A 57,671-nucleotide genomic window follows, 5' to 3' on the forward strand; every position below is an offset into this window, starting at 1 on the left:
CGCCGGGCCGGATCGCCGGAAGAGAAGGGCTGCAACGAACGGTTGTCGCTCATCAGTCCTCTGGTGTCGTTCTGGGGTTCTGCCGGTCGGACGGGGGCCGCCGGGGAATGCTCCACCGTGGACGTACGGGCCGGCCTGCTCGGTGCATCACCGTACCCCCTTCCGCCGCACCGCACGGCCCGGCACCGGACCTGCCGGCGCTCAGACACCGACATGCGTGAATCCGGACCAGGCCACCGGGTCGGCCAGCTCCGGTTGGTCGGCCAGGCCGACGAGGTCCGGCGGCATCTCCGCCACCGCCCGTCGGGCCGGGTCGAGCATCCACAGCTGGGCCCGGCGCAGCGCCTCCGCCGGCCGCAGGCCGTACCGGCGCAGGTACCGGTGGGTCATGAACATCAGCAACGAGGTGGCCCGGTCGGGTACCCGCCACAGCGACCCGAACGCGCTCCGGGCCCCGGCCACCAGGAACGCGGTGGCCAGCGAGAACGCCTCGTCGTAGCCCCGGGTGGAGGACTGGGTCGTGCACGCGGCGAGCGAGACCAGCCCGAGGCGGGCACCCCGCCCCGTCTGCTCGATCAGCTCCTCGGCGGTCAGTCGCTGCCCGCCGGCCAGCACCAGGTACGACGTGTCCGAACCGCCCTCCCGGGCCACCCCGTGACAGGCCAGGTGCAGGGTGCCCCGCTCCCCGCCGACCAGCCAGTCCAGCACCTCGGCCGGTACGCCCGGACCGTCCGCCCAACTCGCCGGCTGGCCCAGGTAACGGGCCTGCGGGTAGAAGACCTCCCGGATGGCGCACGCCTCCCGCCCGGCGAACGGCAGCACCCCTTCGGGGTCACCGACGATCAGCGACTCCGCGTCGGCGGGTACCGGTGGCCGACCGGCCAACTCCACCAGCAGCCGCGCCGAGACGGCGTACGACCAGGTGGCCCGGGTCACCGCGGGCTGCCCGGCGATCCGTGCGGCGTGCCACGGGACCAGCCCGAGCCGCCCCGTCGGGGCGAGCACCAGCCACGGCTCCGCACCGAAGCGCCCCCGGTCGAGCAGCGGCCGGAGTACCGCCTCCCCGGCCCAGTCCAGCAGCTCGTCCAAGGCCCGCCGCCACCGGTCGTACCCGACCCGGCCGGACCCGACCCGCAGGGCGTCGTGGGCGGCCACGTACCGGTCCAGCGCCCCGCCCGGCGGGTCGCCCAACCGGTGCAGCCGGATGATCTCCGGTGCACCCCGGGCCGGGACGACCACCACCGCGCCACCGGCCCGGGGCACGCGGCTCGCGGTCAGGTAGACCAGCGCGTCCGCACCCACCCGGCGCAGGGCGGCCTGGATCTCGTCGACGCCCGGCGGGTCGAGCATCCGGTCCGCGCCGGCCAGCGCCCGCAGCACCGCGTGCCGCAGTTCCGGCGGGGCGGTGTCGGCGCCGCGCCACCGGGCCGCCAGGTCGACCTCGCCCACGGCGGCGAGCTGGGCCGGGATGTCGGCGGTCACGGTCGCGGCATGCAGGACGGCGCCCCGGGCCGAGTCCAGCGCGGCGACCGCCCCGACCGGGTCGTCGTCGGTCAGACACCAGCCGGCCACCCGGACGGCGTCCTCGACCGCTTGGTTCGCCACCAGGGTGGCGTACTCCGTACCGGACTGGAGCAGTACCCGCCATCGGTTGCCCCGCAGGGCCAGCAGGCCCATCTCCCGGGCGACGGTCCGGTCGGCGGGGGTACGGCCGTGTCGAGCCACCAGTCCCCGGGCGAGGTGCACGGCACTCCAGTCCGGGTGGCTGACGTCCCGCGCCGCGCGGGCGCCCCGGTCCAGGGCGCCGGCCGCCTCGACCAGGTGGGCCGGATCGGGGTCGACCTCGTACAGCCCGTGCAGGGCGGTCCCGAGCGCGACGGCGAGGCGGGGGAAGGTCACGCTGCGCTCGTCGCCGAGCTGCACCGCCTGCCGGCCGATCGCGGCGGCGGCCCGCAGGACGTCGGGGTCGTCGGACGGTCCGACCGCGAGCGCCAGCGCCGCGTTGGCGAGCTGCTGCGCCCGCTCGTCGTCGGTCAGTCCGGGCAGCGCCGCCTCGGCGAGTAGCCGGTCCACCCCGGCACTGGTCGGCACGGCCGGCGGGTCGGTCCGGACCGGTGCCGCGCTCAGCTCCAGTTTCGAGCGGAACAGCGCCAGGTTCGCCTCGCTCTCCAGCCGGCCCGGATGGTCGGCCGGCACCAGCGGGAGCAGCCGTTCCAGTTCCCGGACCGCGGTCCGGGTCGCCTCCGGATCGTCGGTGCGTACCCCCCAGGCCTCCTCCACCTCGATCAGGCTGGCCCGCATCAGCAGGGCCTCGATCTCGGAGTCGTCCGCAGGGTCGGCCACCAGCTCCCGGAGCAGATCCCGGGCCCGGGCCAGGTCGTGCAGGTCACCCCGGGTCTTGAACCGGTTGAACAGGGCCCCGGCGAGGCTCTTGCGGATCGCCCGGTACATCGGATCGGTCGGGGCCAGCGCGTCGAGCAGCGCGGCGAGATCATCGGTCGCCTGCTCGGTGGCGGTCGCATCCCCTTCGCGGGCCCCACGTTCCATGGAGGTCATCGCGAGGACCGCGCCGACGAGCCGGGCGATCTCCGGATCGGCGGTCGACGCGTGGGCCTCCCGGAGCGCGTCGATGGTCGCGTCGGTCGTGTCGGTGGGTACCCCGGTGCGCAGGGTCCGTTGGAGGGCGTCGATGAGGGCGGTGGCGGTGACGGCGGCGGGCCGGTTCGGGTCGTCCGGGGCCATCTCCCGCAGGCGGTCCCCGGCCGTCCGGCGCTGCTCGGCCATCAGCTCCGGATCCCAGAGTGAGCGGTACCGGGCCGGTGGGTCGGACCACGACGGACCGTTGCCGAACGCCGTCCCGTCCTGCATGGCGCGCAGCGCCGCCAAGCCGCGTTGCTGCATCTCGTGGTACCGGCTGCGCTCCCGCTCCGTACGGGCCTGCTCCGGGGTGTCGGAGAGACTCCAGGCCAGCCCCTGGAACAACCGCAGGATCTGGGCGACCTCCGGGTCCAGGTCGGGGCGGGCGAGTACGGCGTCCAGGTCGTCAACCAGCGTCGACAGGTACCCGGTGTCACCGGTGAGTCGGAACGTGTTCCACCGGGCGACGGCCACCTCCAGCGCCGCCAACGGTCGGTCCGCCTCGGGCAGCAGGTCCGCCACCGTGTCGAGCCGGTGCTCGGCGACCGCCAGGCCGGCCACGTCCCGGTCCAGTACCGCCCGCTCGTGCAGCACCCGGCCGTGCAGCAGCGCGGCTGCGGGACGGTACTCCTCGACGTCGACCAGCAGTTCCGCCGCCGCGTCCAGGTCGCCCCGCTGCTGCCGCGCCTCCCACCGGTAGGCCCGCGCCATGCCGAGCGCCCATCGGACGAAGCGGTCGTCCGCCTCCGGACCGCCGGCCCGGACCCGCTGGAGCTCCCCGATCGACCGCTCCAGGTCCGCCGGGTCGTGGCCCACCTCGTACCGGTCGAAGAGCAACAGCCCCAGCATCGATTCGGGGGCGGCCCCGGGCTCTCCGGTGAACAGGTCCACAGCCCGGTCCAGGGCGGTCCGGTCCCCGTCGACCGCCCACCGCCGCGCGTACGCCAGACCCAGCCAGCCCTGCGCGTCGGCGTGCCACTCCTCGCCGGTACCGCTGGACACCGCGCGGTCCAGGTGGGTGACGGCGGGGAGCAGGTGGGCCGGGGTGCCGGTCTCGTCGAACCGGTACAGCTCCGTCACTCCGAGCAGGAGATGCAGCCGGGGCGGTACGTCGTCGGGGCGGTCCCGGCACAGCCCGGTCACGATCCCCACCACCTCGTCCAGGTCGGCGAGCTGGCCCTCCCCGGACTCGTACCGCTCGACCAGCAGCCAGGCCCGCTCCTCCGGCGGCTCGTCCGGCCCGGTCGGCTCCCGCCCGTGGTCGACGTCCCCGTTCCCGGTCTGCTCCCGCTGCCGGTCGACGTCCCCGCTCCCGGTCAACTCGGCGGCCAGGTCAGATCCACGGTGGCGGCAGCCCCGTCGGCGAGGTAGTCCGACAGCAGCGCGCCGGACGCCGGCTCGTCCCCGGTCGACGCCGGGGCGGGCAACCCCACCGCCCGGTACAGCGCCAACCGGTGCACCGCCAGGAGCCCTTCGATCAGGTCGGCGTACGCCTCGGCGGAGTGACAGAGCGCCAGGTAGCTCAGGGCCACCACGATGAGTACCGCGACCAGCCAGAGCGCGACCGGGACCGGGCCGGGCAGCAGAGCCGCCCAGCCGGCCGCCAGCAGTGCCCAGCCGTACGCCTGGGCCCGGCCGAGGACGGCGGTCGACTGCTCGGTGAGCCGGAGCCGGTCCGGCTCCGGTAGCACCGTGACGAACGACGCCCAACAGGCGGTGATCCGCAGACCGTGCCGGTCGGCGACGCGTTGCCCCATCGCGGCGAAGACGTTGCCGAGCCGGGTCGGGGCGGGCGGCGTACCGCCCGGGTAGCGGCGCAGGCGGGCCCGGATCCGGGCCTCGGCCCACGGCGCCGCTGTGGTGTCGTCCGGTGGGACGGTGGCGAGCCGTTGCCGGATCCGGGTCTGCCGGCGGACCCGCGCCCGGGTCAACCCGGCCCACCAGCTGCCCGCCGGCCAGTACGCACCGGCCAGCAGGTGGGTCAGCGCGGGTGCCAGGGCGGCGACGAACTGGGCCGAGCCGAACAGCACGGCCAGCCCGGCCACGGCGGTGAGGACCGTGCCGGCCGGCCCGAGGGCGACCAGTCGGCACCAGACCGCGCCGTCGCCGGGCGACGGGGTCCGGCAGGTGGCCGCCGCAGGGTGGGTCAGCACGTAGACCAGTGCCCCGACGGTCCAGAAGAGCAGGGCTGCGCCGATGGTCCGGGGCGTCCACCGTTGCGCGATCGGGTCGACGACCGCGCCGACCAGCGAGTCGATCAAGCGTCCACCCGGCGCAGTGCGACGCGGTGCCGGGCGCAGATCCCGGTGCCGGCGGGGCGGCGGGCCGAACCCCGCTCGGCGGTGGTGCATCCGTCAGTCGGGCAGCGCCACACCGTCTCCGTCCCGGCGAGCAGCTCCGGGGGCACCAGCTCACCCCGGTCCAGCCCGTCGTCGGGGTACCGGTCCCGTTCGTCGGTCAACTGTCGTCCCTCCACGGTGGACGCGGGTGTCCGCGTGGCACAGCGTAGCCGCTCCCACCGACGAGGAATGCGTCGCACAAGTGCCGGACGGACGACGGGTCGCCGCACCCGGTCGGAGCGGGTGACGAGAGCGGCTCAGCCGGGTGACAAAGGAAAAGGCAAGAAGGTGGATCACCCCTTGCCACTCTCAACATATATCGCATAGAGGGCCTTGCGGCAAGACCCGGGTGGTGCCGCAGAATTGCCGCACGGAATCCGTAACCGGCCTAAATCAGAAATTGCGAACTGCGAGCAGCTGGCCGGCCCGCCATCCCGACGAAGAGGAGTTCGATGCGTGACGTGATCGTGGTCGGTGCCGGACCGACCGGCATGATGCTCGCCAGCGAGTTGCGGTTGCACGGTGTCCGGGTGTGCGTGCTGGAGAAGGAGACCGAGCCGGTCGGGTACGTCCGCGCGCTCGGACTGCACGTGCGCAGCATCGAGCTGCTGGACCAGCGCGGCCTGCTGGACCGGTTCCTCGCGCTGGGCCGGCAGGTCCCGGTCGGCGGATTCTTCGCCGGCATCGAGAAGCCCGCGCCGGTCCGGCTGGACACCGCGCATCCGTACGTCCTCGGTATTCCGCAGCCCGTCACCGACCGCCTGCTGACCGAGCGCGCCAGCGAACTCGGCGCCGAGATCCGGCGCGGCTGCGAACTGGTCGGGCTGAGCCAGGACGGCCAGGGGGTGACCGCCGAGCTGGCCGACGGTACCCGGCTGCGCTCGCGCTGGCTCGTCGGCTGCGACGGCGGGCGCAGCACCGTGCGCAAGCTGCTCGGCATCGGCTTCCCCGGCGAACCCAGCCGGGTCGAGACGCTGCTGGGCGAGATGGCGGTGGCGGCGCCACCGGAGACCGTGGCCGCTGTGGTGGCCGAGGTCCGCAGGACCCAGAAGCGGTTCGGCCTCGGACCCCTCGGCGACGGGGTGTACCGGGTCGTCGTGCCGGCCGACGGGGTGACCGGCGACCGCTCGGTCGCGCCGACGATCGACGAGTTCGCACGACAGTTGCGGGCGGTCGCCGGCACCGACTTCGGCGTGCACTCACCGCGCTGGCTCTCCCGTTTCGGCGACGCCACCCGGCAGGCCGAGCACTACCGGACCGGACGGGTGCTGCTGGCCGGGGACGCGGCCCACATCCATCCGCCAGTCGGTGGGCAGGGCCTCAACCTCGGCATCCAGGACGCGGTCAACCTGGGGTGGAAGCTGGCGGCCGAGGTCGACGGCTGGGCGCCGGAGGGTCTGCTGGACAGCTACCACACCGAACGGCACCCGGTCGCCGCCGACGTGCTGGAGAACACCCGCGCGCAGATGGTGCTGCTGTCCACGGAGCCGGGCCCCCGGGCGGTGCGCCGGCTGCTGTCGGAGCTGATGGACTTCGAGGACGTGCACCGGCACCTGATCGAGAAGGTCACCGCGATCGGGGTCCGTTACGACCTCGGCGCGGGCCACGAACTGCTCGGCCGACGGCTGCGGGACGTGCGGCTGGGGCGGGGGCGCCTCTACGAGCTGATGCACGGCGGGCGTGGGCTGCTGCTCGACCGGACCGGCCGGCTCTCGGTGGCGGGCTGGGCGGACCGGGTCGACCACGTCGTCGACCGCAGCGCGGAACTGGACCTGCCCGCCGTCCTGCTGCGGCCGGACGGTCACGTGGCCTGGGTGGGGGAGGACCAGGTGGAACTCCTCGGTCACCTGCCGAGGTGGTTCGGCGCGGCCGTCGGCTGAGCACGCGTGACACCCGACGGGCGGCGGCAGGGGCCGTGGCGGCGGTCGACCAGGTGGGACACCCGGTTCGTCGTCCGGCCCGGGACCACCGGTCCCACCCGCGCCGGGCACCGTCCGGCGGGATCTGCCTGTTAGCGCACACATGGCACCAGCGGGAAGGTGTCTTCCGGCTGTTGGTCACCGCCGTCGGCCGCCTCGCGGGGTCTGGATCATCGACCGGTGGGGTTTCCGGTGCGGGTGGAGGCGGTTTCCGCAATGTTGCCGGGAAGCGTCTTGACGAATTCTATGTGAGCGCTAACACTAGGCCGAGCAAGCGAGCGGAGGATGCGATGAGTCTTTCGGCAGGGCCGGGCGACCGGTACGTTGTCGGCGTCGACTACGGCACGTTGTCGGGTCGGGCGCTGGTGGTGCGGGTCGGTGACGGCGCCGAGCTGGGGACGGCGGTGCACCCGTACCGCCACGGCGTCATGGACGCGGTGCTCGCCGCCGACGGTCGGCAGCTGCCCGCCGACTGGGCACTCCAGGATCCCGACGACTACCGCGACGTGCTGCGGCACGCGGTGCCGGCGGCGCTGGCCGAAAGCGGCGTCGACCCGACCCGGGTCATCGGGGTCGGCATCGACTTCACCGCGTGCACCGTGCTGCCCACCCTCGCCGACGGCACGCCGCTGTGCGAGCTGCCCGACCTGCGTACCCGTCCGCACGCCTGGGTGAAGCTCTGGAAGCACCACGCCGCGCAACGCCAGGCCGACCGGATCAACGCGCTGGCCCACGAGCGGGGCGAGCCGTGGATCGGCCGGTACGGCGGCAAGATCTCCGCCGAGTGGCAGTACGCCAAGGGGCTGCAACTGCTGGAGGAGGACCCGGAGGTCTACGCGCGGGCCGAGCGGTGGATCGAGGCCGCCGACTGGATCGTCTGGCAGTTGTGCGGCACCGAGACCCGCAACGTCTGCACCGCCGGTTACAAGGGCATCCACCAGGACGGCCGGTACCCGTCGCGGGACTACCTGGCCGCGCTGCACCCGGGATTCGCGGACTTCGTCACCAAGCTCGACGGACCCCTGCTGCCGCTGGGTGCCCGGGCCGGTGGGCTGACCGCGCGGGCCGCCGCGTGGACCGGGCTGCCCGAGGGCGTCGCGGTCGCGGTCGGCAACGTCGACGCCCACGTGACCGCCGCCGCCGCGCAGGCCCTCGAACCGGGCCGGCTGGTGGCCATCATGGGTACCTCCACCTGCCACATCGTCAACGGCACCGAACCGGCCGAGGTGGCCGGCATGTGCGGTGTCGTGGACGGCGGGATCAGCGCCGGGGCCTGGGGCTACGAGGCCGGTCAGAGCGGGGTCGGGGACATCTTCGGCTGGTTCGTCGCGCAGGCGGCGCCCGCCGGGTACGCCTCGCACGAGGTGCTCTCCGCGCAGGCCGCCGCGCAGCCCGTCGGGGCACACGGCCTGGTCGCCCTGGACTGGTGGAACGGCAACCGTTCCCTGCTGGTCAACCACGACCTCAGCGGGGTCGTCGTCGGGCTCACCCTGGCCACCCGCCCGCCGGACGTCTACCGCGCGTTGCTGGAGTCGACCGCGTACGGCACCCGCATGATCATCGAGGCGTTCGCCGGGGCGGGTGTACCGGTCGACGAACTGGTCGTGGCCGGCGGGCTCACCACGAACACCCTGCTGATGCAGATCTACGCCGACGTCACGAAGCGCCCCCTGGGCATCATCGGCTCGGCGCAGGGACCGGCCCTGGGGTCGGCGATCCACGCGGCGGTCGCGGCCGGCGCCTATCCCGACGTACCCACCGCGTCCGCCGTGATGGGCCGGGTCGAGCGGGACGTGTACCGGCCCGATCCCGGGCGGGCCCGTGCCTACGACGCGCTGTACGCCGAGTACCGGCGGCTGCACGACCACTTCGGGCGGGGTGGCGACGACGTGCTGCTGCGCCTGCGGGCCATCCGCAACGCCGCCCGGCAGGCGGCCCACGACCCGGCCGACGAGGCCACCGTCCCCCTGGAGGTGATGGCATGAGCGGCGAGCCGAGTGCCGAGGTGGCGCGACTGCGCGACGAGGTGGCGGCGCTGCACGCCGAACTGGTCCGGTACGGCCTGGTCGCCTGGACGGCCGGCAACGTGTCGGCGCGGGTACCGGGCCACGACCTGATGGTGATCAAACCGAGCGGGGTCTCCTACGACGACCTCCGGCCGGACAACATGATCGTCTGTGACCTCGGCGGGACGGTGGTCGAGGGCGACCTGTCCCCGTCGAGTGACACGGCCGCGCACGCCCACGTCTACCGGGAGATGCCCGAGGTCGGCGGGGTGGTGCACACGCACAGCGGGTACGCCACCGCGTGGGCGGCCCGGGGCGAGGCGATCCCGTGCCATCTCACCGCCCAGGCCGACGAGTTCGGCGGGGAGATCCCGGTCGGTCCGTTCGCCCTGATCGGCGGCGACGACATCGGCAAGGGGATCGTCGCCACCCTGGCCGGGCACCGTTCCCCGGCGGTGCTCATGCGCAACCACGGTGTGTTCACCATCGGCCGGACCGCCCGGGCGGCGGTCAAGGCGGCGGTGATGTGCGAGGACGTCGCCCGCACCGCGCACCTGACCCGGGCCCTCGGTACCCCGGTCCCGATGGCGGCCGGGGACATCGACGCCCTCTACGACCGTTACCAGAACGTCTACGGGCAGACCGGACCCTCCGTCCGGTAGCCCACCGCGCCCCGGCCGTCCCGGCCCCGGGACCGGCCACCGCGCGACTCCCACCCTCCGCAGGACCCACCACCGGTGGACCGCACCCCCGGCCGGTCCGTTCGGCGTGCCCGGACGACCGGATCAGATATCCCCCACCACCCTTCAAGGAGAGATCGCATGTCACGGATGGGCAACGCCATCACCCGGCGTGGATTCGTCACCGTGGTCGCCGCCGGCCTGCTGGCCACCGGGCTGGCCGCCTGCGGCAACAGCGACACCGGCGACGACGCGGGCGACGGCAACGGCAAGATCGTCCTCGGCTTCTCGCAGGTCGGCGCGGAGAGCGGCTGGCGTACCGCCAACACCAACTCGATCAAGGAGTCGGCCGCCGCAGCCGGCATCGAGCTGAAGTTCGACGACGCCCAGCAGAAGCAGGAGAACCAGATCAAGGCGATCCGTAACTTCATCCAGCAGAAGGTCGACGTGATCGCCTTCTCGCCGGTGGTGGAGTCGGGTTGGGACACCGTCCTGAAGGAGGCCAAGGACGCCGGTATCCCGGTGATCCTGACCGACCGGTCCGTGGACTCGGCGGACAAGTCGCTCTACCAGACCTTCATCGGGTCGGACTTCGTCAAGGAGGGCCGGCTCTCCGGCGAGTGGCTGGTCGAGCAGACCAAGAACGCGACCGGCCCGGTGAACATCGTCGAACTCCAGGGCACCACCGGTTCCGCACCGGCCAACGACCGCAAGAAGGGTTTCGCCGAGGCGATCGCGGCCAATCCGAACCTGAAGATCATCGCCTCGCAGACCGGTGACTTCACCCGGGCCGGCGGCAAGGCCGTCATGGAGCAGTTCCTCAAGGCCAACCCGAAGATCGACGTGCTGTTCGCGCACAACGACGACATGGGCCTCGGCGCCCTGGAGGCCATCACCGCGGCCGGCAAGGTGCCGGGCAAGGACATCACGATCATCACCATCGACGCGGTCAAGGACGGCATGCAGGCCCTCGCCGACGGCAGGTTCAACTTCATCGCCGAGTGCAGCCCGCTGCTGGGCGACCAGTTGATGGAGCTGGTGAAGAAGGTCCACGCCGGCGAGTCGGTGCCCGCCCGGGTGGAGACCGAGGAGACCACCTTCACCCAGGAGCAGGCCAAGGCCGCCCTGCCGAACCGCAAGTACTGACCGGCCCGGGCCGCCGCGACCGCTCGCGGCGGCCCCACCGGCACCGACTCAGGAAAGGTCTGGTGGGATGTCGCCGAGGCATCCGGTCCTGACGATGACCGCGATCAGCAAGCACTTCCCGGGGGTACGGGCCCTCGACGGGGTCGACTTCCGACTCTTCCCCGGGGAGGTCCACGCCCTCATGGGCGAGAACGGTGCCGGCAAGTCCACCCTCATCAAGGTACTGACCGGCGTGTACGGCACCGACACCGGCACCATCACCCTCGACGGTGCCGAGGTGTCGTTCAGCGGACCGATGCAGGCCACCGCCGCCGGGGTGAGCACCGTCTACCAGGAGGTGAACCTCTGCACGAACCTGTCGGTGGCGGAGAACATCTTCATCGGGCGGGAACCGCGCCGATTCGGTGCGGTGAACTGGCGGCAGATGCGCCGGCAGGCCCGGGAGCTGCTGGCCCGCATCGACCTGGACATCGACGTCACCGCCCTGCTGGGCAGCTACTCGCTGGCCGTGCAGCAGATGGTGGCCATCGCCCGCGCCATCGACGTACGGGCCCGGGTCCTGATCCTGGACGAGCCGACCTCCAGCCTGGACGCCGACGAGGTGGCCCAGCTGATGCGCATCATGCGGCAGTTGCGCGACGAGGGCATCGCGATCCTCTTCGTGACGCACTTCCTGGACCAGGTCTACGGCATCGCCGACCGGATCACCGTACTGCGCAACGGCCGGCTCGTCGGGGAGTACCCGACCGCCGACCTGCCGCAGATCGCCCTGGTCGAGAAGATGATCGGCAAGGAACTCGACGCGCTGGAGCAGATCGACGAGCAGTCCCGGCGGGACCTGGCCACGGTCGAGGCGGGTACGCCGTTCGTGGCGGCGACCGACCTGGGCCGGACCGGTTCGGTGGCGCCGTTCAGTCTCACCATCCACGCCGGTGAGGTCGTCGGCCTGGCCGGACTGCTCGGTTCGGGCCGGACGGAGGTGGCCCGGCTGTTCTTCGGCGCCGACCGGGCCGACCTGGGCCGGCTCACCGTCGACGGACAACCGGCCACGATCCGGCGTCCGGTCGCCGCGATCGCGCGGGACATCGCCTTCTGCTCGGAGAACCGCCGCACCGAGGGGCTGGTGGGCGAGTTGTCGGTCCGGGAGAACATCGTCCTGGCCCTCCAGGCGGCCCGGGGCTGGCTGCGTCCGGTACCCCGACGGCGGCAGGACGAGCTGGTCCAGCGGTACATCAGGGCGCTGCACATCCGACCGGCCGACCCGGACATGCCGGTCCGCAACCTGTCCGGCGGCAACCAGCAGAAGGTGCTCCTCGCCCGCTGGCTGATCACCGAACCGAAGCTGCTGATCCTCGACGAGCCGACCCGGGGCATCGACATCGGCGCCAAGGCCGAGATCCAGCGCCTGGTGGCCCAGCTCTCCGACGGCGGGATGGCGGTGCTGTTCATCTCCGCCGAGCTGGAGGAGGTGCTGCGGCTGAGCCACAAGGTGGCCGTGATGCGGGACCGGCGGATGGTCGCGCAGCTCGCCAACGACGACACCCTCGACGCCGACCGCATCATGCGCGCCATCGCGAGCGGCGCCCCGCAGGAAGGGCCGGATCCGGCATGAGCACAGGGAAGAGCCGTCTCGCGGCGGTCACCGGGCACCGGCTGTTCTGGCCGGTGGTCGTCCTGGTGGTACTGCTGGCGGCGAACGCCGCCTACCGGCCGAGTTTCCTGGCCGTCGAGGTCAAGAACGGGCACCTCTACGGCAGCCTGATCGACATCCTCCGGCTCAGCGCGCCGCTCGTCCTGGTCGCGTTGGGCATGTCCCTGGTCATCGCCACCGGCGGCATCGATCTGTCGGTCGGTTCGGTGGTCGCGGTCAGCGGCGCGGTGGCCTGCCTCCACATCAGCGAACGACCCGACCAGAACAACGTCGCCGGGGTGCTCACCGCACTGGCCGTCGCGTTCGGGATCGCCCTGCTGCTCGGCGCCTGGAACGGGGTACTGGTGTCGGTCATCGGCATCCAGCCGATCATCGCCACGCTGATCCTGATGGTCGCCGGCCGGGGGCTGGCCCAGCTCGTCACCTCCGGGCAGATCATCACCATCAACAGCGGGCCGTACCGGACGATCGGGGTCGGGCACCTGCTCACCCTGCCGTTCGCCATCATCGTCGCGCTCGCGGTGACGGTGGCCCTGGCGGTGCTGACCCGACGCACCGCGCTCGGCATGATCATCGAAGCCGTCGGTGGCAACGCCGAGGCCAGCCGGCTGGCCGGCATCCGGTCCCGGCGGATCATCTTCCTGGTCTACGTGGTCAGCGCGGCCTGCGCGGCGGTGGCCGGCTTCATGATGACCGCGAACGTGTCCAGCGCGGACGGCAACGCCGCCGGCCTCTGGGTCGAACTCGACGCGATCCTCGCCGTGGTCATCGGCGGGACCTCGCTGGCCGGCGGACGGTTCTTCCTCAGCGGCACGATCGTCGGCGCGCTGATCATCCAGACCCTGACCACCTCGGTGTACGCGATGAACATCAGCCCGCAGACGGCCCTGCTGTTCAAGGCGGTCGTGGTCATCGTGGTCTGCCTCATCCAGGCGCCGGCGTTCCGGGCCAGGATCCGGACGCGGTTCCGGCGCCGGCCGGCCACGCCGGTCGCCCCGACCGTGGTCGAGAAGCAGAAGGAGCAGGTGGCGGCATGACCACGAGCCAACTCACCGGGGGAGTCGACCGGGCGCCGTGGTGGCGGGTACCGCAGCGGCAGGTCCCGGTGCTGGCGACCGGGGCCCTGCTGCTGGTCATGTACGGCGTGGGGGTCTCCCAGTACCGGGCGTTCTCCAGCATCCAGGTCGTCTTCAACGTCTTCATCGACAACGGGTTCCTGCTGGTCGTGGCGGTCGGCATGACCTTCGTCATCCTCACCGGCGGCATCGACCTGTCGGTCGGTTCGGTGGTGGCGATGACCGCGATGGTCACCGCCGCGTTGCTGCGCGACGGCCTGCCGCCCGCGCTGGTGCTGCTGATCGCGCTGCTGATCGGCCCCACCCTGGGCTTCGCGATGGGCTGCGTGATCCACTTCTTCGACATCCAGCCGTTCATCGTGACCCTGGCCGGCATGTTCTTCGCCCGGGGCATGTGCACCTGGATCAGCTCGTCGTCGATCCCGATCACCGACGGGTTCTGGACCGGGGTGGCCCAGGAACGGATCCGGTTCGGGGACAGCTTCGTCACCGTCAGCGTACTGATCGCGCTGGCCGTGGTCGCGGTGGCCGCGTACACGCTGGCGTACACCCGGCTGGGCCGCAACGTCCACGCCATCGGGGGCAGCCCGCAGTCGGCGCTGCTGATGGGCCTGCCGGTGGGGCGTACGAAGATCGCCGTCTACACCGTCAGCGGGCTCTGCTCGGCGGTCGGCGGGATCCTGCTGTCGTTCTACACCCTGTCCGGTGCGCCGCTGATCGCCGTCGGCATGGAACTCGACGCGATCGCGGCGGTGGTGATCGGCGGCACCCTGCTCACCGGCGGCTCCGGGTACGTGCTCGGCACCGTCCTGGGTGTCCTGGTCCTCGGCGTCATCCAGACGCTGATCACCTTCGACGGCACGCTCAGCTCCTGGTGGACCAAGATCGTGATCGGCGGCCTGCTGTTCGCGTTCATCCTGCTCCAGCGCCTCATCGGCATCCGCAAGAAGTGACCCGAGACCCGTTCAGCGGAAGGCAAGCCCCATGACTACCCCATCCCCGGTCGCCGAGGTCTGGTTCCTCACCGGCAGCCAGGGCCTGTACGGCCCGGAGACCCTGCGTCAGGTGGCCGAGCAGTCCCGGCAGATCGCCGACCAGCTCGACGCCGACCCGGCCATTCCCGCCCGGGTGGTCTGGAAGCCGGTCCTCACCTCCAGCGCCGAGATCCTGGCGGTCTGCCGGGACGCCGCGGTCTCCGGGGCGGTCGGCGTGATCGCCTGGATGCACACGTTCTCCCCGGCGAAGATGTGGATCAGTGGTCTGGACGCGCTGCGGACCCCGCTGCTGCACCTGCACACCCAGGCCAACGTGGCGCTGCCGTGGTCCGAGATCGACATGGACTTCATGAACCTCAACCAGGCCGCGCACGGCGACCGGGAGTTCGGGTACGTGCAGACCCGGCTCGGGGTCGCCCGCAAGACGGTCGCCGGGCACGTGAGCGACCCCCGGGTGACCGACCGGATCGCCGCCTGGACCCGGGCCTGCACCGGGTACGCCGCGATGCGGTCGCTGCGGTTGGCCCGGTTCGGCGACAACATGCGCGACGTGGCGGTCACCGAGGGGGACAAGGTCGAGGCGGAGCTGCGGTTCGGTGTCTCGGTCAACACCTACGGGGTGAACGACCTGGTGCAGGCCGTGGACGCGGTCCCCGACGCGCGGATCGACGAGCTGGTCGCCGAGTACGACGACAGCTACCGGCTGGTTCCCGAGCTGCGGCCGGACGGGGCGCGGCACGGATCGCTGCGGTACGCCGCCCGGATCGAGGCGGGTCTGCGTACCTTCCTGGAGAGGGGCGGGTTCCGGGCGTTCACCACCAACTTCGAGGACCTCGGCGGTCTGCGCCAGCTCCCCGGGCTGGCGGTGCAGCGGCTGATGGCCGACGGTTACGGGTTCGGCGGGGAGGGGGACTGGAAGACGTCGGTCCTGGTGCACACCCTCAAGGCGATGTCCGTCGGCACCACCGGCGGCACGTCCTTCATGGAGGACTACACCTACGACCTGACGCCCGGTCGGGAGCTGGTCCTCGGCGCGCACATGCTGGAGGTCTGCCCCAGCATCGCGGCCGGTACCCCGACCGTGGAGATCCACCCGCTGGGCATCGGCGGGCGGGAGGACCCGGTACGGATGGTGTTCGACGCGCGCCCCGGTCCGGCCGTGGTGCTGGGGCTGGCCGACATGGGGGAGCGGTTCCGGCTGGTGGCCAACGAGATCGACGTGGTGGCCCCGCCGCAGCCGTTGCCGAAGCTGCCGGTGGCCCGGGCGGTGTGGCGGCCCCGGCCCGACCTGGCCGGCTCGGCGGAGGCGTGGCTCACCGCCGGGGCGCCGCACCACACGGTGCTGTCGCAGGCGGTCGGGACGGAGGAACTGTACGACCTGGCGGAGATGTGCCGGACCGAACTGGTGGTGATCGACGCGGAGACGACCACCCGGCGGTTGGCCGCCGAGATCCGCTGGAACCAGGCCTATTATCGGCTGGCCCGGGGCTTCTGAGCTGCGGAGATCCGTCGCGCCCGGCGGGTGGTCGGGGTGTCGCCGCCCCGTTCGGCACCGGAGACGCCGACCACGCCGTCCGGGCAGCGCGTCACCGGTCCGCCGGGGGTCACGGCGGACCGGGGACGACCACGAGGGGAGTGTCATGGGTCAGCAGCCGGCTGCACGGGCCGCCGTGATGAGTGACGTCGCGCGGCTCGCCGGGGTCTCCCACCAGACCGTGTCCCGGGTGCTGAACAACCACCCGAGCGTGCGGCAGGAGACCCGGGAGCGGGTGCTGCGCGCCGTGCACCAGCTCAACTACCGGCCCAACGCGTTGGCCCGGGGGCTGGCCGGGCGGCGGTCCCGGGTGATCGGCGTGGTCAGCTTCGACACCATCCTCTACGGGCCGGCCGCCACCCTGCTCGGGGTCGAGCGGGCCGCCCGCGCCGCCGGCTACGGCATCAACATCGTGGCCCTGGAGCAGCTCGACCGGGCCGGGGTGATGGCCGCGATCGACGCGCTGACCGAACAGTCCGTGGCCGGGGTGGTGCTCATCGCCCCGATGATGACCGCCGCGGTCGCCGTGCACGGCCTGCCCACCGGGGTACCCGCGGTGGTGGTCGAGTCGGGCAGTGCCGGTGAGCTGCCGACCATTTCGGTCGACCAGGTGACCGGGGCCCGGCTGGCGGTGGAGCACCTGCTCGACCTGGGGCACGAGACGGTGTGGCACGTCGCCGGCCCGCGCGACTGGTTGGAGGCCCGGGACCGGGTCGACGGGTGGCGGCTGGCCCTGGAGAGCGCCGGCCGTCGGGTCCCGCCGGTGATCGTCGGGGACTGGAGTCCCCGGGCGGGCTACGAGGTCGGCCGGTCGCTGGTGGACCGGGACGACGTGTCGGCGGTCTTCTGCGCCAACGACCACCAGGCGCTCGGCCTGCTGCGGGCGTTGCACCAGCACGGTGTGCGGGTGCCCGAGGACATCAGTGTGGTGGGCTTCGACGACATCCCCGAGGCGGAGTACTTCTCACCGCCGTTGACCACGGTGCGGCAGGACTTCGACGAGGTCGGTCGCCGCTGCGTGGGCGTACTGCTGGAGTTGCTGGACGCCGACGGCTCCGACGGTCGTCGGATGCGACCGCAGGTCGAGCCGACCCTGGTGGTCCGGGACAGCAGCGGCCCCCGGAAGGGCTGACCGGCGCACGGTCCGCCGCCCGTCCCGGTCGGACGACCGGGACGGGCGGCGACGGGCGTACCGCCTATCGCCGGGTTTCCTGCTTGGCACGCTGCGGCGACATGCCCTGGTCGATCTTCTGCAACGCCGCCCGCAACTGCTGCTCGCTCATCTTCGAGTTGCCCTCGATACCGGCGTCGTGGGCGCGCTGGCGCAGTTCGTGAAGCTCCTGACGGTCAGTCATCTCCACCTCCCTGGTCGGCGTGACCCTCCGGTCACCGGTGTTGGCTTCCCGGCCCCGTCCGGCGGAAACCACCCGTCCGCGTCGGCCGGTGGCTGCTCAGGCCGCCGGGGCGTGGCTGGCCTGCCAGGCGGCGTACCCGCCGAGCAGGTCGGAGACGTCCGACCGGCCGTGGTGCCGGAGCAGGCTGGCCGCGACCGAGGAGCGGTAGCCACCGGCGCAGTGCACCACGACCGGACGGTCGGCGGGGACCTGGTCGAGTCGCCGGGTCAGCTCGGCGAGCGGGACGTGCAGCGAACCGTCGACCGCCCCGCCCTCCCGTTCACCGCTGTTGCGGACGTCGAGGACGACCGGCGGCGCGTCGCTGTCCAGAGCCTCGCGCAGCGCGGCGGCGGTGAGCCGACTGGCCTGGGTCAGCTCGGCGGGCAGCCCCCGGAAGGCGTCCTCCGGGTCGCGGAGGTACCCGGTCACCCGGTCGAAGCCGATCCGGGCGAGGCGTACCACGATCTCCTCCTCCCGGCCGGCGGGCGCGACGACGAGCACCTGGCGGTCCGGTGCGACCACGCTGCCGGCGGTCTCGGCGAACCGGCCGTCGGCCGGGATGTTGATCGCACCGCGCAGGTGCCCGGCGGCGAACTCCTGCGGGTCACGGGTGTCGACCACGACGGCACCGTCGGCCCGCGCGGCGAGGAACGCGGTGGGGTCGAGGGGGCGGGCCGTCCGGTCGTGGTCGAACAGTTCGCGGGCCTTACGGTTGAGCACCGCGTCGAAGGCGAAGTACCCGGGCGCGGCCGGCTGGCCGCCGGTGACCAGGGCGACGAACTCGGCCTCGCTCATCGGGGCGCAGGCGTAGTTGGTGCGACGCTGCTCGCCGATGGTGGACTGCCGTTCCGTGGAGAGGTTCTTGCCGCAGGCCGAGCCGGCCCCGTGGGCGGGGAAGACGCGCACCTCGTCGGGCAGCGCCATCAGCTTGTGCTGCACGCTGTGGTAGAGCATGGACCCCAGTTCGTCGGCGGTGACGCCGAGGGAGGCGAGCAGGTCGGGCCGCCCCACGTCGCCGATGAACAGGGCGTCGCCGGTCAGTACGCCGTAGGGGACCGGGTCGGCGGCGTGCTCGTGGACCAGGATGCTGATCGACTCCGGGGTGTGGCCCGGCGTCTCCATGATCTTCAGCGTGACGTCGCCGAGACTGATCCGCTCACCGTCGGTGAGCTTGCGGATCGGGTACTCGGTCTCGGCGCGTCGGCCGTAGCCGATCCAGGCCCCGGTCGCGGCGGCGACCTCGAGGTGGCCGGCGAGGAAGTCGGCGTGGAAGTGGGTGTTGATGACGCCCTCGATGGTCAGCCCCCGGGTCCGCGCGTCGGCGAGGTACTCGCCGATGTCGCGCCGTGGGTCGACCAGTACCGCCCGGCGGGTGGTCTCGTCGGCGATCAGGTACGACGCCTGGGACAGGCAGTCCAGGTAGTACTGGGTGAACAGCATGGCGGGTGCCTCCTTGGGTGGTCATGTCGGGCGGTGCAATGACTGTAGCGCATACCCCCGGGGGTATATTCCGCCCGGCGGTCGGCCGGAACGGTCCATCGGGTTCGGGGTCGACTATACCCCTAGGGGTATCTGGTGGCGAGGTGTCGCCCCACCGCCCCGCGTACCGGCGGTGCGGGCGGGTAATCGGCCCTGCCCGCAGGTGGCGGCCGGCTGTCCGTCGGGGACCTGTCCGACCGCCTCTACCGGCCAGGCCGGCTGACGAGAGGAGTGCCCGTGACCGTCGAGGTGTTCGTCATCACCACCTCCTCGCTCGGTGACCGCAGCTACCTGGCCACCGACGGCCGGGTGGGGATCGTGGTGGACCCCCAGCGCGACACCGACCGGATCCTGTACCTGGCGGGCGCCGAGGGGGTACCCGTCACCCATGTGCTGGAGACCCACCTGCACAACGACTACGTCTCCGGTGGCCGGGAACTGGCCCGGCTGACCGGTGCGTACCATCTGGTGGCCGGTGCCGACGATGTCGCGTTCGACCGGGTGCCGGTCTCCGACGGCGACCTGGTACCCGTCTCGGAGACGATGCGGCTCCGCGCGGTCGCCACCCCGGGGCACACCTTCCACCACCTGTCCTACGTCCTCGACGAGCGCGGTGCGGGCGGTTGGGACCCGGTCGGGGTGTTCACCGGTGGGTCCCTGCTGTACGGCACGACCGGCCGTACCGACCTGCTCGGCCAGCAGTACGCCCACGAACTGGCCCACCACCAGCACGCCTCGGCCGCCCGGCTGGCCGACCTGCTGCCGGACGGCGCGCAGGTCTGGCCCACGCACGGCTTCGGCAGCTTCTGCTCGGCCACCCAGGCCGACGCGCCCGAGTCGACGATCGGCCGGGAACGGCAGGCCAACCCGGTGCTCCGGCTCGCCGCGGACGACTTCGTCACCGAGACCCTGGCCGGACTGGACGCCTACCCGGCGTACTACGCGCACATGGGCGTGATCAACGCGGCAGGCCCGGCACCGGTCGACCTCACCCCGGTGGCCCGGGCCGACGCGGCCGAACTCCGGCGACGGATCGCCGCCGGGGAGTGGGTGGTCGACCTGCGCAACCGCAAGGCGTACGCGACCGCGCACCTCGCCGGTACGGTCAGCCTCGGCCTGGACGGCCCGATGTCCACCTGGCTCGGCTGGCTGATCGACTGGGGTGCACCGCTCACCCTGCTGGCCGCGACCCCGGAGCAGGTCGCCGACGCCCAACGGGAGCTGGTGCGGATCGGCATCGACCGGCCGGCCGCCCGGGCCACGGGTGAGGTGGAGCAGTGGGCGGCCGACCGCAACCAGCTACGTGAGCTGGCCACGGCGGACTTCCCGGCGCTGGCCGCCGCCCGCGCGGGCCGCGTCCCCGCCGGTCTGGCCGCACCCGACGTGGTGCTCGACGTCCGGATGACCAACGAGTGGCGGACCGGGCACGTCGACGGCGCGGTGCACATCCCGCTGCCCGACCTGCCCGGCCGGCTGGCCGACGTACCCGCCGGCACCGTCTGGGTGCACTGCGGCTCCGGTTACCGGGCCACCGCTGCCGCGTCGCTGCTGGCCAACGCCGGCCGCGAGGTGACCGTCATCGACGACCGGTTCGAGCGGGCCCGGGCAGCCGGTGTCCCGATGGCGGACTGACCTGTCGTTGCAGCTCGTCGACGTCCTCGCTCGGCGGGACGGTGGAAGGCCGACCGGGCTGCCGCGCCGTCGGTGGCACGGCAGCCCGGGCCCTCGTCAGCGGGCGTGCTTCTGCTGGCAGGGTACGCAGAAGCGGGCATGGGGCAGCACCTCCAGGCGTTCCCGGGGGATGTCCCTGCCGCACTTCTCGCAGACGCCGTAGCGGCCGTCGGCGAGGCGGGTGAGCGCCCCGGTGATCTGCTCCAGGCTCTGCCGGGTCGCCGCGATCATCGGGGCCCGGGTGTGGTCCTCGGCCGGGTCGCCGGTGTCCGCGGTGAGTTCCGTCAACCGGGCGGTCTGTGCCGCGAACTCGCTGGTCAACGTCGTCCGCAGCTCGTCGAGCCAGTCCTGCCGGGCGCTGTCGTGGATTTCGGTGCTCATCGGGGTCTCCTGGAAAAAGAAAAAGGCCGGAGCTGTCGAGCTCCGCCCTGGTGGCCGTTCCGCTGGTCTCATGGGATGAGCGGAGGGCCACGACCGGCAGGGGCCGGGCTCGGCAGCCCGTACGCCGAGGTGGGCTGCGGGTGCGCGGACCCTGCGACGCGGACGGCCGGTGTGGCCGGGAGCAGTGCGCTCCGCCGGGCAGCAGCAGGCGCCGCCGTCACCCGGACGGCGTCGTGGACCTGCTGGCGTAGCGTGCGCATCCGGCCACCATATGCTGCTCCGGCCGGGAATCCCAGTGGAAAAGTGGGACGACCGTCATTCGTACGCTTCGCGGGCGTCCCGGATGTCGGTCAGGTGCTGCTCCGTCCACGTGCAGCAGACCGCCATCGGTGCGAGCAGGCTACGACCGAGCGGGGTCAGTTCGTACTCCACCCGGGGCGGCATGCCCCCGTGGTCGGTGCGCTGGACCAGCCCGTCGCGCTGCATCGCCCGCAGCGACTCGGTGAGCACCTTCGGAGTGACGCCGACCAGCGGCGGGACGAGTTCCGAGAACCGGCGTGGCCCGTCCCGGAGGCAGCGCAGGATCCGGCCGGTCCAGCGTCCACCGATCCGGATCAGTGGGCGGTCGCCCCGGCAGTTGGCGAACAGGTCCGCGTCCAACGGTTGCTCCACGTCCGCCACGGTATCCGCCACTATCGTTGCGGTAACCGGGGCACCGCCGTCTACCGTCCCCCCGCAGCGGCCAGCGGTACGGACTGGCCGGAGGTGGACGGAGCAGGAATGGACAGCATCATCGTGTTCGGTGCCGGCGGTCGGGCCGGTCGACAGGTCGTCGCGGAGGCGGTTTCCCGGGGCCACCGGGTGACGGCCGTGGTGCGGGACGCGGTCCGGCATCGGGACCTGGCCGCTCCGGCGGTCACCGTGGCCGAAGGGGACATCACCTCGGTCGGGGACGTGGCCCGGCTCTCCGCCGGGCACCGGGCGGTGGTCCACGCGGCGGCCCGGACGGACGTACCGGCGGACTCCTTCTTCCCGGTCGCCGGCCGTGCCCTGGTCGAGGGTCTCCCGGTCGCGGGGGTGAACCGACTGGTGGTGATCGGCATCGGCACGGTGTTGGAGACCGCGCCCGGGGTGGCGGTGCACGACGCGCCGGGCTTCCCGGCCGAGGGTCGGGCCTTCTCGCGGGGGCACGCGGCGCAGCTCGACGTCCTGCGCGGCGCGGTCGGCGTCGACTGGGTGGTGCTCGCCCCACCGCCGGTGCTGCTCGACGACGCGGCACCGCGCACGGGCCGGTACCGCACCGGCGGTCACCAGCTGCTCTCCGGTGGCCCGGACCCGGCGGCCTTCTCCTATGCGGACCTCGCGGTGGCGGTGGTGGACGAGATCGACTCGCCCCGCCACCACCGCACCCTGGTCGCCGTGGGGTGGTGAGCCCTTGTTGACCGTCTGGTCAAGAGCGGCTAGGTTCTTGACCAGGCAGTCAACAGGGGCGGTGGAGCGGATGGCGAGGGACACCCGGGAGCGCATCGTGCGGGTCGCCCGGGACCTGGTGCACGGCGCATCGATGGCGCAGGTGAGCGTCGAGGAGATCTGTGCCGCCGCCGGCGTCCACAAGGGAAGCCTCTACCACTTCTTTCCGTCCAAGGACGCGCTCGGGGTGGCGGTGCTCGACGCCAACTGGGCGCTGATGCGCGCGTTGCTGGAGGAGGCGTTCGGTGACGACGTCCCGCCCCTGGTCCGGATCGACCGGTTCGTCGACGGCTACGCCGGGATGCTGGCGCTGATGCGCGAGCGGATGGGGGCCACCCCGGGTTGCCCGCTCGGCAACCTCGCCGCCGAGGTGTCCTCCCGCGACGGGGAGATGCGGACCCGGATCGTCCGGATCATGGACGCCTGGGCGCGGTACTTCGTCGAGGCGGTGCGGGAGGCCAGGGGGCGGGGGGACGTCGGTCCGGCGGTGGACGCGGACGAAGTGGCCGTGCACATCCTGGCCCACCTCCAGGGCATGGCCACCATGGCCAGGGCGTACGACCGGCCGGAGCTGGCCGGACGGGCCCGGGGCGGAGTGCGGATGCTGCTGGGCCTCCCGGCCTGAGCGGGTGGATCGGCGCCGGTCAGGTGGCCGGACGGAATCCGTCGCGGTACCTGACCGGCGTTCGATCCCGCGGCCGGACCGCCGTGCGCTGCCCGTCGACTTGACCATTTAGTCAACTGAACGATCTGGAGAACACCATGACCACGCGACATCTGCCGGCCACCCCGGCCGGGGCCGCCGAACCGGACGCGTCCGGCTACCGGTTCGACCGGTTCCGTACCGCCCTGCTCGTCGACGACCTGACCTTCGGCCGGCGGGCGCCCGGCCCCGGCGACCCGGTGCCGGCCTTCGACCTGCCGACGCTCGACGGCGGCCGGTTCCGCAGTGCCGACCTGGGGGCATTGCCCGTACTGCTGGTCTTCGGGTCGCGTACCTGCCCGGTCACCGAGAGCGCCGGCCCGGTGCTCCGGCGACTGTCCGCCGAGTTCGGCACCCGGGTCCGCTTCGTGCTGGTGAACACCCGAGAGGCGCACCCCGGGGACCGCTTCGGTCAACCCGGTACCTTCGCCGAGAAGTGGTCCCACGCGGTCGAACTGCGCCGGCACCACGGGCTGACGTTCGAGGTGGCCGTCGACGACATCGACGGTCGGCTGCACCGGGCGTTGACCCCGAAGCCCAATTCGGCGTACCTGCTGGATCCCGCCGGGATCATCCGGTACCGGGCGCACTGGGCCAACGACGAACGTGGCCTGCGCGCCGCGCTGGCGGGACAGGTCGCCGGCCCGGGGCCGGCGCGGCGGCGGAGCCGGGCGATGGTCGGTCCGCTCATGCGCGCCGTCGGGCACCTGCCGGCGGTGGTGCGGTTCGCCGGCCCCCGGGTCGAACGCGACGTCTGGCGGGCCGCCCCGCCGTTGGCCGTCCTCGGGCGTCTGTCCCGGCTGTTCGGCTGGCTGCCCACGGACTGGCGGGGCGTCGCTGCGGCGGTCACCCTGGCCGGGGTGACCGCCGCAGTGGTGGGGCTGCTCAGCTGATCGGGGGCGCTCCGGCCGCGAGCCGGGTGCGGGCCCGCATGAGTGCGAAGCCGAGCAGGTTCAGCCCCCGCCAGCGCTCCGGATCGCTGGCCCGGGGATCGTCCGCCGCCAGACCGATGCCCCAGATCCGGTCGACCGGACTCGCTTCGACCAGCACCCGGCCCTCGGTGGCGGCCAGGAAGGCGCCCAGATCCGGGTGCTGGTCGAACTTGGCGACGTTCGCGGCCACGACCAGGTCGAACCGGTGCGCCACCCAGACCTGCTCGTCGAAACCCCGGACCCGTCGGCCCAGGGCCTTGGCGGCCCCCGGGTCCGGCGCCGCCAGGATCCGGTCGACCGCCGGTCCGTCGGCGAAGAGGCGGGCCTTGCCGGCCATCATGTAGTGCTCGGCGGTGGCGTACCGGACCCCGTCCACCACGAACGGCGCCGGCCACCACTGGCTCAGGCAACCCGGTCCGACGCTCCCGTCCCGCTGCGGTCGGTGCCCCCAGAAGAACAGGTACCGGATCCGGTTGCCGGCGGCGAGCCGTGCGCGCAGGTCGTCGAGGTCGGTGGGCGGGCGGTCGGTGGGCGGGGTGCGGTGGTCGGACACGCCGCAGAGCGTGTCACGGGTACCACCGCGCCACCACCGGGTTTCCCGGGTCAACAGGTGGAGTGGAACAGCCCGCCCACCGACCTGTGCCCGGCCAGTTCGTTGTAGAGGGTCACCGCCTGCCGGGTGTCGGCGACGTGCACCTCGATGTGGGCAGTCCCCGGCCGACACCGGCGCGAACTCCAAGGCCCGCAACCTGCTCTGCTACCTGAAGACCCACTCCTACGTCAGCGGGCAGACCGACGCGCCGGACGCCGACCGGGTGAAGCAGCTGACCGGGCGGTACCCCGGCCATCGTCGCCGTCGACCTGATGGAGTACACCAACGGGCGGATCGAGACGCAGAGCGTGATCGACTGGTACCGCACCCACCGGGGCATCGTGTCGTTCCAGTGGCACTGGTACTGCCCCCGGGGTGGCAACTACGCGACCAACTGCGACTTCGTACCGGACCTGAACAACCCGTCGTCCAAGCTGTACCAGGACATCGACCTGGTACTGCGGGAGATGAAGAAGCTCGGCGACGCCGGCATCCCGGTCCTGTTCCGGCCGCTGCACGAGGCCAACAACAACTACATGTGGTGGGCCCGGAAGGGGTCGGACGCGTACAAGCAGCTCTGGCGGCTGATGTTCCAGCGGGCCCAGGCGCTCGGCGTGCACAACCTGGTCTGGGTGTTCAACGGCATGGCCAGCGGCCAGAGCACCTCGCTGGCCTCCTGGTACCCGGGTGACAGCTACGCCGACCTGGTCACCTCCGACAACTACCAGAGCTGGAACGACCACCACATCTGCACCAGCGTGGGCAGCGACAAGACGGTGGCGGTCGCGGAGACCTTCAGCCCGCTCAACCCGGCCACCGAACCGGCCTGGTCCTACTTCGTGGTCTGGGCGTCCCGGGACTGGACCGGCAGCGGCAAGGACGTCGCGTCGCTGTGGCGGACGGCGATGGTCGACCCGAGGACCATCTCCATCGACCAGCTTCCCGACACGGGCACCTGGTAGTCCCGCAGAGGTCCGGACCGTCGGCGGTGCCGGCGGTCCGGGCGCCCGCCACGGTCTGTCCGGCGCCGCCCGCGACGGTCGGCGTCGGACCGTTCCGTCTCACCGGTCGCCGTCGTTGAGCACCTGGTACAGGATGTGGTCCTGCCAGCGCCCGGCGATGTTCAGGTACGCGGGGGCCAGACCGAACCGGACGAAGCCGTTGCGTTCGAGGACCCGCTGCGACCGCACGTTGTGCACCAGGGTGCCGGCCTCGATCCGGTGCAGCCCCCACTCCGCGAAGGCGATCCGCTTGATCCCGGCCACCGCTGCGGTGGCCAGCCCGCGACCGTTGTGGGTGGCGCTGACCCAGTACCCCATGGTGGCCGACTGGAAGGGACCGCGTACGACCTCGTTGAGCGTGATCCGCCCGACGACCGTGCCGGACCCGTCGAGGATGACGTGCGGCAGCGCGCTGCCCTGGGCGTACCGGTCGAGGACCGCCCGGATACCGGCGCGCTGCCCCTCGACGGTGAAGTACTCGTCCGGGCGGACCGGGTCCCAGGGGGCCAGGAACTCGCGGTTGGCGGTGAGCAGGTCGGCCAGGGCCGGGGCGTCCGCGATGGTGACGAGTCGGGTCGCACGCACGCCCCGATCCTGCCAGGCCGGGGCGGGCGGCCGGGGCCCGGACCCGGTACCGGCCGCCGACGCGCCCGTCACGGCAGCAGCTTGCCGCCGGTCACCCCGAGCACCTCGCCGGTGACGTAGCTGGACTCCTGGGAGGCGAAGAAGACGTACGCGGGTGCCAGTTCGGCCGGCTGTCCGGCCCGCCCGAGCGGGGTATCCGCGCCGAACGAGTCGACCTTCTCGCCGGGCATGGTGGCCGGGATCAGCGGGGTCCAGATCGGGCCCGGGGCCACGCAGTTGACCCGGATGCCCCGCCCCGCCAGGTTCTCCGCGAGCCCTTTCGTGAAGTTGACGATGCCGGCCTTGGTGGTGGCGTAGTCGAGCAGGTCGGGGGAGGGCTGGTACGCCTGGATGGAGGCGGTGTTGATGATGACGGATCCGGGCGTCAGGTGCGGTACGGCCGCCTTGCAGAGCCAGAACATGGCGTACAGGTTGGTCCGCATCACCCGGTCGAACTGCTCGGTGCTGATGTCGGTGATGCCGCCCGGCTGGGACATCTGGTAGGCCGCGTTGTTGACCAGGATGTCGAGCCCGCCGAGGTCTTGCACCGCCCGTCGGACGATCTCCTGGCAGTGGGTCTCCTCGCGGACGTCACCCGGCACGGTCACCGCCGTGCGGCCGGCCTTCTGGACCAGGCGCGCCGTCTCCTGGGCGTCGTCCTCCTCCTCGGGCAGGTAGGAGAGGAGCACGTCGGCGCCCTCCCGGGCGAAGGCGACGGCCACCGCACGGCCGATCCCCGAGTCGCCACCGGTGATCACCGCCCGCCGCCCGTCCAGGCGTCCGCTGCCCCGGTAGCTGTCCTCGCCGTGGTCGGGCCGCGCCTCCATCGCGCGGGTGTGGCCCGGGTGCGGCTGCTGCTCGCCGTGCTGCTCGTCCGGGGTGCGGTACTGCTGCTGCGGGTCCTGCTGTTCGTGCTGCTTGTCGACCACTTTCCGGTCCTCCTCGGTCTGGCTCCCTGGATGGGGAACTTTCCCTGAGGCGGGTCGGCTAATCGGGCACATCGCACCAATTGTTCCGACCGGGCGGCAGCGCCCCGGGATGGGCCGGCAGACCGTTCGCAGGCCACGGTCCGCTGACCGACCTGCCGATCATGGAGTTGTGGTGGGGGACAGATCCCCTGATTACCCCGTCAACCGGGCACCACAACTCCATGATCGCGCCCTAGGCGGCGGGCTGGGCGGCGTCGAGCACCGCGACGAGGTCGTCCACGGTGTCCAGCCGGCGCCCGGTCCCCTGGAACTCGACCTCGACGCCGTACTCCAGCTCGATCGCGTCCACCAGCCGCAGCAGGCCGAGCGAGTCGAGGCCGAGCGCGATCATCGACCCGCCGCCGAGTACGTCGGCGACCGGCACCTCACCCCCGGTGGCCTCGCTGACCAGTTCCGCCACCCGCCGGCGCAGCTCGGTGTCACCCATCAGAAATCCTTTCCGGACTGTCGGACGATCTCGGCGATCTCGGCGATCGTCGGAGTGTCGAAGAAGGCGTCCAGCGGCACCTCGACACCGAGCCGCTGCTGGATCCGACCACTGATCCGGGTGATGGTCAGTGAGTGGCCACCCAGGTCGAACAGGTCCTCGTGCACCCCGATGTCGGGGATCCGCAGCACGTCCTGCCAGATCACCCGCAACTCCTCGATCACCGGGTCGGCTTCGGCCGCCGGGTCCGCGCCCGGTGCGCCGGCCCCGGTGGCGTCCACCGCCACCGGCGACGGTACCGGCCCGACCGGCGGGACCGGTACCGGCAGGGCGGCCCGGTCGACCTTGCCGTTCGGGTTGACCGGCAACCGGTCCAGGACCACCCAGTCGGTCGGCAGCATGGCCGCCGGCAGGTGCCCGGCCAGGTGCCGCCGCAGGTCGGCCGGCTCCGGGGCGGCCCCGTCCCGGGTCACCAGGTAGGCCACCAGCCGGACGTCGTCGTCCTCGGGCAGCACCGTCACCACCGCCTCGGCCACCTGCGGGTGCTCCAGCAGCCGTGCGGTGATCTCGCCCAGCTCGACCCGGTGACCCCGGATCTTGACCTGGTCGTCGGTCCGGCCGAGGAAGTCGATCCGGCCGTCCGGCAGCCACCGGCAGCGGTCCCCGGTGCGGTAGAGCCGCCCGGGGCCGAACGGGTCGGCGACGAACCGCTCGGCGGTCAGCTCGGGACGCCCCCGGTACCCGGCGGCCAGCCCGGCGCCGCCCAGGTACAACTCACCGGGCAGCCCCACCGGTACCGGTCGCCGGTCGTCGTCGAGCAGGTACGCCCGGACGTTGGGCAGCGGCCGACCGATGGTCACCTCGTCGGGGTCGGCCGGGACGTCCGCCATCGTGGCGTAGATGGTCGCCTCCGTCGGCCCGTACCCGTTGACCAGCCGGCCGACCCGGGCCCGCAGCTCCCGGGCCAGGGTGAGCGGCAGGGCCTCACCGGCGGTGACCGCCACCAGCGGCTGCGGCACCGACCCGGTCCCGTCACCGGCCACCGCACCGAGACCTGCGGCCAGCAGCACCCGCCAGCCCGACGGGGTGGCCTGGACATGGGTCACCCCGGCCGCCCGTACCAGGCGCAGCACCCCGGCACCGTCCCACGCGCTGACCGCCGAGGCGACCACCACCCGCCCGCCGGTGACCAGCGGCAGGAACACCTCCACGGCGGAGATGTCGAACGACAGTGAGGTCAGGTGCAGCCACCGGTGCTCCGGCCGGCTGTCCAGCAGGTCCCGGACCGCCAGCAGGAGGTTCGCCAGCGCGCCGTGCCGGACCTCGGCGCCCTTCGGCCGGCCGGTCGACCCGGAGGTGTAGAGCAGGTAGGCGGGATCGTCGGCGGTGGGCAACCCGACATCGGCCATCGGCCCGGTGGGCTGGTCCACATCGGCGAAGGGCTCGTGCCCCTGCGGGAACTGGTCGAGCAGCAGTACCGGCCGGGCCGGGTCGAGGTTGCCGGCGTGCGCCGACGTGGTGACCACCAGCACCGGGTCGGCGTCGGTGAGGACCAGTTCCTGCCGGGCCGCCGGGTGCCCGGGGTCGACCGGCAGGTACGCGGCCCGGCAGCGCAGCACCGCCAGCACGGTGACCACCGCCTGCCAGGAACGGTCGAGGGCGACCGCGACCAGCGTGCCCGGCCGCACCCCGTGCTGCCGGAGCCGGGCGGCCAACCGGGCGCTGGCCGCGTCGAGGTCCCGGTAGCTCAGCGTGTGCTCCCCGTCGACCACGGCGACCGCGTCCGGTGCCGTCCGGACCTGCGCGGCGAACAGGGCCGGCACGGTCACCCCGGCCGGGTACTCCCGGGCGGTGTCGTTCCAGGTGTGCAGGACCAGGGCCCGTTCGTCGTCGGGCAGCACCGGCAGGTCCGCCACCGGCCGGTCCGGGTCGGCGACCACGGCGGCCAGCAGGGTACGCAGGTGCCCACCGATACGGTCCACCGCCGCCGGCTCGACCGCCGTCGGGCTGTACTGGAGGCCCACCGTGATTCCGGTCGGGCTGTCCACGATCTGCACGTGCAGCGCGTTGCGGGCCGCCCCGCCGAACAGCGTCCAGTCCACGCTGCTGGCCACGCCGGGGAAGACCGGTTCGGCGCCCCGCCGCCGGTACCCGACGGAGACGGGGGTGGACGCGGGCGCCGGGCGCAACCCGGACACCGCGTGGGCCAGTGGCACCGACCGGAACCGGTACAGCTCGCGGACCCGTTCCCGGACCGCCCGCGCGTGCTCCCGGAACGTGCCGGCCACCGCCACGGCCACCGGCAGTTCGTTGACGAAGAGCCCGATCTGGTCCCGCTGGCCGGCGGTCCGGGTGGACAGTCCGATCCCGACCGGGACGCCCCGGTTGCCGTACCGGTCGAGCAGGGCGTGCACGGCGGCGAGGAGCAGTTCGAACCGGGTCACCCCGAGCGCGCCGGCGGTCCGTTCCACCCCGTCGACGACCGTGCCGTCCAGGTCGAACTCGACGATGGCACCCGGTTCGGCGCCGGCCGGTACCCGGTGCAGTCCGGGCAGGACGACGTCACCGGGACCGGACCAGTGCCGCGCCCAGTGCTCGCGGGCCGCCGGCAACTCGACCGCGATCCGGTCCTGTTCGGCGGTGGCCTGCCCGGCGTACCCGCCGACCGGCACCGGCCGGGCCGGCGGCTGCCCGGCGGCAGCGGCGGCGTACGCGGTGGCCAGGTCCCGGACCAGGACGTCCTTGCTCATCCCGTCGAAGACCAGGTGGTGGGCGGTGACCAGCAGCAGGTGCCGGTCGTCGGCGCCGGTCAGCAGGGTGAACCGGGCCAGGGGTCCCTCCCGCAGGTCGTACCGCCGGCCGATCTCCCCGGTGACCCGGTCGTCGGTCAGTTCCCCGGCGGTCACCACCGGCCGCCCGGGGGCCGGTGCCAGCCGGGGCGTCCCGTCGTCGTCGGTCACGACCCGGGTGCCCAGCACCGGATGCCACTCGACCACCGCCGCGCAGGCCTCGACCAGCGCCCGGCGGTCCAGCCCGGCGCCGAACCGGACGCCCAGCGCCATGTGGTACGCCGTGCCGGCGACCCCGGCCTGCTCGGTGAACCAGACGGCGTGCTGCGCGGATGTCGCCTCGGCGGTGCCCACATGCTCTCCCATGTTCTGCTTCTCTGTGGATCAGTTGTCGAACCGGCCGACGAGCTGCCGCTTGAGCACCTTGCCGCCCTCGTTGCGGGGGAGTTGCTCCAGCAGCAGCACCCGGGCCGGGAGCTGGTAGTCGGCCAGCCGGCCGGCGAGGAAGCCGCGCAGCGTGGACAGGGACAGCTCCTCGGGGGCCGCCTCCGGGCGGGGGACCACCGCGGCGGCCACCACCGAACCGAGCACCGGGTGCGGTACGCCGACCACGGCCACCTCGGCGACCAGCGGATGCTCGTGCAGGACCGCCTCGATCTCCAACGTGGAGATCTTGAAAGCGCCGGACTTGATCACGTCCTGGTGCCGGTCGGTGAGGTAGAGGTAGCCGTCGGCGTCGATCCGTCCGACGTCACCCATCCGTACCCAGCCGTCCCGGAAGGTGGCCCGGTTGGCCGCCTCGTCCCGGTAGTAGGCGCGCGGGTGCGGGGACCGCAGCCAGACGTCACCGGTCGCCCCGGCCGGCAGCGGATTGCCGTCGGCGTCGCCGACCATGAGCTGCCCGCCCACCGGCCGGCCCACCGCGTCCCGGCGCGCCGGATCGTAGATCATCGTGGTCTGGGCCGGCGCCGCCTCGGTCGACGTGTAGTAGTTGACGATCGTGGCGGCCGGAAAGGTCTCGGCCAGCCGGGCGGCCACCGCCGGGGGCAGCGCCGCCGCCGTCGACCCGATCAGCTGCACCCCGGACAGGTCCCGGCCGCGCAGGGCCCCCGAGTCGAGCAGCTCGATCGCCACCGACGGCACCACGAAGAGCGTCCCGGTGCCCGGCGCCTCGACCAGCCGGGCGAAGCGGACCGGGGTGAACCGGGGCAGGGTGAGCGCGGCGGCCTTCGCGGTGAGCGCGTTGAACAGCATCGTCTGCCCGGCGTTGGTGCCGATGGCGTAGGCGTGCAGGAACCGCTCCGAGTGCCCCAGCGCCAGCCGGCGGGGATGGTTCGGGGCCCCGGCGGTCAGGTTGGCGTGACTGGCACCGACGCCCTTCGGCTGGCCGGTGGTACCCGAGGTGTAGAGGATCTGCGCCAGGTCGTCGGGGCGTACCGGCGGCAGCTCCGGCCCGGTCGTAGGCTCGGCGATCAGGTCGGCGACCGGCCACACGGGCGTCCCGGTCGGGGCGGCCGGCGGCTCGGTGTCGTCGCCGTGCAGCACCGCCCCGGCCGCGCAGTGCGTCAGCGCGTGCTGCAACTGCCCGGCGGCCAGCCGCTCCGACAGTGGTACGGCCACCGCACCGGCCCGCAGCACCCCGCAGTACGCGACGGCGAACCGCGTCCAGTCCCGGGCACCGAAGACCAGCCCGACCCGGTCGCCGGGCCGTAGTCCCCGCCGGTGCAGGGCGGCAGCCACCTGCTCCGCGCCGGCCGACCACTCGGCGAAGGTCAGCGTGGCCACCCCGTGCACCTCGACTGCCACCCGGTCCGGGTGCAGTTCGCGGCGCCAGTCGAGCAGGTCGGGCACGGTCCGCAGGACGGGGCGCACAGCGGCGGTACCGGTCGTCGTGGTGGTCACCCCAGGTCACCTTCCGTGCGGGTACCGCCCACGCCGACCCGGGCGCGGCGGGCCTCGATGCCGATCAGGTCGTCCGGCGGCGCGTCGGGTACCTCGTCGTCGAACCGGGACAGCACCCGGGTGCGCAGCGACACCAGCGCGGTCAGCGCGATCCCCACCCCGAACACCACGTAGAGCAGGCCGATGCCCCGACCCGGACCGACCCCGATCACCGCCCCCACGGTCGACGCCAGCGCCCCGCCGGGCAGCAGCAGCGGCTCGACCACCGTCGAGGCGAACGGGGCGATCACCCCCCAGCCCAGCGGCATGGTCGACCAGGCCACCATCTGGTTGAGCGCGAACACCCGGCCGTGGAACCGGGGCGGCACCTTGGTCTGGACGATCGTGTTGTAGATCCCGTTGACCAGCCCGAGCGCGAGGTACATGCCGAACGCGCCGGCGCCGATCACCAGCAGGCTCGGCCGCAGCCCGGTGAGCACGCAGGCGACCGCGATGCCGAGGGTGCCGAGCAGCACCGCCCGCATCCGGTACCGGGCCGGCCCGCCCCAGACCAGCATCACCAGGCCCCCGACGGCCGCGCCGACGCCGCCGGTGAGCGCGATCCGGGCCACCTCGGCCAGGTCGGCGAAGCCGAGCACCAGCGGCGAGAGCAGGTACAGCACCGGGAACAGGAAGAAGTTCAGCGCGGCGAAGAAGGCCAGCATGGCCCGGAACTCCCGCCGCCGCAGCGAGTACCGCAGCCCGCCGAGGATCTCCTCGCCGATGCCCTCCCGCCGTTGCAGGGCCAGCGTCCGGGGGAACCGGATGACCAGCAGCACCCCGATCGCGAACACGTACGACGCGACGTCGATGAGCAGGATGCCGTGCAGTCCGATGGACTCCAGCAGGGCGACCGCGATCAGCGGCACCATGAACTGGGTGATCCCGGTGGCGGTCTGGGTCAACCCGTTGGCGTGCCCCAGGAAGCGCTTCGGTACCAGCTGCGGTACCGCCGAGACGAAGGCCAGCCGTTGGAAGGCGAGCGCCACCGACAGCCAGCCGATCAGCAGGTAGATGTGCCAGATCTCGATCCGGTCGGTGAGCACCAACCCGGCCAGCGCGGCGTTGCCGGCGCCGGCGGCGGTACCAGCCAGCAGCAGCACCCGACGCCGGCTGGTCCGGTCGATCAGGGCCCCGGCGAGCGGGGCGACCAGCAGGCCGGGCAGCAGCCCGATCACGGCGAAGAGCGCGAACCGGGCCAGCGAGCCGGTCTCCAGGTAGATCCAGAGCGGGATCGCGAAGTTGGTCAGCGCGGTGCCCATGCTGGACACGATCTGACCGGCGGCGACCAGCCCGAACCGGCGCATGCTGGGCTTCGGCCCGGTCCGCTCCGGGGCGTCCGACCAGCCCGCACCGTCGTCCCGGGCGTCCGGTGCCCGCGCCGGGCCGGACCGTCGGTCGGAGACCCCGGCCAGCTCCCACGCCGGGTCCGGCCCGTCGACTCCGCCGCCCGCCCCGGCCGGTCCGGCACGGTCGGCCGCCGCCGGGTCCGGCTGGTCGGTGGCGGCCGACGTCGGGTCGGTGAGCTGCCGGTGCACGCCGGTGACGATCTCGGCCAGTTCGGTGGCCCGGTACTTCAGGAAGTAGTGCCCGCCCTCGTCGATCACCGCGAGCGCGGTGCGGTCGCTGAGGAAGTGCCACTCCCGGAAACGTTCCTCGTGGAAGTCGGTGCTCCGGTCGCGTTCCCCGACCACCGAGACGACCGGCGTCCGCAGCCGCTCCACCCGCTGCTGCATCAGTTCGGTGAAGTACTCCTCGGACACCCGGGCGTCATGCCGCATGGCCCGGATCAGGAACGCCACCTCGTCCGGCGCCAGCGAACCGATCGAGGTGCCCTGCGCCTGCAACCAGGTCCGGTAGATCCGGTCGCTGCGGATCCGTTCGGCCAGCCGCATCCGCAGCAGCGGCCCGAGGATGCCGCCGGCCGGGCGGCCGAACGGGAACACCGCACCCAGGTAGACCGCGACCAGCTCCCGGCCGCCGGCCTCCAGCCGCCGGGCCACCTCCACCGCCAGCGCGCCGCCGGGACCGCAGTGCCCGTACAGGATCAGCGGACCCTCCACCCGGGCCAGGATCTCCGCGACGACCTCCCCGGCGACCTCGGCGATCGGTGCCGGCTCGTCGGCCAGCCCGATGTCGTGTCCGGGTACGGCCACCGACAGCAGCCGGTACCCGGCCGGCAACGCGTCGGCCAGCGGCTGGTACACCACCGCGCTGCCACCGCCGTAGGGGACGCAGACCAGGGTCGCCACCCGGGCGGCGGCCGGTACCGGCGGGGTCAGCTCGTGCAGCAGCCCACCCGGACCGGTGTCGCCCCCGGTGAGCTGGCCGGCGAGTTCGCGTACCGTCCGGTGCCGGAACAGGTCCATCACGGTGACCGTCGGCGCGCTGATCCCGTCCACGGTGGGCAGTTCCCGGCGCAGCCGGGCCACCACCTGCGTGGCCAGCAGCGAGTGCCCGCCCAGGTCGAAGAAGTCGTCGGTGGCGCCGACCTCCGGCACGCCGAGCACGGCCTGCCAGATCCCGGCGACCAGGGTCTCCACCGGCCCGTCTGGCGGTACCCGGTCCCCGGCCGGGGCGTCGTCGGTCGGCTCGGGCAGCGCCCGCCGGTCCACCTTGCCGTGCTGCTGCAACGGCAGTCGGTCCAGCCGGACGTACCGCTGCGGGACCATGTGCTCGGGCAGCCGGTCGGCGAGCAGCCGGCGCAGCTCGGCGGCGGCCGGCAGTTCCGCCCCGGGCACCGGTTCCAGGTACGCCACCAGCCGCTCGTCGCGCAGCAGCACGGCGGCCTGGTGCACCCCCGGGCAGTCCCGCAGGGCGGCCTCCACCTCACCCAGTTCCACCCGGTAGCCCCGGATCTTCACCTGGTGGTCCCGGCGACCGAGGAACATCATTTGCCCGTCGTCGCGCCAGCGGCCCAGGTCACCGGTGCGGTAGAGGCGGGCGCCGGGCGGGCCGTACGGGTCGGGTACGAACCGCTCGGCGGTCAGTCCGGGCCGGTTCAGGTACCCCCGGGCGAGCCGGTCACCGCCGAGGTACACCTCCCCGGCCACCCCGACCGGTACCGGCCGCATCCGCTCGTCCAGCAGGTACACCCGGGCGTACGGCAGCGGTCGGCCGGTCGGTACCGGACCGGTCGCCCCGCTGTCGGCGGTCACCTCGTAGGTGGCCACCCCGACGGTGGCCTCGGTCGGGCCGTAGTGGTTGAACACCCGGGCCGGACCGGCCGTCGCCAGTGGGACGATCCGGTCCAGGTCGGACGCCTCCCCACCGAGGATCAGCGCCCGGGCCGGCAGGAGGTCGCGCGGTCCGGCGTCGACGGTGAGCGCGGCCAGGTGCGACGGGGTGATCTTCAGGTAGTCGATCCGGTGGGCCCGCAGTTCCGCGGCGAGGTCGGCCCCGGTGCCCCGGCGGGGCACCAGGTGTACCACCCCTCCGGTGGTCAGGGCCAGGTAGAAGATCGTGACGCTGAAGTCGAACGCCATCGACTGCATCAGCGCGTACCGGCCGGCCGGCACCACCCCGAACCGGGCCGCCACCCCGTCGAGGTAGCGCAGCACCTGCCGGTGTGCCACCGCCACACCCTTGGGGGTACCGGTCGACCCGGAGGTGTAGATGACGTAGGCGAGGTGCCCGCCGGTCACGCCCGTCTCCGGGGTGGTGTCCGGGCAGCGGGACAGGTCGTCGGTGATCCGGTCCAGGCAGGTCGGCGGGTCGCCGGGCGGGCACCGGTCGAGCAGGTCGGCGCTGGTCAGCACCACCACCGGTCGGGCGTCGGCGAGCATGGTGGCCAGCCGGTTCGGCGGCTGCTCCGGGTCCAGCGGCAGGTACGCCCCACCGGCCCGGAGCACCCCGAGCAGGGTGGCGGCCAGCTCCACCGACTGCTCCAGCAGCACCCCGACCAGGGTGTCCGGCCCGACACCCCGGGCCCGCAACCAGTGGGCCAGCCGGTTGGCCCGCCGGTCCAGTTCCCGGTAGGTCAGGGTGTCCGGGCCACAGACCACGGCCGGCGTGTCAGGAGTCGCGGTGACGTACCAGTCGATCAGGTCGGCGAGGGTGGCGGCCGTACCGGTCACCGGCGCACCGACGGTGTCCCCGTCCGTCCCGCCACGGGTGTCGCCGACCTCGGGGCGGCCGAAACCGAGCACCCGGTCCCGTTCGGTGGCCCCGATCAGCGGCAGGTCGACGACCGGCAGGTCCGGTTCGGCCACCGCCGCCCGCAGCAGCGTCTCGAAGCTGCCGGCCAGCCGGCGGACCGTCGCCGCGTCGAACAGGTCGGTGTTGTAGACCAGCATGCCGCGCAGGTCGTCGTCGGTCTCGCTGACGTAGAGCGACAGGTCGAAGCGCGCGGCGGCGGCGTCGGTACCGAACCGGCCGACGGTCAGGTCGGCCGGCCAGCGGCCCCCGGTCCGGGCGTAGTTCTGGAGGGTGAACAGCACCTGGAACACCGGTGCCCGGCTCACGTCCCGGGTCACGTTCAGTTCCTTGACCAGCCGTTCGAACGGGATCTCCTGGTGGGCCAGGGACCGGACCACGGTGTTGCGGGTCCGCCGCAGCAGCGCGCCGAAGCTGGGCTCGGTGCCGGGCGCGTCGCCGGTCGCGTCGACGGGGGAGAGGTCGGCACGCAGCGCGAGGGTGTTGACGAAGAGGCCGATCAGGTTCTCCAGCTCCGGTACCACCCGCCCGGCGACCGGCGAACCGATGGCGAAGTCCCGCTGGCCGGTGTGCCGGAACAACACCGCCGACAGCCCGGTGAGCAGGGTCATGTAGAGCGTGGCCCGGTGCGTCCGGCCGAGCCGGCGCAGCCCGGCGGTCAGTTCGGCGTCGAGGGTGAACCGGTGCACGTCACCGGCGTACGACTGCACGGCGGGCCGGGGCCGGTCGGTGGGCAGTTCCAGCGGGGGCACCCCGGCCAGCGTCCGGGTCCAGTGGTCGAAGCCGGCCCCGGTGGCCGGCCCGTCGAGCCGGTCCCGCTGCCAGGCGGCGTAGTCCAGGTAACCCGTGGTGGGTGCCGGCGGGACCGGACCACCGTCGCGCAGCGCGGTGTAGATCGTGGCGATCTCGGCCAGCAACAGGTCCAGGGACCAGCCGTCGCTGACGATGTGGTGCATGGCCAGGTGCAGGACGTGGTCGTCGTCGGCCAACCGGACGACCAGTACCCGCAGCAGGGGAGCGGTACCGAGGTCGAACGGGGTACGCACCGACTGCGCGACCAGATCGCCGGCGGTCGCCGCGTCCGGGGCGGCGGTGACGGTGACCGGTACCCGCACCGAGGGCAGCACCGTCACCCCCGGCTCGCCCCGGTCGTTCTCGGTGAACCGCATACGCAGACTGTCGTGCCGGTCCGCCGTGGCGTCGACCGCCGTGCGCAGCAATTCGACGTCCAACCGGCCGTGCAGGCGCAACGTCGCATGGACGATATAGGCGGCGGTACCGGGAGTCAGTTGTTCGGTGAACCAGATCCGTTCCTGGCCGAAGGAGAGCGTGGGTGCCCGATCAGTTCGGTGGATGACCCCTTCCGGTGTGAGGGCAGCCCGAGTTGGTACGTCAACATTGGTCACGCGGGTTGCCTTCTCACGCCGATGACGGACAGGAATCAGTAGTCTGCCGACTGCAAACGACGCATTGGATCAACTGAACGGTGCACTGTGGAGGACCTGAACGATCGATCCGGTTACGCTTCGGCCGATCGTAGGGTCGGGAATGCGATTCGCTGACGCCGTCGTGCCGGCCGAGTGGGCGACGGAGACCCTGGTACACGCGGAGTTCCAGGGTGAGCCGGCCGGCACCGCCCCGCTGACCTGGGCCCAGCAGGTGATGTGGCGGGCGGCGGCCCGCTCCGGCTCGAACCACGCCTTTCTCAACCTGCGGCGTACCGTCGCGGTGTCCGAGCGGGTCCGGGCCGACCTGAGCAGCGTCACCCGGGCGGTCGCCCTGCTGGTGGGCCGGCACGGTGCGTTACGGACCCGGGTCCGCCCGGTCGACGGTGAACCGGGTCAGGAGACCGCGGTGGCCGGCCGGTTGCCGCTGCTGGTCGTGCCGGGGGGCACCGACGACACCGGCGCGGCCCGGGACGTCGCCGAGCGGCTCGCCGCCGTCGCGTTCGACCACGCCGAGGAGTGGCCGCTGCGGGTCGCGCTGGTGGTCACCGACGACCGGGTACGCCAGATCGTCGTGGTGTTCAGCCATTCCACGGTGGATGCGCACGCGGCCGAGGTGGTGCTGCGGGACCTGCGGCTGATCCTGCTGCGCGGCGCCCTGACCACCCCGCCCGGTCCGCAGTCGGTGGACGTGGCCCGGCTCCAGCACGGGGCCGACCGGCGCCGCTCGGAGCGGTCGGTCGACTACTGGATGCGGGAGTTCCGACGACTGCCGGCGCAGCCGTTGACCCCGGTCGGGCCGGGTCTCACCCCCCACCTGCACCGGGGCGTGCTGGTCTCCTCGGCGGTGGATCTGGCCGCCCGGCTGATCGCCGCGCGCCAGCGGGTCAGCGTCTCCGCGGTGCTGCTGGCCGGGATGACCGCGTCGGCCGTCGCCCACTCGGACCGGCAGGTCCACGGGCTGTTCCCGATGGCGCACAACCGGTTCCGCAACGGGTACGCGAATGTCGTGGCGAATCTCGGCCAGATCGGATTCTGCGTGCTGGACCTGGCCGACCGGCCGGGCTTCGGTACCGTCGTGGACCGGGTCTGGCAGGCGTCGCTCGACGGTCTCCGGCACGCCTATTACGCTCCGCAGGCCCTGCGCGAGAAATTCGACGACGAGGGTTACGACCCCGCCACGGCATTCCTGCCGCACTACTATTTCAACGACGTACGGTTGGCGGTCGGCGGCGCCGAACCCGTTCCCGAGGTGACGGAGCGTGACCTGCGGGCCGCGACGACGCGGAGCACGTTCTCCTGGACCGCGCCGCTGCTGGCGTCCTCCTGGCACCTGCTGACCCACGTGGTGGACGAGCCGGGCGGGGTGGGGACGACCGTCACCGTGGACACCCGGTACATCCCGGTGGAGTCGGTGGAGCCGATGCTGCGTGGCCTGGAGGAACTGCTGGTCGACGCCGCGCTGCGGGACGTACCCTGGCCGTGGTCGACGACCGACCGGATCGCGTGCTGACCCGACGGATAACATGAGCGGTGCTCATTCCCCGGTCGATCCACGCCAGCGGCTCGGTCCAGGAGGAACCGGCGTACGCGGAGTTCGCGGGCGGATCGTCCCGGTCCGGCCCGGTCACCTGGGGCCAACGGGCGGTGTGGTTGACCGTCGACCTGTTCCGGTCCCCGCAGGCGTTCGTCAGCCTCCGCCGTGTGCTGGCGGTCTCTCCGAGGGCCGACGTCGACGTCCCCCGGGCCCTGCGGGCGTTGGGGGCACTGGTCAGCCGGCACGAGTCGTTGCGGACCCGGGTCCGTCTGGTCGACGGGGAGCTACGCCAGGAGGCGGCCGGCCGGGGCCGGCTACCGGTACGGGTGCACGCCGTGGCGGACCCGGCGGCCGACCCGGACGGCCGGGCCGCCGCCGAGCTGCTGACCGGGCAGCTCGGTGACCCGCCCTTCGACCACGGCACCGAGTGGCCGCTGCGGGCCGGCCTGGTCACCGTCGACGGCCGGGTACGGCAGCTCGTCGTGGTGTTCAGCCACTCCACGGTGGACTTCCACGCCACCGAGACCGTCCTGCGGGACCTGCGGATGCTCGTCCTGCGAGGGTCCGTACCCGGTCCGCCGGGGCTCCAGTCGCTGGACGTCGCCGAGCGGGAACAGCAGACCGAACGCCGACGCTCGGACCGCTCGGTGGCGTACTGGGTCCGGCACTTCCCGACCTTCACCGTCGGCCTCTTCACGCCGGTCCCCGAGCCGACCGGCCCCCGGTTCCGGCGTGGCTCACTGGTCTCGGCGGCGGTGTACGACGCCGTCCGGACGATCGCCGCCCGGCACGGGGTGAGCACCTCCACGGTGCTGCTGGCCGCCACCGCCGCCGTCACCGCCGCCCTGGGCGGACACGACGTCTGCGGCATCGTGACGATGGCGAACAACCGCTTCCCACCGCGGTACGACACGGCGATCAGCAAGCTCAACCAGTTCGGGATTTGCCGGATCGACCTCTCCGACCGGCCCGACTTCACCGCGTTGCTGCCCCGGGCCGCGCAGGCCGCCCTGGACGCCTACCGGCACGCCTACTACGACCCGGACGCGCTGGCCGTGGCCTTCGCCGAACTCGGCCACGACTCGCACCGGATGCTCGCGCCGTTCTGCTACCTCAACGACATCCGCCTGCCGCACGAGCCGGACCGCGCTCACACCGGTCCGGACGAGGCGACCCTGCGGGCGGCCGTCGCCCGCTCGGAGTTCCGCTGGCGGGAGGAGCTGGCCGGATTCGTCTGGCGCTGCCGGATCCAGATCGTCGACGCGCCCGGCGCGGTCGAACTGGTCGTCACGGTGGACACCGGGTACCTGCCGGCGGAACAGGCCGAGCGGCTGCTGTGGAGCGTCGAGGCGCTGCTGGTCGAGGCGGCCCTCCGTCCGGTGCCCTGGCCGTGGTCACCCGCCCCGGCCGGCGGGTCGTCGGGGCGTCGACCCACCCCGGCCGCCGGGCCGCCGGGGCATTGACCTGCGCCGGTTCACGCCATCGAGATCATCTCGTCATGCCGGTGACATCGGCCTCTCCGACAGTGGGGCATTGTCTCCCACCCCCTGAGGAGAACCATGGCACCCACCCCGCCGACCGACGCTGAGCTGGACATCCTCATCCGTGCCCGGCTCGCCGCGCTCGGTATCGACCTCGATCAGCTACCACCCGGCACCACCCCGGACCCGGAGACCGGCTCACCGGGGCAGGACAGCGTCCTGGCGTCGCTGCGGTCCTTCGTCCGCAGCACGGTCACCACGCTGGCCGCGTACCAGCTACCCGCTCCGGCCGGTACCGACCCGGCCGTGGCCACGGCCCTGTCCCAGCAGCCGGCCCCGCTGCTCTACCCCTCGATCAGCACCGAATGGCGGAAGTGATGAGCAGCGTTCCCGTCGACCGCAGCATCGACCGGCGGGCCTTCCTGGCCCGTACCGCCGCACTGGCTGCCGCCTCGGCCGTCGGCGGCGCCGTGGCCCTACCCGCCGTCGCGCAGGCCGGGCCGACCCGGACGCCCGTCGGGCCGGCACCCCGACCAAACGCCGGCCTGGACGGGCCCGACGCGTACGTCCGGCCCCGTCCGGACGCGGTGGCCGACCCGACCGAACTGACCATCGCCGAGGCGGCCTGGCTGATCCGGGCCGGCCGGCTCACCCCGGAACAGCTCGTCGAGGCGTACCTCGCCCGCATCTCGACGTACGACGCCACGTACCGGGCGTTCAACCTGGTCCTCGCCGACGCGGCGGTCACCGCGGCCCGGGACCTCGCCGGTCGACCGCGCCGGGGCGCCCTGCACGGCATCCCGCTGGCCATCAAGGACAACTACTACACCGCCGGGGTGCCCACCACCGCCAACTCCTACCTGTTCCGGGACTTCCGGCCCCCCTTCGACGCCACCGCCGTGGGGAAGCTGACCGCCGGTGGGGCGATCGTGCTCGGCAAGACCCAGATGGGGCCGCTGGCGACCACCCGGGCCACCACACCCGACGGGGCGGTCACCACGGTCAACGCCTGGACCCCGACCGATCCCCGCACCGACCCGGGCGGATCCTCCACCGGTACCGCCACCGCCGTGGCCGCCCGGCTGGCCACCTCCGGCACCGGCACCCAGACCGGCGGTTCCATCACCGCCCCGTCGAACGCGCAGAACCTCACCGGACTCAAGCCGACCATGGGCCGGGTCTCGCTGTACGGCATCATCCCGCTCAGCTACACCCGGGACCATCCCGGCCCGCTGGCCCGCGACGCCAAGGACGCCGCGATCATGCTCACCGCGATGGCCGGCGAGGACCCGGCCGACCCGCGTACCCAGGGGCTGCCCGCCGTACCGGACCTGATCGGCGCGGCTACCGGCGGGGCCGGTTGACGCTGCGCTGGAAGACCCGGATCGGCGTGCTGCCGGGCTTCACCACCGGCACCTCGGCCACCGCCCTGGCCCGGCAGGCGTACCTGGCGAAACTCGCCGCGATCCCGGGCGCCGAGGTGGTCGACGTGCCCCTGCCCGACGAGTGGGCCCTGCTCACCGGGAACGCCTTCAACAACGTACGACTGCCGGAACGCAGCGAACCGTTCCTGCCGTACCTGCGCAGCGACCTGCGGGGGTTCGGGGTGTCGGTGACCGGCTGGTTGCAGGGCGCCCTGCTCGGCGCCAACGAGTTCCTCACCGGCCAGCGGGCCAAGCTGCTGCTGATGGAACGGGTGCTGGACCAGCTCTTCGCACACTGCGACGTGGTGGTGCAGACCAGCCCGGTGCCGTTCGACATCCTCGGGCTACCGGAGATCGCCTTCCCGATCGGCTTCACCGAGACGGGCGTACCGATCGGCACCATCCTCGGTGGCCTGCCCTACGGCGAGGACCGCCTGCTGTCGGTGGCCGCCGCCTACCAGGCCGTCACCGACTGGCACCGGCGGCGACCCGCCGACCCGCCGGCTCCCGCGGCAGCCGCCCGCAGCGCGACCCCGGCCACCGCCCCCACCGCGTGGCGACTGACCGCCGACGAGGTCGCCGAGCTGGCCCAGTAACTGCCGGCCGGCACCGCTGCCTGCCCACCACGGCGGACGGGGGTACGGCGCACCGGACGGCTCCGGCGTGCCGTACCCCCGTCGGTCAGTCCCGGCCCCGCTGCCGGCGGTACCGCGCGATCAGGGTGGCGGTGGAGGAGTCCACCGCAGCCAGGTCCACGTCGGTGCCGGTGAGCAGCGGCGCGAACTGGTTGGCCATGACCTTGCCCAGCTCCACGCCCCACTGGTCGAACGGGTTGATGTCCCAGATCGCCCCCTCGGTGAAGACGATGTGCTCGTAGAGGGCCACCAACTGGCCGAAGGTGGCCGGTGTGAGCCGGGGCGCGACGATCGAGGTGCTCGGGTGGTTGCCCGGCATCACCTTGTGCGGCACCAGCTCCGCGGCGGTCCCCTCGGCCGCCACCTCCTCGGCGGTACGGCCGAAGGCCAGCGCCGCGGTCTGCGCGAAGAAGTTCGACATGAACAGGTCGTGCATGTCGCCGAGGTCGTGGTGGGGCTCGCTGAACGCGACGAAGTCCGCCGGGATCAGCCCGGTCCCCTGGTGCATCAGCTGGTAGAAGGCGTGCTGGCCGTTGGTGCCGGGCTCGCCCCAGAAGATCTCCCCGGTCCGGTACGTCACCGGGGTCCCGTCGACGGTCACCGACTTGCCGTTGCTCTCCATGGTCAGCTGCTGGAGGTACGCCGGGAACCGGTGCAGGTACTGCGAGTACGGCAGCACCGCGTGGGTCGGCGCGTCCAGGAAGTTGGTGTACCAGACGTTCAGCAGACCGAGCAGGGCCGGGACGTTCCGCTCGACCGGTGTGGTCCGGAAGTGTTCGTCCATGGCGTGGTAGCCGGCCAGCATCTCGCCGAACCGGTCCGCCCCGATGGCCAGCATCACCGACAGGCCCACCGCCGAGGGGAGCGAGTACCGGCCACCCACCCAGTCCCAGAACCCGAACATGTTCTCCGGGTCGATGCCGAAGTCCTGTACCCGCTGCCGGTTGGTGCTCACCGCGACGAAGTGCCGGGCGACCGCCGCCTCGTCACCACCGAGCCCTTCCAGCAGCCAGTGCCGCGCCTGGCGGGCGTTGGCCAGGGTCTCCTGGGTGGAGAAGGTCTTGGAGACCACCACGAACAGGGTGCTGGCCGGGTCCAGGTCGTGGATCGTGTCGTGGATGTCCGTAGGGTCGATGTTCGACACGAACCGGCAGGTGATGCCGGCGTCGCGGTACGCCTTCAACGCCTCGTACGCCATCACCGGCCCGAGGTCCGAACCGCCGATGCCGATGTTGACCACGGTGCTGATCCGCGCACCGGTGTGCCCCTGCCACTGCCCGGAGCGCACCCGTTCGGCGAAGGAGGCCATCCGGTCCAGTACGGCGTGCACGTCGGCGACCACGTCCTGGCCGTCGACCACCAGCGTGGCGTCCCGGGGCAGGCGCAGCGCGGTGTGCAGCACCGCCCGGTCCTCGGTGGCGTTGAGGTGCGCGCCGGAGAACATGGCGGCGATCCGCTCGGTCAGCCGTACCCGCCCGGCGAGCGCGGCGAGCAGCCTGACGGTCTCGTCTGTCACGAGGTTCTTGCTGTAGTCGACGTACAGGTCGGCCGCCTGCCCGGCGAGCCGCTCCCCACGGTGCGGATCGGCGGCGAACAACTCCCGCAGGTGGGCGCCGCGCAGCTGCGCGGCGTGCTCCCGCAGGGCCTGCCACTCGGCGGTGGCGGTGACATCCGTGACCATCCGGACGCTCCTGTTTCTTGTGGTTCTTCCCGGTACTGTACCGTCGTTGGTGATCTGTCCAGCCTGCCACTGTGCGGACACCGCCGTGACGGGAGCCCTCGGATCCGTCCACCGGGCGGACCACGGTCGGCCCGCCCGATGTCCCGCCCGGCGCCTCCTCGACGGTCTCCGGTGACCGCCTCCACCCCGCCGGGTTCAGCGGCGGGGCGGTACCACCACCAGGCCGCTCTGGTAGGCGACGGCGACCGCCTGCGCCCGGTTGGTCAGTCGGAGCTTCATCAGTACCCGGCCCATGTGCGACTTGACCGTGCCCTCGGTGATGAAGAGCCGGCCGGCGATCTCGGTGTTGGAGAAGCCCTGGGCCGCCAGTGTCAGCACCTGCCGCTCCCGGTTGGTGAGTTGGCGCAGCTCCGCCGGAGTCCGCACGCCCGGCTCCGACCGGGCGGCGAAGTCGCGGATCAGCTGCCGGGTCACGGCCGGGTCCAGCCAGCCGAGGCCGGCGGCCACCACCCGGATGGCCCGGAGCAGTTCGTTCGGTGCGGTGTCCCTGAGCAGCAGTCCGGCGGTCCCGGCGCGCAGGGCCCGGTAGACCGTGAGGTCCGAGCCGTCGCCGGTGAGGACGAGCACTCTGACCGGCCGCTGTGGATCGGCGGCGAAGCCGGCGCCGGTGACGGTACGGATGACGTCCAGGTTTCCTCCGTCCAGCCCGTCGAGGACGACCAGATCGGGTCGGTACCTCCGGGCCGCGTCGAGCACGTCCACACCGTCGGGCACCTCGGCCACCACCTCGACGTCCGGTTCACCGGTCAGCAGCATGACGACGCCCCTGCGCAGCAACGGCTGCCCACCGGCGACGACGACCCGGATCGGTTGGCTGGTACGGCAAACCTGTCCGTCCGTCACGGCCACCCCCAGAGCCAGAGGTCAGAGATCAGCGTCTATTACCGTGCTCTTTATGGGACACCCTCGGCTGGGCCGGTGGAAGTGTCACGCCGTCTCTGTCGGGAAGTGGACCGGTCCGCAGGTGCAGGGCCCGTACCACCCCGTACGGGTGAGGTGGCGGCGCGCGCTGACCGTCCCGGGGCAGCCGGCTGGTTCCGACCGTGGGAGGACGCCGACGACGGTCGTTCGTCGAAGAATCAGACCGCCGCCGGACCAGGTGCCGGCGGCATCGGACGACCGGGAGGTCCCATGAAGAAGCTGGTTTCGCTGGTCGGTGTCACCGCGCTCGTGCTCACCATGTTCGTGGCCGGCGGCGCATCCGCAGCCCAGGTGGACGAGACATCAGACCGGGCGGTCGTCGCCGTCTACCAGGGTCCGTCCCTCCGGGCCCAGACCCGGGTGGCCAACGCCACCGTCGATCCGGCGGCGCTCGGCGGGGCATCCACCATGGCCTACGGCTCCTACACCCACTACTGGGGTGCGCGGAACGGCTGGTGGACCCTCAACCTCAGCGGCCTCCCGGTGACCCCGCGGCAGGCCGTGGTGGTCTCGGCGAGCGAGGTCGACGGCGGCGGCAACGAGTTCATCGGGGCGACGATCACGGTGCACAACGTCGCGGTGTGGAACGGCGGCGCCTCCATCAAGATCTACGTCGACTGGGGCTCGCCGATCTACATCAACGTGCACTACGTCTGGTAGCGGGCGCCACCTGCGGGCGGAGGCGGAAGGCACGCCTCCGCCCGCTGTCCTGTCGGCACCTGTCACCACCGCGCCGGCGGCGGAACAATTCACTGCCGCCCGTCCTGCCGGCCACCTAGGGTGGCGGTGGTGGCGGGCCGTCCGGTCCACCACCACCGTGCGTGACCGGAGAGGAGGAGGGGTGGCCCGGCCGGGTACGCCCCGACCCGTCGATGACCCCTGAGGCCCTGACTCCCGAGACCCTGGTACGCCTGCTGGCCGAACCCGACCGGATGCGGGTGCTCGCCGCGATCGCGCTCGGTGCCCACACTCCCGACCTGGTCGTACGGGCCTCCGGACTGTCCGCCCGGACGGCTGTGGCGGCGTTGCACAAGCTGACCGGGCAGGGCCTCGTGGTCACCGACGACGACGGCCTGCGGGTGGCGTACGGGACGCTGCGGGAGCTGTCCCGGGACACCGCCGCAGCTCCGTCGGCCGATCCGGCGGGGGAGGCCGACCGGGAGCTGCGCCCGTTCCTGCGCGACGGGCGGCTGATCCGGTTCCCGGCCCAGCAGCAGCGGCGGCTGGCCGTGCTGCGACGGATCGCCGGGAGTTCGTTCGCGCCGGAGCAGCGGTACGACGAGGCGACGGTCGACGACCGGTTGCGGACGTGGTGCGCGGACGGGGAGGTGGACCATGTGACGGTCCGCCGGTACCTGGTCGAGGCGGGCCTGCTCTGCCGGGCCAACGGGGTCTACTGGGCCAGCCTCGCGTCGCCCCCGCAACCGGGTCCGGCCGAGCGGTACGTGACGGCCATGGGCCTGGACTGAGCGGCTGCGCTGCGGGCTCGGCTGGGCAACGAACGCCGGGTGGGCTCACCCGGTCCGCGATGGTGCGGCGTCGCTGTCGGCGCGCGGGGGCGCGGCGAGCGGGAAGCAGCCGGCGAACGGGTCGGGCCAGGTGCGCCAGGCGTCCTCGCCGTCGGCGAGTTCGGCATCGGTGAGCAGGCAGCCGGCGAGGGTACGGTGCAGGTCGACCGGGTCGGTGTCCAGGCCGATGAGGACGAGGTGCTGGTGCCGGTCACCGTAGTACGGGTCCCAGTCGAGGGCGGCGGCGAGCCGGCGCTGGTTGTCGACGTGGGTCCACCGGTCGTCGGGTAGGGCGGTCAGCCAGGGCCCGAGTCCGGCCAGGGCGAGCCCGCCACCGGCGAACTCCCAGCCGATGACGGTGTCCGGTTGGCTGGCGAGCCAGAGGTGTCCCCGGGAGCGGATGATCTCGGCGTTGACGTCTTCGAGGACGTCGTGCAGCCGGGTCGGGTGGAACGGTCGACGGGCCCGGAACACGGCGGAGACCACGCCGTGGTCGGGGTGCGGTTCGTGCAGGCCCAGGGCGTGGCCCTGAAGACCCCGGTTGAGGACGCTGGGGGTCTCGGGGCGGTGCCGGTGGGTGTGCCGGAGTTGGCGGGTGAGGGCGTGGGCGTCGACGAGGTCGTCGTCGAGGCGGAAGTGGGCGGCCCAGGGGGCCATCCGGTGCAGCAGGACGGCGAGCCGGTCGGTGTCGTACGGCCCGTCGGGGTGCCGTCCCCACAGCACGACGGTGTCGGCGTACTCGATCTGCCGGGCGACGACGTCGGCGAGCCCACGGTGGTCGTCGTCGGCGGCCTGGATGCCGAGCGCGCGTAGGTCGTCGGTGCTGGTCAGGCCGTCGAGCAGGTGTTCGGCGTCGACGACGGTGAGGTAGGAGTCGACGCGGAGCAGGTCGGTCAGCGGGGTGCCGTCGACGGCACAGTGGGCGCAGGCGGCGGCGACGGCCTCGGGCTCGACCACGTCGGGGAGCAGCAGGAGCAGGTCCCGGCCGGTACGGGCGAGCCGGGCCAGGGTGGGCAGCACGTCCTCGCGCAGGGTGCAGGAGACGCAGCCGTGGACCAGGGCGACCTGTTCGTCCTCGACGATGCCGCTGCCGGTGCGCACGACGCGGCGGACCAGACCGGCCCGGATGCCGGTCAGGTCGTGCCGGATGAGCAGCAGGGACGGGTCCGCCGCGAGCAGGGCGCGGGCGGTGGCGAACGTCGCGGCCGGCCAGAACCCGCTGAGCACGGTCAGTGCCGGCCGGTCGTCGGTGGGCGCGGTCGTGGCGTCATGCGGTCCGGTGGGAGACGGCATCACGGTCCTCCGTTCAGTTGAAAACGATTGTCATTGTAGAATGCGTGAGCGCCGGCGTCGGCACCCGGGTCGGGGTGTCGGCCACTCCGGCGTCTGTGCTAAAAAGAAAACCGTTTTCATTAAGACTGTGCAGAGGAGCAGGTCATGTCCCGACGGTGCGAGGTCACCGGCGCCCAGCCGGGCTTCGGTAACGCGGTGTCCCACTCCCACCGGCGCACCCGCCGCCGGTGGAACCCGAACCTTCAGCAGCACCGGTACTGGCTGCCGTCCGAGCGGCGCTGGGTGACCCTCACCCTCACCGCGAAGGCGCTGAAGACGGTCGACCGCAAGGGGATCGAGAAGGTCGTCGCCGAGCTGCGCGCCCGGGGGGTGAAGCGCTAGATGGCCCGCCAGACCGATGTCCGACCGGTGGTCCGGCTCCGCAGCACCGCCGGCACCGGCTACACGTACGTCACCCGCAAGAACCGCCGCAACGACCCGGACCGTCTGGTGCTGCGCAAGTACGACCCGCTGCTCCGCCGGCACGTCGACTTCCGCGAGGACCGCTGACTCTCCGCGGTCGGCCGCCGTTTCCGCTCACGCCGGGCCGCTGACCGGGGCGGCGCGGTCGTCCCCGGCCGGCCGGGTCAGGCCGGCGTCGGGGCCAGGCCGAGCACGTCCCGGGCGAGCCGGTGGACGTTTGCCACCGTACGGTCCCGACCGCCAGCGGCCTCCACCATCAGCAGCAGGTGCCGGACCCCGGGCAGCTGCGCGGCGGCGCGGATCCGCTCCCGGCACCGGTCGACCCCGCCCACGGGATGCAGGTCGAGCAGGTGTGCCACGTACCGGTCCCGCCGGTGGGCGGACCCGGTCGACCCGTCCAGCCGGACGTAGTCGTCGGTACCCGCCAACAGGCCGGACAGCCCGGGACGGACCGTCTGCGCGGCCGTGGCGTCGTCGTCGGCCAGGTACGCCAGGTGCGCGCTGGCGTGGCCGACGGCGCCGGGATCGTGCCCGTGCGCCGCCGCCACCTCGGCGTACCGTTCCAGCAGCGCCGCCTTCTCGGCCAGGGTGGCGTGCAGGCCCAGCAGCAGCGGAAAGCCGTACCGGGCGGCGAGTTCCACGGTCGGCGCCGAGGTGGCCGCGACCCACACCGGCACCGGCCGGCGCGGCCGGGGTACGACGTGCACCGGCCGGAACGGGAAGGCGGCGTTGCCGGCGACGACCGGCGCCCCGGACAGCCACGCCGCCAGCAGGTCGACGGCGTCGGCGAAGCCCTCCGTGTAGCGGGCCAGCCCGGTGCCGAACACCTCCAGGTCGACCCAGGGTCCGCCCCGCGCGATCCCGAGGCGGAACCGCCCGCCGGACAGCTCGTCGAGCAGGGCGGCCTCCTCCGCCAGCGCGACCGGATGCCGGTTGGACAGGATGCAGGCGGCCGTGCCGACCGTGATCCGGCGGGTCGCGCCGAGCAGGTGTGCGGCGAAGGCGACCGCCGACGGGCAGGCCCCGTACCGGATGAAGTGGTGCTCGGCGATCCACACGCCCGCGTAGCCGGCGGCCTCGGCAGCCAGCCCGTACGCGTGCGCGTCGGCCAACGCCTGCGCGGCGGTCACCCCGGGGTGCTGCCCGGCGAGCAGGAACAGGTGGGCCTCGACCGGCGCCATGGTCCTCCCGAGCCGGGCGGGAACAGTAACGATTGTCATTACGGGTACCTGTCGAGCAGACCACGACGCCCGCGCTCCGGTCAACCGGGCACGCCGGGCCGGCTGCTCCGTTGTCTGGGGCCTCAGCCTCCTGTCGCGGTTCTCAGGAAGTCGGGGTATCCGGACGGCTCCGACACCCCGACTTCCTGAAAACCGCGACGAGGTCGGTCGGTCGGGTCAGCCGGCGAAGGAATGGGCGGCGAAGCCGGTCACCCCGGGCCGGAACCGGAACAGCGCACCCGCCGGTGACCGGTCGTCGGCCGGCAACCCCTGCCGGGAGGTGGTGACGTACAGGTCGGCGTAACCGGGGCCGCCGAAGGTGCAGGCGGTCGGGCGGGCCACCGGCACCGCCACCACGGCCGAGAGCCGACCGTCGGGGGTGTACCGGTGCACCGCGCCACCATCCCAGAGTGCCACCCAGATCCCGCCGTCGGCGTCCACACAGAGCCCGTCGGGGAGTCCCGCCCCGGCCGGCACGGTCACCACCGGTCGCCGGTCGGTCAGCTCACCGCTGACCGGGTCGACGTCGAACGCGTCCACCCGCCGGGTGGCCGAGTCGACGTAGTAGGCGGTCCGGCCGTCCCGGGTCCAGGCGAGCCCGTTGGAGACGGTCACACCGGTCAGCACGGTGTGCACCGAGCGGTCCGGGTCGAGCCGGTACAGCGCACCCCGGCCGGGCGCCGCGTCGTACGCCATCGAGCCGCACCAGAAGCGGCCGAGGGGATCGCAGCCGCCGTCGTTCATCCGTACCGACGGGTCCGCCCAGACCTCCGGCAGCAGCTCCACCGCGTCGGGGGTGAGCAGCGCGAACCCTCGCTCCACGGCGGCGACCAGCCTACCGCCCGCCCTCGGGCGCACCGCCGCCAGCACGTCCGCGACGTGCCGGCGACGGACGCCGCCGGTCACCGGATCGTAGGAGAGCAGGTCCCCGGCGAGCAGGTCCACCCAGCACAGCCGCTGCTCGGCCGGGCACCACACCGGCCCCTCGCCGTGCCCGGCGACCACCGGGGTGACCTGCTCGACCTCACCGGCAGCCCGCACCGGACGGCTCACAGGTAGTCACCCGGCCAGTGGAAGGCACCGGGCGCGGTGAGCAGCGCGGTCAGGTGCTCCGGGGTGGCGTGCACCGGCCGGACCATGCCGGTGGTGTCGGTCTCGGTCACCGGGTCGGTCAGCAGGCAGGGCAGCGCCAGCTCGATCGCCGGGTCGGCGGGCAGCCGGGCCTCGATGCACGTCACCCCCGCCGACCCGGCCCGCGCCGCCACGGCGGCGAACAGGGCCGCCAGGGCGTCCTCCTGACCGGGCCAGACCGCCGCCTCCGCCACCCGCAGCCGGTCGTCGGAGCGCTGGGTCACCAGGTACCCGCCCACCTGGCCGTGCTGCCGGGCGACCAGCAGTTCCGCCGGTGGCGCGTACCAGAACGGCACCCGGCGCCCCCAGTCGTCGGCGGTGCGGACGGTGCTCAGCGGGCGACGGGCGTTGAAGGCCCGGTGCACCGGGGCGATCTCCGGCCAGTCGGCCAGCGGGGCGGGCCGCACCGACCAGCCCGGCACCAACGGTGCTGCCGGCCGGACCGGTCGACCACTGCGGTAGTCGAGGGTGAACGACCGGAAGCCGCTGCTGCGGTACACCTCGGGGGTGCCGGTGAACAGCAGCGACCAGGCGCAGCCGTCGGCGGCCATCGCGGCACCGGCCAGGTCGAGCAGGCGCCGCACGTGCCCCTGCCCCCGGGCCGACGGGCGGGTGGCCACGTTGGCCACCCCGCCGACCAGGTCGACGTGCCCGGCGGCGTCCCGGACCCGCCGGGGCAGGTAGTAGACGGCGGCGAGCACCTCGGCGTCCCGCACCGCCACGAAGGTGCGCGGCAGCCTGCCCGGGTCCCGGGCCCAGAGCAGGCCGACGTCCGCCCCGGCGAACGACTCGGCCCAGGTGGCCAGCAGCGACGGTACGTCCGCCGGGGTGGCCGACCGGTAGGTTACGCTGCCGGTCATGCCGGGGCGAGCCGGTTGTGCTGCCGACCGAGCCCGTCGATCTCCACGGTCATCGTGTCCCCGGCGGCCAGGTACGGGAACCGGCCGGACAGCGCCACCCCCTGCGGGGTGCCGGTGTTGACCACGTCGCCCGGTTCGAGGACGAGATACTGCGACAGGTGCCAGAGCAGGTACGCCACGTCGAAGATCATGTCGGCGGTGGACGAGTCCTGCCGGGGCTCGTCGTTGACCCAGGACCGCAGCCGCAGCCGCTGCGGGTCGCCCACCTCGTCCGGGGTGACCAGCCACGGTCCGAGCGGGTTGAACGTCTCGCAGGACTTGCCCTTGCCCCACTGCCCGCCCGGGTCGGCGAACTGGAAGTCCCGTTCCGAGACGTCGTTGGTGACCGCGTACCCGGCCACGTGGGTGAGCGCGTCGGCGGGGGAGTCCAGGTAGCGGGCCCGGGTACCGATCACCACGGCCAGCTCCACCTCCCAGTCGGTCCGGGTCGAGCCGCGCGGGACGAGCACGTCGTCGTACGGCCCGACGACCGTGTTCGGGGACTTGAAGAACAGGATCGGCTCGGCGGGTGGCTCGGCACCGGACTCGGCGGCGTGCGCGGCGTAGTTCTGCCCGATGCAGAGCACCGCACCGGGTCGGGCCACCGGCGCGCCCACCCGCTGCCCGGTGACGTCGACGCGGGGCAGCGGCCCGGCGGCGCGTACCCGGCCGACCGGATCGGTGGCGAGGAACGCGCCGTCGATGTCGGCGGTCACCCCGCTCAGGTCGAAGTGGTCGGTGCCGTCGAACAGCACCGGGCGCTCCGCGCCGGCCGGTCCGATCCGCATGAACCTCATGTGTCCTCTTTCGATGTGTCAGGTGGTCACTGGGCGGGCACGGCGACGACGGTGCCGCTGTGCCTTGCCGTCTCGGCGGCGAAGACCGCCAGGTGGCTGGCGAGCGACTCGTCCAGCCCGGAGCGGATGTGCCGGCCGTCGCCGGTGGCGACCGCCCGGACGAACGCGTCCATCACGCCGCTGTCGCCGCCGCCGTGGTCGTCGGCGGCGGTGGAGCCGCCGACCGTACCCGCCTCGAACTGCTCGACCGTGTCGGTGCGGAAGTCGTGCACGCGGACCCGTTCGCCGTCCCCGGTGAGCATCCCGTGGGTGCCGAACAGCCGGGTCTGCCGGTGGGTCTGCTCGGTGAACGCGGTCATGGTGAAGGTGGCGGTCACCCCGCCGGTCAGTTCCATCGCCAGCACCTGGTGGTCGACCACGTCGTTGTCGCTGGCGTACACGCAGCGCCCGTACGGGCCGGTACGCAGCGCGTCGGTCAGCGCGGCCTCGTCGGTGCCGTCGGTGACCACGCTGACCGGCCAGACCGGCCCGCGTTCGCGCAGCGTGGGCAGGTACAGCTTCAACGCCGAGTACGGGCAGGTCGGCTCCACCGCACAGTCCAGGCACCGGTCGGCGGCCCCGGCCGGGCGCTGGTCGGGGCGGAAGTGCCGCAGCCCGCCGAAGCTGGCCACCCGCTCGATCCGGCGGCCGGTGACGTAGCCCAGCCAGTCCAGGTCGTGACTGGACTTGGCCAGCAGCATCGGGGTGGCCAGATCCTCGCGGCGCCACGGACCCCGTACGTAGGAGTGCGCGTAGTGCCACCAGCCGACCGGCTCCAGGTGCTGGACGCTGACGATCTCCCCGAGTACCCCGCTGTCGACCACCTGCTTCACCAGGTCGGTGTACGGGGTGTAGCGCAGCACGTGGCAGACGGCGAAGAGTACGCCGGTGGCGCGTACCGCGTCGACGATCTGCCGGCACTGGTCGGCGGTGGGCGCCAACGGCTTCTCCACCAGCAGGTGGTGGCCGGCCGAGGCGAACGCCACGGCCGGCTCCACGTGCATCCGGTCCTGGGTGGCGACGATGACCGCGTCGGCCGGTACCCCGGCCAGCAGCAGGTCCCGCCAGTCGGCGAAGCCGACCGCACCGGGATGTGCCGAGGCGACCAGGTTCCGCTGGTGCGGGCGCGGGTCGGCGACCGCGACCAGGGTGGCCCGTTCCGGGTGGTCGGCCACCCACCGGGCGTACGTCTGGCCCCGGTTGCCGGCGCCCACCAGCGCCACCCGGACCGGCCGGTCCTGCTGCTCCACGACACTCTCCTCACTCACTCGCCACCGGGCCGGACCGCCCGGCAGGGCGGCCGGCTCCACCGCCGGCCGCCCGGAACGGGGGTCAGACGCTCAGGTTCCCGGCGTCGCGTACCCGGGGGCCGGCGGCCGGCATGGTCCGGTCGACCACGCCCTCCTCGACGCACCCGGTGTGGTGCAGGTACGACCCGTCACCGAAACCACCGTCGGTCAGCCGCAGCCGGCCGCCGGTGAACTGGGTACCGACCGCCGCGTACCGGTTGCGGCCGGACTCGATCCGCACGTGCGCGGTGTCGCCGTCCCCGGCGGTGCTCAGGTAGCTGCCCAGTTCCCAGCGGACGGCCCCGGTGGCGGCGTCCCGGCTCAGCAGCGCCTTCGCCGCGTTGGTACCCCGGACGACCGCGCCGCCGCCGACGGTGATCCGCTGGTCGGCGGCGCCGGCCAGCTTGATCCCGGTGTCGGTGAGGGTGCCGCCGGTGATCCGCACCTCGGCGGCCTTGACCACGATCGGGGCGGCCTCCGGCGCACCGGTCAGGGTCACGTCGGTCAGGTGCAGCGCGCCGGTGCCGTTGAAGGTGTGCCCGTTGAGCCCGGTGACGGTCGAGCGGACCAGATGCACCGGCACGGTGACGTTCGGCTGCACCACCTGGGTGGCGGGCGTGGCCAGCCGGAAGGTGCAGCCCTCGATGATGTTGGGCCGCCCGGAGCGGGTGGAGGCCTGCGAGATGATCAGCGTGTCGTCGGCCGAGCAGCCGCGCATCTGGATGCCGTCGGCGTTGACCCAGATCATGCCGGAGCCGGCCAGGCCCGCCTTGCGGATCACCTGGACGTCCTCCAGGGTCAGGTCGGTGACCTTGACCCGGGCCACGAACCACGAGCAGACGTGCTTGCGGACGGTGATCCGCTTGGCCGCCGAGCCCCACGCCGCACCGGAGTTGGCGAAGGTCATCAGCCCCGAGTTGCCGGTGTAGACCAGGTCGTGTTCGTACTGGCCGTGGGTGACGAACGGGCCCTGGTCGTCGCCGTCGCCGTGGCAGTTGGTCACGTAGCAGTACGCCGAGGCGGTCCAGTCGTTGAGGTGCCGGGCGTTGGAGGTACGGCAGTCCTCGACGTGTCCGTAGAGGCAGTAGATCTGCTGGGTGAGGTAGCCGGCCCCGCCCCAGGTGACCGAGGTCGGGTTGGTCAGCGTGCACCGGGCGGTGTGGAAGTAGGTGGCCCAGCGGCGCATGATCACCGGCCAGAAGGTGCCGGTGGCGTCGATGTCGGTGGCGTCGCAGTGCACCGCGTACTCGTAGGCCAGCGGGTGCGAGCCGGTGTACTGGTCGGCACCGTTGCCGGTGAAGACCAGGTTGCGCACGTGCACCCGGGCCACCGGCTCGATCCGGGTCCAGGTGAGGGTACGGCCGGCGGCCAGCTCCCAGCCGTTCTTGTAGTTGATCCGGATGTGCGTACCGTCGATGATCTGGGTGACCTGGACCAGCTTCTGGAGTTCCTTCTCCCAGCGGCCGGCGAGCTGGTTGACCTCGACGGCGTACCACTGGCCGACGGCGAACGCCGCCGAGTCGGCGACCTGGAACGAGTCCCAGCCCTCCAGCACCGTCTCGGTCAGCTTGTGGGTGTGCACCTGGTCGGTGACCCGGCCCTGGAAGAAGAGCACCGCGGCGAACGGGTCGTCCCGACCGGCGTCCTCGATGCCGTTGGTGGACATGGTGTGGCCGCCGAAGTCCAGCTCCAGGTCGCTGCGGAAGAACTTGTGCCGCTTGACGAAGTGCAGGTCGGAGTGGGCCTCGATGCGGTACACGGTCGGGTCGGCGACCATCGCGTCGAGCGCCGCGTCGGCCGGGGTGGTGGCGTCGAAGATGCCGAAGTGCCGGAACTCGACGACCCCGCTGTGCAACTGGTGCCAGCGGCCGGGTGCCGGGGCGTCGCGGTGCGGGTCGAGTACGGTGCCGCCGTTGCCGGCGGTGGTGCTGGCCGCCACCCAGCGGACCAGTCGGGCGCCGCCGTCCCCGGCGGCGTGGTGCCCGTCGACGTGCACGACCTGACCGTCGTGCAGTTGGTCCGGGGCGAGGGCGAGCAGTGCGGCGACGGTCGGGACGTGTCCGATGGCGTCCCGGCCGGGGCTCAGCGGCTGGGCGGCGGCGGCCGGTTCCTCGGGGGCGGCGTACGCCATCGAGGTGGGCATGGCCAGCGCGGTGCCGGCGAGCGCCAGGCCGCCGAGGCCGGAGGCGCGCAGCAGGGTACGGCGGGTGGTCGGTTCGGAGCTGTTCACGGGGGTACTCCTTGTCCGCAGGGCGCAGGTCAGAGGGTGAGGTTGTCGCCGGTGGCGACGCGGGCGGAGTCGGCGGGCAGCGCGCGGGCGACCCCCTCCTCGACGCATCCGGTGTGCAGCAGGGTCGACTCGCCGCCGAAGCCGGCCTCGGCGAGGACCAGCCGACCGCCGGAGAACCGGGTACCGGTCGCCCGGTACCGGTTGGTGCCGGTGTCGATCCGGACGTGCGCGGTGTCGGCGTCGGTCGTGCTGCTGGTGCAGGCGCCGAGCTCGACCCGGACCTTCCCCGGCCCGGCGGCCCGGGACAGCAGCGCCCTCCGGGCGTTGGTGCCGACCAGTCGGGCCCCGCCGTCGACCACGAGGCGCTGGTCGCGGACGGCGGAGAGTTCGATGCCGGTGTCGGTCAGGGTGCCGCCGTGCACCACCACCTCGGCGCTGCCGATGCTCAGCGGGGCCGCGTCGGGTGACCCGGTCAGCGTGCAGTCGGTGAAGTGCACCGGGCCGGCGCCGCGCAGGATCGCCCCGTTCAGGCCCCGGAAGGTGGTCCGGACGAAGTGCACCGGGTTGCTCACCGGGGTCTGCACGATCACCGTGCCGGCGGGCTGGTCGAAGTCGCAGTCGGCGATGATGTTGGGTCGACGGGAACGGGCCGAGCGCTGCGCGATGCTCAGCGTCCTGGCCGAGCAGCCGCGCATCTGGATGCCGTCCGCGTTGACCTGGAGGGTGCCGGCGGGGTCGAAGGTGGACCGGGCGATGACCCGGACGTCCTCCAGGGTCAGGTCGGTGATCTTGGTGCCGGCGACGAACCAGGAGCAGACGTGCCGCTGGATGGTGATCCGCTTGGCGCTGATGCCCCACTGGGACCCGCTGTTGGCGATGTCCATCAGCCCGGAGTTGCCGGTGAAGACCAGGTCGTGTTCGTACTGCCCGTGCGTGGTGAACGGGTTGCCGCCGGCGTCGTCGCCGTCGCCGTGGCAGTTCTCCACCGTGCAGTACGCCGAGGCGGTCAGGTCGTTGAGGTGCCGGGCGTTGGAGCTGCGGCAGTCGACGATGTGCCCGTAGAGGCAGTAGATCTGCTGGGTGAGGTA

The 57,671-nt window shown here is 72.9% G+C and carries 47 protein-coding genes (1 of these 47 running past the window's edge); 23 read left to right on the forward strand and 24 right to left on the reverse strand.

Annotated elements, in window-relative coordinates; translation table 11 throughout:
- Positions 1-201: 201 nt before the first annotated feature.
- Genes GSF22_RS00895 through GSF22_RS00905 form a run of 3 tightly spaced genes read right to left on the reverse strand, consistent with a single transcriptional unit; the run spans position 202 to position 5,098 of the window.
- Complete coding sequence (locus tag GSF22_RS00895) at positions 202-3,957, reverse strand: CHAT domain-containing protein (RefSeq protein ID WP_208810684.1); 3,756 nt, start codon at positions 3,955-3,957, stop codon at positions 202-204.
- On the reverse strand, positions 3,954-4,898 hold the full coding sequence (locus tag GSF22_RS00900) for a hypothetical protein (RefSeq protein ID WP_208810685.1): 945 nt from the start codon (positions 4,896-4,898) through the stop codon (positions 3,954-3,956). The genes GSF22_RS00895 and GSF22_RS00900 overlap by 4 nt, the downstream gene beginning before the upstream one ends.
- Positions 4,895-5,098 carry a hypothetical protein gene (locus tag GSF22_RS00905; protein ID WP_208810687.1) on the reverse strand — a complete coding sequence of 68 codons (204 nt, stop codon included), beginning with the start codon at positions 5,096-5,098 and terminating at the stop codon, positions 4,895-4,897. Before GSF22_RS00905 ends, GSF22_RS00900 begins: the two co-directional genes overlap by 4 nt.
- Positions 5,099-5,428: 330 nt before the next feature.
- Here GSF22_RS00905 and rox point away from each other — a divergent pair, with 330 nt between their 5' ends.
- The 9 genes from rox to GSF22_RS00950 all read left to right on the forward strand — a co-directional run bounded on the left by rox (position 5,429) and on the right by GSF22_RS00950 (position 17,115).
- Positions 5,429-6,856 carry a rifampin monooxygenase gene (gene rox / locus GSF22_RS00910; RefSeq protein WP_208810689.1) on the forward strand — a complete coding sequence of 476 codons (1,428 nt, stop codon included), beginning with the start codon at positions 5,429-5,431 and terminating at the stop codon, positions 6,854-6,856.
- A 329-nt stretch (positions 6,857-7,185) separates the two neighbouring features.
- A complete protein-coding gene (araB, locus tag GSF22_RS00915; protein ID WP_208810691.1) occupies positions 7,186-8,880 on the forward strand; it encodes a ribulokinase in 1,695 nt (564 codons plus the stop codon).
- The gene (locus GSF22_RS00920; protein WP_208810693.1) at positions 8,877-9,563 is read left to right on the forward strand and encodes an L-ribulose-5-phosphate 4-epimerase; all 687 of its coding nucleotides are present in this window, start codon (positions 8,877-8,879) and stop codon (positions 9,561-9,563) included. Before araB ends, GSF22_RS00920 begins: the two co-directional genes overlap by 4 nt.
- A 159-nt stretch (positions 9,564-9,722) precedes the next feature.
- Positions 9,723-10,727: an ABC transporter substrate-binding protein gene (locus tag GSF22_RS00925; protein ID WP_208810695.1), complete on the forward strand. Its 1,005-nt coding sequence runs from the start codon at positions 9,723-9,725 to the stop codon at positions 10,725-10,727.
- 67 nt (positions 10,728-10,794) lie between these two features.
- Positions 10,795-12,339: a sugar ABC transporter ATP-binding protein gene (locus GSF22_RS00930; RefSeq protein ID WP_208810696.1), complete on the forward strand. Its 1,545-nt coding sequence runs from the start codon at positions 10,795-10,797 to the stop codon at positions 12,337-12,339.
- Positions 12,336-13,415, forward strand: a complete 1,080-nt coding sequence (locus tag GSF22_RS00935; RefSeq protein ID WP_208810698.1) for an ABC transporter permease — start codon at positions 12,336-12,338, stop codon at positions 13,413-13,415. Before GSF22_RS00930 ends, GSF22_RS00935 begins: the two co-directional genes overlap by 4 nt.
- A complete protein-coding gene (yjfF, locus tag GSF22_RS00940) occupies positions 13,412-14,407 on the forward strand; it encodes a galactofuranose ABC transporter, permease protein YjfF (protein WP_208810700.1) in 996 nt (331 codons plus the stop codon). The genes GSF22_RS00935 and yjfF overlap by 4 nt, the downstream gene beginning before the upstream one ends.
- 31 nt (positions 14,408-14,438) lie before the next feature.
- The gene (gene araA, locus GSF22_RS00945; protein ID WP_208810702.1) at positions 14,439-15,944 is read left to right on the forward strand and encodes an L-arabinose isomerase; all 1,506 of its coding nucleotides are present in this window, start codon (positions 14,439-14,441) and stop codon (positions 15,942-15,944) included.
- A 178-nt stretch (positions 15,945-16,122) separates the two neighbouring features.
- Positions 16,123-17,115, forward strand: coding sequence for a LacI family DNA-binding transcriptional regulator (locus tag GSF22_RS00950; protein WP_244365711.1), 993 nt, complete (start codon positions 16,123-16,125; stop codon positions 17,113-17,115).
- Between the two features lie 64 nt (positions 17,116-17,179).
- Here GSF22_RS00950 and GSF22_RS00955 read toward each other — a convergent pair whose 3' ends face one another.
- Positions 17,180-17,338, reverse strand: coding sequence for a hypothetical protein (locus tag GSF22_RS00955; protein ID WP_208810705.1), 159 nt, complete (start codon positions 17,336-17,338; stop codon positions 17,180-17,182).
- Positions 17,339-17,434: 96 nt separating this feature from the next.
- A complete protein-coding gene (locus GSF22_RS00960; protein WP_208810707.1) occupies positions 17,435-18,817 on the reverse strand; it encodes a rhodanese-like domain-containing protein in 1,383 nt (460 codons plus the stop codon).
- Between the two features lie 276 nt (positions 18,818-19,093).
- Here GSF22_RS00960 and GSF22_RS00965 point away from each other — a divergent pair, with 276 nt between their 5' ends.
- On the forward strand, positions 19,094-20,488 hold the full coding sequence (locus GSF22_RS00965; protein WP_208810709.1) for an MBL fold metallo-hydrolase: 1,395 nt from the start codon (positions 19,094-19,096) through the stop codon (positions 20,486-20,488).
- Between the two features lie 96 nt (positions 20,489-20,584).
- Here the strand turns inward: GSF22_RS00965 and GSF22_RS00970 are convergent, their stop codons facing one another.
- Both GSF22_RS00970 and GSF22_RS34360 read right to left on the reverse strand, forming a co-directional pair.
- The gene (locus GSF22_RS00970) at positions 20,585-20,908 is read right to left on the reverse strand and encodes a TraR/DksA family transcriptional regulator (RefSeq protein ID WP_208810711.1); all 324 of its coding nucleotides are present in this window, start codon (positions 20,906-20,908) and stop codon (positions 20,585-20,587) included.
- Positions 20,909-21,223: 315 nt separating this feature from the next.
- A complete protein-coding gene (locus GSF22_RS34360; RefSeq protein ID WP_307803663.1) occupies positions 21,224-21,580 on the reverse strand; it encodes a winged helix-turn-helix transcriptional regulator in 357 nt (118 codons plus the stop codon).
- A gap of 108 nt (positions 21,581-21,688) precedes the next feature.
- Here GSF22_RS34360 and GSF22_RS00980 point away from each other — a divergent pair, with 108 nt between their 5' ends.
- The 3 genes from GSF22_RS00980 to GSF22_RS00990 all read left to right on the forward strand — a co-directional run bounded on the left by GSF22_RS00980 (position 21,689) and on the right by GSF22_RS00990 (position 23,974).
- Positions 21,689-22,339, forward strand: a complete 651-nt coding sequence (locus GSF22_RS00980; RefSeq protein WP_208810715.1) for an NAD(P)-dependent oxidoreductase — start codon at positions 21,689-21,691, stop codon at positions 22,337-22,339.
- A gap of 70 nt (positions 22,340-22,409) precedes the next feature.
- Entirely contained in the window at positions 22,410-23,003 is a 594-nt protein-coding gene (locus GSF22_RS00985; protein ID WP_208810717.1) for a TetR/AcrR family transcriptional regulator, read from the forward strand.
- 137 nt (positions 23,004-23,140) lie between these two features.
- The gene (locus tag GSF22_RS00990; RefSeq protein WP_208810719.1) at positions 23,141-23,974 is read left to right on the forward strand and encodes a TlpA family protein disulfide reductase; all 834 of its coding nucleotides are present in this window, start codon (positions 23,141-23,143) and stop codon (positions 23,972-23,974) included.
- Here the strand turns inward: GSF22_RS00990 and GSF22_RS00995 are convergent.
- Positions 23,967-24,566: an NADAR family protein gene (locus tag GSF22_RS00995; protein WP_208810721.1), complete on the reverse strand. Its 600-nt coding sequence runs from the start codon at positions 24,564-24,566 to the stop codon at positions 23,967-23,969. The genes GSF22_RS00990 and GSF22_RS00995 overlap by 8 nt on opposite strands.
- Positions 24,567-24,877: 311 nt before the next feature.
- Between GSF22_RS00995 and GSF22_RS01000 the strand changes: the two genes are divergently transcribed.
- Positions 24,878-25,567 carry a glycosyl hydrolase gene (locus GSF22_RS01000; protein ID WP_208810723.1) on the forward strand — a complete coding sequence of 230 codons (690 nt, stop codon included), beginning with the start codon at positions 24,878-24,880 and terminating at the stop codon, positions 25,565-25,567.
- A 99-nt stretch (positions 25,568-25,666) separates the two neighbouring features.
- Here GSF22_RS01000 and GSF22_RS01005 read toward each other — a convergent pair whose 3' ends face one another.
- The 6 genes from GSF22_RS01005 to GSF22_RS01030 all read right to left on the reverse strand — a co-directional run bounded on the left by GSF22_RS01005 (position 25,667) and on the right by GSF22_RS01030 (position 37,937).
- Positions 25,667-26,191 carry a GNAT family N-acetyltransferase gene (locus GSF22_RS01005; RefSeq protein ID WP_208810725.1) on the reverse strand — a complete coding sequence of 175 codons (525 nt, stop codon included), beginning with the start codon at positions 26,189-26,191 and terminating at the stop codon, positions 25,667-25,669.
- 68 nt (positions 26,192-26,259) lie between these two features.
- Entirely contained in the window at positions 26,260-27,159 is a 900-nt protein-coding gene (locus GSF22_RS01010) for an SDR family oxidoreductase (protein ID WP_307803664.1), read from the reverse strand.
- Between the two features lie 232 nt (positions 27,160-27,391).
- Positions 27,392-27,646 carry an acyl carrier protein gene (locus GSF22_RS01015; RefSeq protein WP_208810728.1) on the reverse strand — a complete coding sequence of 85 codons (255 nt, stop codon included), beginning with the start codon at positions 27,644-27,646 and terminating at the stop codon, positions 27,392-27,394.
- Positions 27,646-30,801, reverse strand: coding sequence for a non-ribosomal peptide synthetase (locus GSF22_RS01020; RefSeq protein ID WP_208810730.1), 3,156 nt, complete (start codon positions 30,799-30,801; stop codon positions 27,646-27,648). The genes GSF22_RS01015 and GSF22_RS01020 overlap by 1 nt, the downstream gene beginning before the upstream one ends.
- Positions 30,802-30,819: 18 nt before the next feature.
- A complete protein-coding gene (locus tag GSF22_RS01025) occupies positions 30,820-32,337 on the reverse strand; it encodes a class I adenylate-forming enzyme family protein (protein WP_307803665.1) in 1,518 nt (505 codons plus the stop codon).
- A complete protein-coding gene (locus tag GSF22_RS01030; protein ID WP_208810732.1) occupies positions 32,334-37,937 on the reverse strand; it encodes a non-ribosomal peptide synthetase/MFS transporter in 5,604 nt (1,867 codons plus the stop codon). Before GSF22_RS01030 ends, GSF22_RS01025 begins: the two co-directional genes overlap by 4 nt.
- Positions 37,938-38,079: 142 nt before the next feature.
- Between GSF22_RS01030 and GSF22_RS01035 the strand changes: the two genes are divergently transcribed.
- From GSF22_RS01035 to GSF22_RS34370, 5 genes are all read left to right on the forward strand, one after another.
- On the forward strand, positions 38,080-39,489 hold the full coding sequence (locus tag GSF22_RS01035; RefSeq protein WP_208810734.1) for a condensation domain-containing protein: 1,410 nt from the start codon (positions 38,080-38,082) through the stop codon (positions 39,487-39,489).
- Positions 39,490-39,509: 20 nt separating this feature from the next.
- Complete coding sequence (locus tag GSF22_RS01040) at positions 39,510-40,976, forward strand: condensation domain-containing protein (RefSeq protein ID WP_208810736.1); 1,467 nt, start codon at positions 39,510-39,512, stop codon at positions 40,974-40,976.
- A gap of 96 nt (positions 40,977-41,072) precedes the next feature.
- Complete coding sequence (locus GSF22_RS01045) at positions 41,073-41,372, forward strand: hypothetical protein (RefSeq protein WP_208810738.1); 300 nt, start codon at positions 41,073-41,075, stop codon at positions 41,370-41,372.
- Positions 41,372-42,358 (forward strand): amidase, encoded by a 987-nt coding sequence (locus tag GSF22_RS34365; RefSeq protein WP_244365713.1) that lies wholly within the window; start codon positions 41,372-41,374, stop codon positions 42,356-42,358. Before GSF22_RS01045 ends, GSF22_RS34365 begins: the two co-directional genes overlap by 1 nt.
- Positions 42,355-43,014, forward strand: a complete 660-nt coding sequence (locus GSF22_RS34370) for a hypothetical protein (RefSeq protein ID WP_244365715.1) — start codon at positions 42,355-42,357, stop codon at positions 43,012-43,014. Before GSF22_RS34365 ends, GSF22_RS34370 begins: the two co-directional genes overlap by 4 nt.
- 85 nt (positions 43,015-43,099) lie before the next feature.
- Here GSF22_RS34370 and pgi read toward each other — a convergent pair whose 3' ends face one another.
- Together pgi and GSF22_RS01060 are read right to left on the reverse strand one after the other, a co-directional pair.
- A complete protein-coding gene (pgi, locus tag GSF22_RS01055) occupies positions 43,100-44,734 on the reverse strand; it encodes a glucose-6-phosphate isomerase (protein ID WP_208810740.1) in 1,635 nt (544 codons plus the stop codon).
- Positions 44,735-44,929: 195 nt separating this feature from the next.
- The gene (locus tag GSF22_RS01060) at positions 44,930-45,637 is read right to left on the reverse strand and encodes a LuxR C-terminal-related transcriptional regulator (RefSeq protein WP_208810741.1); all 708 of its coding nucleotides are present in this window, start codon (positions 45,635-45,637) and stop codon (positions 44,930-44,932) included.
- 288 nt (positions 45,638-45,925) lie between these two features.
- Between GSF22_RS01060 and GSF22_RS01065 the strand changes: the two genes are divergently transcribed.
- The gene (locus tag GSF22_RS01065) at positions 45,926-46,375 is read left to right on the forward strand and encodes a hypothetical protein (protein ID WP_208810743.1); all 450 of its coding nucleotides are present in this window, start codon (positions 45,926-45,928) and stop codon (positions 46,373-46,375) included.
- A gap of 161 nt (positions 46,376-46,536) precedes the next feature.
- On the forward strand, positions 46,537-47,184 hold the full coding sequence (locus GSF22_RS01070) for a DUF2087 domain-containing protein (protein ID WP_208810745.1): 648 nt from the start codon (positions 46,537-46,539) through the stop codon (positions 47,182-47,184).
- Between the two features lie 45 nt (positions 47,185-47,229).
- Here GSF22_RS01070 and GSF22_RS01075 read toward each other — a convergent pair whose 3' ends face one another.
- A complete protein-coding gene (locus GSF22_RS01075; protein WP_208810747.1) occupies positions 47,230-48,516 on the reverse strand; it encodes a CobW family GTP-binding protein in 1,287 nt (428 codons plus the stop codon).
- A gap of 144 nt (positions 48,517-48,660) precedes the next feature.
- Between GSF22_RS01075 and rpmB the strand changes: the two genes are divergently transcribed.
- Both rpmB and rpmG read left to right on the forward strand, forming a co-directional pair.
- Complete coding sequence (rpmB, locus tag GSF22_RS01080) at positions 48,661-48,897, forward strand: 50S ribosomal protein L28 (RefSeq protein WP_208810749.1); 237 nt, start codon at positions 48,661-48,663, stop codon at positions 48,895-48,897.
- Positions 48,898-49,065, forward strand: coding sequence for a 50S ribosomal protein L33 (gene rpmG, locus GSF22_RS01085; protein ID WP_208810751.1), 168 nt, complete (start codon positions 48,898-48,900; stop codon positions 49,063-49,065).
- Positions 49,066-49,142: 77 nt separating this feature from the next.
- On the opposite strand, the gene GSF22_RS01090 is transcribed toward rpmG, so the two are convergent.
- From GSF22_RS01090 to GSF22_RS01120, 7 genes are all read right to left on the reverse strand, one after another.
- The gene (locus GSF22_RS01090; protein ID WP_208810754.1) at positions 49,143-50,159 is read right to left on the reverse strand and encodes an LLM class flavin-dependent oxidoreductase; all 1,017 of its coding nucleotides are present in this window, start codon (positions 50,157-50,159) and stop codon (positions 49,143-49,145) included.
- Positions 50,160-50,375: 216 nt separating this feature from the next.
- On the reverse strand, positions 50,376-51,251 hold the full coding sequence (locus GSF22_RS01095) for an SMP-30/gluconolactonase/LRE family protein (protein WP_208810755.1): 876 nt from the start codon (positions 51,249-51,251) through the stop codon (positions 50,376-50,378).
- A complete protein-coding gene (locus GSF22_RS01100; protein WP_208810756.1) occupies positions 51,248-52,189 on the reverse strand; it encodes a GNAT family N-acetyltransferase in 942 nt (313 codons plus the stop codon). The genes GSF22_RS01095 and GSF22_RS01100 overlap by 4 nt, the downstream gene beginning before the upstream one ends.
- Positions 52,186-53,025, reverse strand: a complete 840-nt coding sequence (locus tag GSF22_RS01105) for a fumarylacetoacetate hydrolase family protein (RefSeq protein WP_208810758.1) — start codon at positions 53,023-53,025, stop codon at positions 52,186-52,188. Before GSF22_RS01105 ends, GSF22_RS01100 begins: the two co-directional genes overlap by 4 nt.
- A gap of 26 nt (positions 53,026-53,051) precedes the next feature.
- Entirely contained in the window at positions 53,052-54,314 is a 1,263-nt protein-coding gene (locus tag GSF22_RS01110; RefSeq protein ID WP_208810760.1) for a Gfo/Idh/MocA family protein, read from the reverse strand.
- 82 nt (positions 54,315-54,396) lie between these two features.
- On the reverse strand, positions 54,397-56,583 hold the full coding sequence (locus GSF22_RS01115; protein ID WP_208810761.1) for a hypothetical protein: 2,187 nt from the start codon (positions 56,581-56,583) through the stop codon (positions 54,397-54,399).
- A gap of 29 nt (positions 56,584-56,612) precedes the next feature.
- A protein-coding gene (locus tag GSF22_RS01120; protein ID WP_208810763.1) for a hypothetical protein crosses the window boundary here: on the reverse strand, positions 56,613-57,671 show its 3' portion. The gene runs 1,029 nt beyond the window's last position; only the last 1,059 of its 2,088 coding nucleotides appear in the window; its start codon lies off the right edge, out of view; its stop codon occupies positions 56,613-56,615.

Source organism: Micromonospora echinofusca, from assembly GCF_017614955.1.
In the GTDB taxonomy this organism is placed as follows: domain Bacteria; phylum Actinomycetota; class Actinomycetes; order Mycobacteriales; family Micromonosporaceae; genus Micromonospora; species Micromonospora echinofusca_A.

Bases quoted from the DNA above. Each gene is read 5' to 3' on its own strand.
- GSF22_RS01035 (WP_208810734.1), top strand. From the start codon at position 38,080: ATGCGATTCGCTGACGCCGTCGTGCCGGCCGAGTGGGCGACGGAGACC.
- GSF22_RS01020 (WP_208810730.1), bottom strand. From the start codon at position 30,801: ATGGGAGAGCATGTGGGCACCGCCGAGGCGACATCCGCGCAGCACGCC.
- yjfF (WP_208810700.1), top strand. From the start codon at position 13,412: ATGACCACGAGCCAACTCACCGGGGGAGTCGACCGGGCGCCGTGGTGG.
- GSF22_RS00930 (WP_208810696.1), top strand. From the start codon at position 10,795: ATGTCGCCGAGGCATCCGGTCCTGACGATGACCGCGATCAGCAAGCAC.
- rox (WP_208810689.1), top strand. From the start codon at position 5,429: ATGCGTGACGTGATCGTGGTCGGTGCCGGACCGACCGGCATGATGCTC.
- GSF22_RS01065 (WP_208810743.1), top strand. From the start codon at position 45,926: ATGAAGAAGCTGGTTTCGCTGGTCGGTGTCACCGCGCTCGTGCTCACC.
- GSF22_RS00950 (WP_244365711.1), top strand. From the start codon at position 16,123: ATGAGTGACGTCGCGCGGCTCGCCGGGGTCTCCCACCAGACCGTGTCC.
- GSF22_RS01075 (WP_208810747.1), bottom strand. From the start codon at position 48,516: ATGCCGTCTCCCACCGGACCGCATGACGCCACGACCGCGCCCACCGAC.
- GSF22_RS00920 (WP_208810693.1), top strand. From the start codon at position 8,877: ATGAGCGGCGAGCCGAGTGCCGAGGTGGCGCGACTGCGCGACGAGGTG.
- araB (WP_208810691.1), top strand. From the start codon at position 7,186: ATGAGTCTTTCGGCAGGGCCGGGCGACCGGTACGTTGTCGGCGTCGAC.
- GSF22_RS01090 (WP_208810754.1), bottom strand. From the start codon at position 50,159: ATGGCGCCGGTCGAGGCCCACCTGTTCCTGCTCGCCGGGCAGCACCCC.
- GSF22_RS00955 (WP_208810705.1), bottom strand. From the start codon at position 17,338: ATGACTGACCGTCAGGAGCTTCACGAACTGCGCCAGCGCGCCCACGAC.
- GSF22_RS01015 (WP_208810728.1), bottom strand. From the start codon at position 27,646: ATGGGTGACACCGAGCTGCGCCGGCGGGTGGCGGAACTGGTCAGCGAG.
- GSF22_RS00925 (WP_208810695.1), top strand. From the start codon at position 9,723: ATGTCACGGATGGGCAACGCCATCACCCGGCGTGGATTCGTCACCGTG.
- rpmG (WP_208810751.1), top strand. From the start codon at position 48,898: ATGGCCCGCCAGACCGATGTCCGACCGGTGGTCCGGCTCCGCAGCACC.
- pgi (WP_208810740.1), bottom strand. From the start codon at position 44,734: ATGGTCACGGATGTCACCGCCACCGCCGAGTGGCAGGCCCTGCGGGAG.
- GSF22_RS01100 (WP_208810756.1), bottom strand. From the start codon at position 52,189: ATGACCGGCAGCGTAACCTACCGGTCGGCCACCCCGGCGGACGTACCG.
- GSF22_RS00990 (WP_208810719.1), top strand. From the start codon at position 23,141: ATGACCACGCGACATCTGCCGGCCACCCCGGCCGGGGCCGCCGAACCG.
- GSF22_RS01000 (WP_208810723.1), top strand. From the start codon at position 24,878: ATGGAGTACACCAACGGGCGGATCGAGACGCAGAGCGTGATCGACTGG.
- GSF22_RS00980 (WP_208810715.1), top strand. From the start codon at position 21,689: ATGGACAGCATCATCGTGTTCGGTGCCGGCGGTCGGGCCGGTCGACAG.
- GSF22_RS34365 (WP_244365713.1), top strand. From the start codon at position 41,372: ATGAGCAGCGTTCCCGTCGACCGCAGCATCGACCGGCGGGCCTTCCTG.
- GSF22_RS00960 (WP_208810707.1), bottom strand. From the start codon at position 18,817: ATGCTGTTCACCCAGTACTACCTGGACTGCCTGTCCCAGGCGTCGTAC.
- GSF22_RS00935 (WP_208810698.1), top strand. From the start codon at position 12,336: ATGAGCACAGGGAAGAGCCGTCTCGCGGCGGTCACCGGGCACCGGCTG.
- rpmB (WP_208810749.1), top strand. From the start codon at position 48,661: ATGTCCCGACGGTGCGAGGTCACCGGCGCCCAGCCGGGCTTCGGTAAC.
- GSF22_RS00985 (WP_208810717.1), top strand. From the start codon at position 22,410: ATGGCGAGGGACACCCGGGAGCGCATCGTGCGGGTCGCCCGGGACCTG.
- GSF22_RS00970 (WP_208810711.1), bottom strand. From the start codon at position 20,908: ATGAGCACCGAAATCCACGACAGCGCCCGGCAGGACTGGCTCGACGAG.
- araA (WP_208810702.1), top strand. From the start codon at position 14,439: ATGACTACCCCATCCCCGGTCGCCGAGGTCTGGTTCCTCACCGGCAGC.
- GSF22_RS01045 (WP_208810738.1), top strand. From the start codon at position 41,073: ATGGCACCCACCCCGCCGACCGACGCTGAGCTGGACATCCTCATCCGT.
- GSF22_RS01105 (WP_208810758.1), bottom strand. From the start codon at position 53,025: ATGAGGTTCATGCGGATCGGACCGGCCGGCGCGGAGCGCCCGGTGCTG.